Source organism: Micromonospora sp. A202, assembly GCF_006715105.1.
GTDB classification, from domain to species: Bacteria; Actinomycetota; Actinomycetes; order Mycobacteriales; family Micromonosporaceae; genus Micromonospora; species Micromonospora zamorensis.
Map to the genome: position 1 here is coordinate 2,438,992 of NZ_VFMP01000001.1, position 55,538 is coordinate 2,494,529.

At 71.1% G+C, this 55,538-nt stretch carries 58 protein-coding genes (2 of these 58 only partly in view); 36 read left to right on the forward strand and 22 right to left on the reverse strand.

The genetic code is table 11. The annotated features are described in order from the left end of the window. Nucleotides 1-3,398 carry the 5' portion of a tetratricopeptide repeat protein gene (locus tag FBZ33_RS11255; protein WP_141908978.1) on the reverse strand. Its footprint begins 691 nt before the window's first position, so only the first 3,398 of its 4,089 coding nucleotides appear in the window; its start codon is at nt 3,396-3,398; its stop codon lies off the left edge, out of view. A 72-nt stretch (nt 3,399-3,470) separates the two neighbouring features. On the opposite strand from FBZ33_RS11255, the gene FBZ33_RS32725 reads away from it, so the two are divergent. From FBZ33_RS32725 to FBZ33_RS11280, 6 genes are all read left to right on the forward strand, one after another. Beyond that, nucleotides 3,471-3,635, forward strand: a complete 165-nt coding sequence (locus tag FBZ33_RS32725) for a hypothetical protein (protein ID WP_185755271.1) — start codon at nt 3,471-3,473, stop codon at nt 3,633-3,635. Beyond that, nucleotides 3,632-4,270 carry a hypothetical protein gene (locus FBZ33_RS11260; protein WP_141908979.1) on the forward strand — a complete coding sequence of 213 codons (639 nt, stop codon included), beginning with the start codon at nt 3,632-3,634 and terminating at the stop codon, nt 4,268-4,270. The genes FBZ33_RS32725 and FBZ33_RS11260 overlap by 4 nt, the downstream gene beginning before the upstream one ends. Nucleotides 4,271-5,442: 1,172 nt before the next feature. Continuing rightward, nucleotides 5,443-5,772 (forward strand): TraR/DksA C4-type zinc finger protein, encoded by a 330-nt coding sequence (locus FBZ33_RS11265; RefSeq protein ID WP_099852429.1) that lies wholly within the window; start codon nt 5,443-5,445, stop codon nt 5,770-5,772. 263 nt (nt 5,773-6,035) lie between these two features. Further along, the gene (locus FBZ33_RS11270) at nt 6,036-7,241 is read left to right on the forward strand and encodes an NAD(P)/FAD-dependent oxidoreductase (protein WP_141908980.1); all 1,206 of its coding nucleotides are present in this window, start codon (nt 6,036-6,038) and stop codon (nt 7,239-7,241) included. Further along, a complete protein-coding gene (locus tag FBZ33_RS11275) occupies nt 7,238-8,158 on the forward strand; it encodes an RNA polymerase sigma-70 factor (RefSeq protein WP_185755272.1) in 921 nt (306 codons plus the stop codon). Before FBZ33_RS11270 ends, FBZ33_RS11275 begins: the two co-directional genes overlap by 4 nt. A 113-nt stretch (nt 8,159-8,271) precedes the next feature. Further along, a complete protein-coding gene (locus tag FBZ33_RS11280) occupies nt 8,272-9,135 on the forward strand; it encodes an alpha/beta fold hydrolase (RefSeq protein WP_141908982.1) in 864 nt (287 codons plus the stop codon). Between the two features lie 101 nt (nt 9,136-9,236). Here the strand turns inward: FBZ33_RS11280 and FBZ33_RS11285 are convergent, their stop codons facing one another. Then, a complete protein-coding gene (locus FBZ33_RS11285; protein WP_088947677.1) occupies nt 9,237-10,040 on the reverse strand; it encodes an SGNH/GDSL hydrolase family protein in 804 nt (267 codons plus the stop codon). Between the two features lie 141 nt (nt 10,041-10,181). Between FBZ33_RS11285 and FBZ33_RS11290 the strand changes: the two genes are divergently transcribed. Next, complete coding sequence (locus tag FBZ33_RS11290) at nt 10,182-10,934, forward strand: MBL fold metallo-hydrolase (protein WP_141908983.1); 753 nt, start codon at nt 10,182-10,184, stop codon at nt 10,932-10,934. Nucleotides 10,935-11,004: 70 nt separating this feature from the next. Here FBZ33_RS11290 and FBZ33_RS11295 read toward each other — a convergent pair whose 3' ends face one another. From FBZ33_RS11295 to FBZ33_RS11305, 3 genes are all read right to left on the reverse strand, one after another. Then, complete coding sequence (locus tag FBZ33_RS11295; protein WP_141908984.1) at nt 11,005-11,220, reverse strand: hypothetical protein; 216 nt, start codon at nt 11,218-11,220, stop codon at nt 11,005-11,007. Nucleotides 11,221-11,240: 20 nt separating this feature from the next. Next, nucleotides 11,241-11,777, reverse strand: a complete 537-nt coding sequence (locus tag FBZ33_RS11300; protein WP_141908985.1) for an alpha/beta hydrolase — start codon at nt 11,775-11,777, stop codon at nt 11,241-11,243. Nucleotides 11,778-11,913: 136 nt separating this feature from the next. Continuing rightward, a complete protein-coding gene (locus FBZ33_RS11305; protein ID WP_141908986.1) occupies nt 11,914-12,933 on the reverse strand; it encodes an NADPH:quinone reductase in 1,020 nt (339 codons plus the stop codon). A gap of 98 nt (nt 12,934-13,031) precedes the next feature. On the opposite strand from FBZ33_RS11305, the gene FBZ33_RS11310 reads away from it, so the two are divergent. Together FBZ33_RS11310 and FBZ33_RS11315 are read left to right on the forward strand one after the other, a co-directional pair. Beyond that, entirely contained in the window at nt 13,032-13,373 is a 342-nt protein-coding gene (locus tag FBZ33_RS11310) for a helix-turn-helix transcriptional regulator (RefSeq protein WP_231927348.1), read from the forward strand. 148 nt (nt 13,374-13,521) lie between these two features. Next, nucleotides 13,522-14,022 carry a hypothetical protein gene (locus tag FBZ33_RS11315; RefSeq protein WP_141908987.1) on the forward strand — a complete coding sequence of 167 codons (501 nt, stop codon included), beginning with the start codon at nt 13,522-13,524 and terminating at the stop codon, nt 14,020-14,022. Nucleotides 14,023-14,040: 18 nt separating this feature from the next. Here the strand turns inward: FBZ33_RS11315 and FBZ33_RS11320 are convergent, their stop codons facing one another. The 4 genes from FBZ33_RS11320 to FBZ33_RS11335 all read right to left on the reverse strand — a co-directional run bounded on the left by FBZ33_RS11320 (nt 14,041) and on the right by FBZ33_RS11335 (nt 18,022). Further along, nucleotides 14,041-15,540: an FAD-dependent monooxygenase gene (locus FBZ33_RS11320; RefSeq protein WP_141908988.1), complete on the reverse strand. Its 1,500-nt coding sequence runs from the start codon at nt 15,538-15,540 to the stop codon at nt 14,041-14,043. Nucleotides 15,541-15,665: 125 nt separating this feature from the next. Next, nucleotides 15,666-16,283: a TetR family transcriptional regulator gene (locus FBZ33_RS11325; RefSeq protein ID WP_141908989.1), complete on the reverse strand. Its 618-nt coding sequence runs from the start codon at nt 16,281-16,283 to the stop codon at nt 15,666-15,668. A 195-nt stretch (nt 16,284-16,478) separates the two neighbouring features. Beyond that, on the reverse strand, nt 16,479-17,189 hold the full coding sequence (locus FBZ33_RS11330; RefSeq protein WP_088947684.1) for a class I SAM-dependent methyltransferase: 711 nt from the start codon (nt 17,187-17,189) through the stop codon (nt 16,479-16,481). A 332-nt stretch (nt 17,190-17,521) separates the two neighbouring features. Next, a complete protein-coding gene (locus tag FBZ33_RS11335) occupies nt 17,522-18,022 on the reverse strand; it encodes a GNAT family N-acetyltransferase (RefSeq protein WP_141908990.1) in 501 nt (166 codons plus the stop codon). A 104-nt stretch (nt 18,023-18,126) separates the two neighbouring features. Here FBZ33_RS11335 and FBZ33_RS32730 point away from each other — a divergent pair, with 104 nt between their 5' ends. Further along, nucleotides 18,127-18,612: an N-acetyltransferase gene (locus tag FBZ33_RS32730; RefSeq protein ID WP_185755273.1), complete on the forward strand. Its 486-nt coding sequence runs from the start codon at nt 18,127-18,129 to the stop codon at nt 18,610-18,612. An 86-nt stretch (nt 18,613-18,698) separates the two neighbouring features. After that, nucleotides 18,699-19,010 carry an NIPSNAP family protein gene (locus tag FBZ33_RS11345; protein WP_141908992.1) on the forward strand — a complete coding sequence of 104 codons (312 nt, stop codon included), beginning with the start codon at nt 18,699-18,701 and terminating at the stop codon, nt 19,008-19,010. A gap of 12 nt (nt 19,011-19,022) precedes the next feature. Here FBZ33_RS11345 and FBZ33_RS11350 read toward each other — a convergent pair whose 3' ends face one another. The 3 genes from FBZ33_RS11350 to FBZ33_RS11360 all read right to left on the reverse strand — a co-directional run bounded on the left by FBZ33_RS11350 (nt 19,023) and on the right by FBZ33_RS11360 (nt 20,964). Beyond that, nucleotides 19,023-19,658, reverse strand: a complete 636-nt coding sequence (locus tag FBZ33_RS11350; protein WP_221629455.1) for a DinB family protein — start codon at nt 19,656-19,658, stop codon at nt 19,023-19,025. Nucleotides 19,659-19,951: 293 nt separating this feature from the next. Continuing rightward, nucleotides 19,952-20,266, reverse strand: coding sequence for a hypothetical protein (locus FBZ33_RS11355; protein WP_141908994.1), 315 nt, complete (start codon nt 20,264-20,266; stop codon nt 19,952-19,954). 38 nt (nt 20,267-20,304) lie between these two features. Further along, nucleotides 20,305-20,964, reverse strand: coding sequence for a DJ-1/PfpI family protein (locus FBZ33_RS11360; RefSeq protein ID WP_141908995.1), 660 nt, complete (start codon nt 20,962-20,964; stop codon nt 20,305-20,307). Nucleotides 20,965-21,068: 104 nt separating this feature from the next. Between FBZ33_RS11360 and FBZ33_RS11365 the strand changes: the two genes are divergently transcribed. Next, nucleotides 21,069-22,076 carry a GlxA family transcriptional regulator gene (locus FBZ33_RS11365; protein ID WP_185755274.1) on the forward strand — a complete coding sequence of 336 codons (1,008 nt, stop codon included), beginning with the start codon at nt 21,069-21,071 and terminating at the stop codon, nt 22,074-22,076. Here the strand turns inward: FBZ33_RS11365 and FBZ33_RS11370 are convergent. Further along, nucleotides 21,988-22,440: a MerR family transcriptional regulator gene (locus FBZ33_RS11370; RefSeq protein WP_088951664.1), complete on the reverse strand. Its 453-nt coding sequence runs from the start codon at nt 22,438-22,440 to the stop codon at nt 21,988-21,990. The two genes, FBZ33_RS11365 and FBZ33_RS11370, sit on opposite strands and share 89 nt — an antisense overlap. Before the next feature lie 55 nt (nt 22,441-22,495). Here FBZ33_RS11370 and FBZ33_RS11375 point away from each other — a divergent pair, with 55 nt between their 5' ends. Continuing rightward, complete coding sequence (locus FBZ33_RS11375; protein WP_141908997.1) at nt 22,496-23,413, forward strand: oxidoreductase; 918 nt, start codon at nt 22,496-22,498, stop codon at nt 23,411-23,413. 3 nt (nt 23,414-23,416) lie between these two features. Here FBZ33_RS11375 and FBZ33_RS11380 read toward each other — a convergent pair whose 3' ends face one another. Further along, nucleotides 23,417-23,986 (reverse strand): hypothetical protein, encoded by a 570-nt coding sequence (locus tag FBZ33_RS11380; protein ID WP_141908998.1) that lies wholly within the window; start codon nt 23,984-23,986, stop codon nt 23,417-23,419. A 103-nt stretch (nt 23,987-24,089) separates the two neighbouring features. Continuing rightward, nucleotides 24,090-25,277: an amidohydrolase family protein gene (locus FBZ33_RS11385; RefSeq protein WP_141908999.1), complete on the reverse strand. Its 1,188-nt coding sequence runs from the start codon at nt 25,275-25,277 to the stop codon at nt 24,090-24,092. 178 nt (nt 25,278-25,455) lie between these two features. On the opposite strand from FBZ33_RS11385, the gene FBZ33_RS11390 reads away from it, so the two are divergent. Next, a complete protein-coding gene (locus FBZ33_RS11390) occupies nt 25,456-26,640 on the forward strand; it encodes a MalY/PatB family protein (protein WP_141909000.1) in 1,185 nt (394 codons plus the stop codon). A 31-nt stretch (nt 26,641-26,671) separates the two neighbouring features. On the opposite strand, the gene FBZ33_RS11395 is transcribed toward FBZ33_RS11390, so the two are convergent. Next, nucleotides 26,672-27,043, reverse strand: a complete 372-nt coding sequence (locus FBZ33_RS11395; RefSeq protein ID WP_141909001.1) for a DUF302 domain-containing protein — start codon at nt 27,041-27,043, stop codon at nt 26,672-26,674. A 186-nt stretch (nt 27,044-27,229) separates the two neighbouring features. Here FBZ33_RS11395 and FBZ33_RS11400 point away from each other — a divergent pair, with 186 nt between their 5' ends. Together FBZ33_RS11400 and FBZ33_RS11405 are read left to right on the forward strand one after the other, a co-directional pair. Then, on the forward strand, nt 27,230-27,799 hold the full coding sequence (locus FBZ33_RS11400; RefSeq protein ID WP_141909002.1) for an RNA polymerase sigma factor: 570 nt from the start codon (nt 27,230-27,232) through the stop codon (nt 27,797-27,799). A gap of 17 nt (nt 27,800-27,816) precedes the next feature. Continuing rightward, a complete protein-coding gene (locus FBZ33_RS11405; RefSeq protein WP_141909003.1) occupies nt 27,817-28,782 on the forward strand; it encodes a CU044_5270 family protein in 966 nt (321 codons plus the stop codon). A gap of 43 nt (nt 28,783-28,825) precedes the next feature. Here the strand turns inward: FBZ33_RS11405 and FBZ33_RS11410 are convergent, their stop codons facing one another. The 3 genes from FBZ33_RS11410 to FBZ33_RS11420 form a co-directional block, all read right to left on the reverse strand. After that, nucleotides 28,826-29,962 (reverse strand): toprim domain-containing protein, encoded by a 1,137-nt coding sequence (locus FBZ33_RS11410; RefSeq protein ID WP_141909004.1) that lies wholly within the window; start codon nt 29,960-29,962, stop codon nt 28,826-28,828. Between the two features lie 69 nt (nt 29,963-30,031). Then, a complete protein-coding gene (locus FBZ33_RS11415) occupies nt 30,032-31,108 on the reverse strand; it encodes an SMP-30/gluconolactonase/LRE family protein (protein WP_141909005.1) in 1,077 nt (358 codons plus the stop codon). Nucleotides 31,109-31,292: 184 nt separating this feature from the next. After that, nucleotides 31,293-31,691: a hypothetical protein gene (locus FBZ33_RS11420; protein ID WP_141909006.1), complete on the reverse strand. Its 399-nt coding sequence runs from the start codon at nt 31,689-31,691 to the stop codon at nt 31,293-31,295. A gap of 32 nt (nt 31,692-31,723) precedes the next feature. Here FBZ33_RS11420 and FBZ33_RS11425 point away from each other — a divergent pair, with 32 nt between their 5' ends. Then, nucleotides 31,724-32,536 (forward strand): class I SAM-dependent methyltransferase, encoded by an 813-nt coding sequence (locus FBZ33_RS11425; RefSeq protein WP_141909007.1) that lies wholly within the window; start codon nt 31,724-31,726, stop codon nt 32,534-32,536. A 40-nt stretch (nt 32,537-32,576) separates the two neighbouring features. On the opposite strand, the gene FBZ33_RS11430 is transcribed toward FBZ33_RS11425, so the two are convergent. Beyond that, entirely contained in the window at nt 32,577-33,218 is a 642-nt protein-coding gene (locus FBZ33_RS11430) for an alpha/beta fold hydrolase (RefSeq protein WP_141909008.1), read from the reverse strand. Nucleotides 33,219-33,285: 67 nt separating this feature from the next. Here FBZ33_RS11430 and FBZ33_RS11435 point away from each other — a divergent pair, with 67 nt between their 5' ends. After that, nucleotides 33,286-33,651, forward strand: coding sequence for a DNA polymerase ligase N-terminal domain-containing protein (locus FBZ33_RS11435; protein WP_088947701.1), 366 nt, complete (start codon nt 33,286-33,288; stop codon nt 33,649-33,651). Between the two features lie 57 nt (nt 33,652-33,708). Here FBZ33_RS11435 and FBZ33_RS11440 read toward each other — a convergent pair whose 3' ends face one another. Then, nucleotides 33,709-34,428 (reverse strand): VOC family protein, encoded by a 720-nt coding sequence (locus FBZ33_RS11440; protein ID WP_141909009.1) that lies wholly within the window; start codon nt 34,426-34,428, stop codon nt 33,709-33,711. Nucleotides 34,429-34,586: 158 nt separating this feature from the next. Between FBZ33_RS11440 and FBZ33_RS11445 the strand changes: the two genes are divergently transcribed. The 6 genes from FBZ33_RS11445 to FBZ33_RS11470 all read left to right on the forward strand — a co-directional run bounded on the left by FBZ33_RS11445 (nt 34,587) and on the right by FBZ33_RS11470 (nt 40,890). Continuing rightward, nucleotides 34,587-35,234, forward strand: a complete 648-nt coding sequence (locus FBZ33_RS11445) for a TMEM175 family protein (protein WP_199177082.1) — start codon at nt 34,587-34,589, stop codon at nt 35,232-35,234. An 85-nt stretch (nt 35,235-35,319) separates the two neighbouring features. Continuing rightward, nucleotides 35,320-35,934 (forward strand): YdeI family protein, encoded by a 615-nt coding sequence (locus FBZ33_RS11450; RefSeq protein ID WP_141909010.1) that lies wholly within the window; start codon nt 35,320-35,322, stop codon nt 35,932-35,934. Nucleotides 35,935-36,096: 162 nt separating this feature from the next. Further along, nucleotides 36,097-37,536 carry an AMP-binding protein gene (locus FBZ33_RS11455; RefSeq protein ID WP_141909011.1) on the forward strand — a complete coding sequence of 480 codons (1,440 nt, stop codon included), beginning with the start codon at nt 36,097-36,099 and terminating at the stop codon, nt 37,534-37,536. Between the two features lie 213 nt (nt 37,537-37,749). Then, nucleotides 37,750-38,079 (forward strand): hypothetical protein, encoded by a 330-nt coding sequence (locus tag FBZ33_RS33065; RefSeq protein ID WP_221629456.1) that lies wholly within the window; start codon nt 37,750-37,752, stop codon nt 38,077-38,079. Nucleotides 38,080-38,185: 106 nt separating this feature from the next. Further along, nucleotides 38,186-38,956, forward strand: coding sequence for an ABC transporter ATP-binding protein (locus FBZ33_RS11465; RefSeq protein ID WP_141909012.1), 771 nt, complete (start codon nt 38,186-38,188; stop codon nt 38,954-38,956). Continuing rightward, on the forward strand, nt 38,941-40,890 hold the full coding sequence (locus FBZ33_RS11470; RefSeq protein ID WP_141909013.1) for a hypothetical protein: 1,950 nt from the start codon (nt 38,941-38,943) through the stop codon (nt 40,888-40,890). Before FBZ33_RS11465 ends, FBZ33_RS11470 begins: the two co-directional genes overlap by 16 nt. Nucleotides 40,891-41,103: 213 nt before the next feature. Here the strand turns inward: FBZ33_RS11470 and FBZ33_RS11475 are convergent, their stop codons facing one another. After that, complete coding sequence (locus FBZ33_RS11475; protein WP_255508812.1) at nt 41,104-42,516, reverse strand: PLP-dependent aminotransferase family protein; 1,413 nt, start codon at nt 42,514-42,516, stop codon at nt 41,104-41,106. Between the two features lie 576 nt (nt 42,517-43,092). Here FBZ33_RS11475 and FBZ33_RS11480 point away from each other — a divergent pair. The 12 genes from FBZ33_RS11480 to FBZ33_RS11535 form a co-directional block, all read left to right on the forward strand. Continuing rightward, complete coding sequence (locus tag FBZ33_RS11480) at nt 43,093-44,403, forward strand: anthranilate synthase component I family protein (protein ID WP_255508813.1); 1,311 nt, start codon at nt 43,093-43,095, stop codon at nt 44,401-44,403. Continuing rightward, entirely contained in the window at nt 44,400-45,011 is a 612-nt protein-coding gene (locus FBZ33_RS11485; RefSeq protein ID WP_141909016.1) for an aminodeoxychorismate/anthranilate synthase component II, read from the forward strand. Before FBZ33_RS11480 ends, FBZ33_RS11485 begins: the two co-directional genes overlap by 4 nt. After that, nucleotides 45,008-45,718 carry an SDR family NAD(P)-dependent oxidoreductase gene (locus tag FBZ33_RS11490; protein WP_141909017.1) on the forward strand — a complete coding sequence of 237 codons (711 nt, stop codon included), beginning with the start codon at nt 45,008-45,010 and terminating at the stop codon, nt 45,716-45,718. Before FBZ33_RS11485 ends, FBZ33_RS11490 begins: the two co-directional genes overlap by 4 nt. A gap of 61 nt (nt 45,719-45,779) precedes the next feature. Beyond that, complete coding sequence (locus tag FBZ33_RS11495) at nt 45,780-47,204, forward strand: phenylacetate--CoA ligase family protein (protein WP_141909018.1); 1,425 nt, start codon at nt 45,780-45,782, stop codon at nt 47,202-47,204. After that, nucleotides 47,188-47,832, forward strand: a complete 645-nt coding sequence (locus tag FBZ33_RS11500; RefSeq protein WP_255508814.1) for a prephenate dehydratase — start codon at nt 47,188-47,190, stop codon at nt 47,830-47,832. The genes FBZ33_RS11495 and FBZ33_RS11500 overlap by 17 nt, the downstream gene beginning before the upstream one ends. Before the next feature lie 51 nt (nt 47,833-47,883). After that, on the forward strand, nt 47,884-49,173 hold the full coding sequence (locus FBZ33_RS11505; RefSeq protein WP_255508815.1) for an amidohydrolase family protein: 1,290 nt from the start codon (nt 47,884-47,886) through the stop codon (nt 49,171-49,173). Next, a complete protein-coding gene (locus FBZ33_RS11510) occupies nt 49,173-50,462 on the forward strand; it encodes an MFS transporter (protein ID WP_141909020.1) in 1,290 nt (429 codons plus the stop codon). Before FBZ33_RS11505 ends, FBZ33_RS11510 begins: the two co-directional genes overlap by 1 nt. Next, nucleotides 50,459-51,238 (forward strand): B3/4 domain-containing protein, encoded by a 780-nt coding sequence (locus FBZ33_RS11515; RefSeq protein ID WP_141909021.1) that lies wholly within the window; start codon nt 50,459-50,461, stop codon nt 51,236-51,238. Before FBZ33_RS11510 ends, FBZ33_RS11515 begins: the two co-directional genes overlap by 4 nt. Then, nucleotides 51,235-52,470, forward strand: a complete 1,236-nt coding sequence (locus tag FBZ33_RS11520; protein WP_141909022.1) for an ATP-grasp domain-containing protein — start codon at nt 51,235-51,237, stop codon at nt 52,468-52,470. The genes FBZ33_RS11515 and FBZ33_RS11520 overlap by 4 nt, the downstream gene beginning before the upstream one ends. Further along, nucleotides 52,461-53,681, forward strand: a complete 1,221-nt coding sequence (locus FBZ33_RS11525) for an MFS transporter (RefSeq protein WP_141909023.1) — start codon at nt 52,461-52,463, stop codon at nt 53,679-53,681. Before FBZ33_RS11520 ends, FBZ33_RS11525 begins: the two co-directional genes overlap by 10 nt. Nucleotides 53,682-53,702: 21 nt before the next feature. Further along, complete coding sequence (locus FBZ33_RS11530; RefSeq protein WP_088947740.1) at nt 53,703-55,007, forward strand: TrpB-like pyridoxal phosphate-dependent enzyme; 1,305 nt, start codon at nt 53,703-53,705, stop codon at nt 55,005-55,007. 58 nt (nt 55,008-55,065) lie between these two features. Further along, nucleotides 55,066-55,538, forward strand: partial view of a flavodoxin family protein gene (locus tag FBZ33_RS11535; RefSeq protein ID WP_099852523.1) — the 5' portion only. It continues 226 nt past the right edge of the window; 473 of the gene's 699 nt are visible here — the first part of the coding sequence; the start codon lies at nt 55,066-55,068; the stop codon falls past the right edge of the window.

The window sequence follows — 55,538 nt, forward strand, 5'->3', positions numbered from 1 at the left end:
GTGCCGAACTCGCCTGCCTGGGCGGCGGCGATGGCGAGCAGGACGTACCCGCTGCCGAGCGGGGTCGGGTGCTCATCGGGAAACCGGAAGCGAAGGTACGCCTCGACCCGCTCGGCCCGGTGGGCCGCCTGCGCCGGGTCGAGGTGTCGGGCCAGCAGGTCGGCGAAGGCCGGCGCACCCAGTTCCAGGCGTTGCACGGCCAGCCACTCCAGGGCCGACGGGTGCGGCGGCCCGTCGTTCCCGCCCATCACGCTCAGGGTGTGCGGCACCGCCTCGACGACCCGCCCGAGGACGGTCCGGACCTGGCCGAGCAGCTCGTCGCAGCGGCGCAGCAGCGGGTCCTCGCCGAGCGCCGCGACGATCGTCCGGGCGCGGGCGAAGCAGCTCTCGGCGAATTCGAGGTCGCCGAGGTCCCGGGAGAGGTGACCGAGCAGCAAGGTGCACTCCGCGATGCGGCCGTTGCTGCCGACCTCTTCGAAGATCTCCAGGGCGGCCCGGACCCGGGACTCGGCGCTGTCGTACGCGAAGCGGGCGAGGGCGATCCGCCCGAGCATCACCAGCCCGCTGCCCTGCTCGACCCGGACGCCCATCCGCGCGTAGGTGGCGATCGACACCTGGATGCACTGCTCCGCCTTCACGAGGTCCCTGGCTTCGAAGGCGAGCATGCCGATCTGGTGATGGCTCGCGGCGATCCCGTCCAGGTCGTCGAGTTCCCGGGCGATCGCCAGCTCTTCCAGGTAACGCGCCATGGCCAACTCGACGTCGCCGTTGCCCCGGGCGATGCCGGCGAGCTGGTGCAGGGTTCTGGAGACAGCCCCGCGGTCGCCGAGCCGACTCAGGATCGTCAACGCCTCCTGGTACAGCCGGTCCGCTGTCGCCCGGTCGCCCCGGTTGTCGGCGACCAGGCCCAACTGGTGCAGGAGCTTGCCGACCCCGCTGTCGTCGCCGAGGTCCCGATAGACGGCCAGCGCCGCCTGGTAGCGCTCCGTCGCCGGCGGGTACTCGCCCCGGTTGAGGTGCACGTCGCCCAGTCCCTTGAGGAAGCTCGCCGCGAGCGCCGAGCCGGGCGGCGCCATCGGCAGGAGCTCCCGCCAGATCTTCTCCTCCCAGGCCCAGTGCCCGGCCGCGTGCAGCACCTGGCAGGCCAGCTCGGAGTAGGTGATGGCCTGCTCGGTGTCACCCGCCGCCAGGTGGTGGTACCGCGCCTCGACGATCTGCCGGATGAAGGTGTGCTGGTCTGCGGCGTTTCGGGCCCGCCAGCCCCAGTAGCGGCCCGCCCGGCGGTGTGACTCGGTGACCGCATCGCGGCCGGCGATGCGCAGCAGGCTCGTCGCCGTCCACCGGTGCACCAGGTGGCCATCGGTCACGGGAGCCAGCAGCCCCAGGTGCGACAGGGGCGTGATCGCTTCGTCCAGCCCCGCCGACTCCGGCGGCGGGTCGTCGCCGTTCGCCGGGTCGGCGAGTTGCCAGGAGAGCCCGGCCCGGTCCACCGGGGTGCGGTAAACCGCCGCGCCGAGCAGCAACCGGCGGGCCGCCGGGACGGCCTCCAGGTGAGCGAGCAGCCGGGGCAACAGCACGTCCTCGGCGGCCAGTGCGCCGGCCTCGGCCAGCGGCGTGCCGACGCCGGTCGCCCTGGCGTCGTCGCTGCCGGCGACTGCCGCCAGTCGACTGGCCACCTCGCCGGCTCGGGCGGTGCCGTCGCGCAGCAGACCGTCGAGGTATTCCAGCGCACGCGGGTGGCCGCCCAGCCGGTGCCACATTCTCTGCTGTTCCGCCGGAGCCAGCCGGCCGACGCCCGGTAGCCGCCAGAGCAGCTTGCGGGTCTCCTGCCAGGAGAGCGGGCCAAGGTGGTAGGGCTCGATGCCGGCGACCGGGAACGGGTGCCGGCTGGTCACGACCAGCTCGTGCCGGGTCGCCCAGTCGGCGAGGAACGCGGCCAGGTCCCCGTCGGCCAACTGGTGCTCGGCGTCCAGGGCGTCCTCGGCGTTGTCGAGGACGAGCAGCAGCGGCGTGCCGCCGGTGCCACTCGCCGCGAGCCGTCGACGCCAGTCCTGGCCGGGCTCGGCGAGGGCGACGAGGAGTTGTCGCAGCGGGTCGTCCGGTGCGGTCGCCGGCCGGGCGCATCGGATCTCCACCTGGCGGCGGAGCTCGTCGAGGATCCCGTCGACAGTGGCGTCGCCGCTGGTCGCCACGACGATGCCGCCCGCGTCGGCAAACCGCTGCGCGAGTTCGGCGGCGAGGCTCGTCTTGCCGATTCCGCCGATGCCGTGCACGAGGACCCGCAGCTTGCCCCGGGACAGCCGGCGCAGGATCTCCCGCCGGCCCACGAAGTCCGTCGGCGCGCGTACCACGCCCTCCCCGACGACCGACTGGCCCGGCGGCCCGGCGACGGCCCCGCCGTCCCGCCCGCCGGCCAACCGCAGCGCGGGGTCGGCCAGGAACAGCGTCGGCATCCACCACTCGGCGGAGGTCGGCGCCAGCTCTCGGCGGACGGCGGAGACCTCCGCCAGGAGTTCCGGCTCGCCCCGGGCCGCCAACCGCTCGTAGAGCCGGGCGCAGAACTCGATGGTGTACGCGTCGCTGACCGTTCCGTTCATCGCCAGGACCGCCGACGCGCCCTGGGCCAGCAATGCGCCGGCCAGCCCGGGCAGCTCCCGCTGACCCTGGCGGGCGGTCGAGCAGCCGGCGAGCACGATCAACGGTACGGTCCTGCCCGGCGGCAGCACCTCGGTCAGGAACCGCGCGGCGTCCACCCGGTCCTCCGCGCCGGTGGGGGTTTCCAGCAGCAGTGCGCCGGGACGCGCGTGGCAGGAGACGTGCAGGACGTGGAACGGCTCCTCGGCGAGAGCGGCGCGGATCGCGGCCGCGCTGCCCCACTCCAGGACTCGCACCCGCACTCCGTGGCGGTGCCCGGGTTCCACCGCGCCAAGGATCCGCCCGAGTTCTCGCTCGTGGTCCAGCAGCGGCTGGGTGGAGTCGTCCGGGCTTGCGATCGCCGCCAGCATCCGCAGCGGGCCGTCCACCCGGGCGGCGGGCACCGCGGCCCGGGGGCCGGTCCGGCACACGTCGACGTCGGGGCGCAGCGCCAGCGGCAGGTCCTCGCCGGGCGGCACCAGGGTTTCCCACGGCAGGTCGGCCAGCGCCGGATCGGTGACCTCGATGCCAAGGCGGTGTCGGCCGGGCCGGGCCAGCTCCGCGCGTAGGGCCGCGCCGGGAGCGCCGAGGAAGCGGTGGCCGAGCGCGGCGCCGACCTCGTACGACAGCTCCACCGAGGGGTCGCCGCGTAGCCGCCAGAGCAGGTCGGCGGTGCGTTGGTCGGCCCGGCCCACCGGGTGCCGCCACCGTTCACCCCGGGCAGCCATGACCACGTCGGTCGCGCTGACGGTCAACCGGATCACAGACGCTCCCCGCGGTCGCCGGCAGACGACCCGATGCCAGGGCGCATTGCCGGACTGACCGATACTGTATCCATGGCTGACGATTCTGAGGAGCTCGCGCAGGTCAACGCCGTGCGGATCAACGATGTCGGCGAGATGGAGTTCTTCGACGGCCAGCGCTGGGTGCCGTACAACGATCTGCCCGACGACGAGACCGGCCCGCTGGGTGTCGTCTTGCGCCGCGACAACAACCAATGATCGGGGAGCCGCCGACGGGCGGTGGAGGGCTGGACGCGCTGCCGTCTCCGTTGGACTCGGTCGCGGACAGCCGGGCGGCGGCGCGCTGGATCATCTCCTCGGCCGGCGCGGTGGGCGCGCTGCTGCTCGGCGCTGGCCCGCTCATCGCCGCTGGCAAGGTCACCGACTGGGTCCACGCGACGTGGGCGGGCGGCGGGCTGCTGGTGGCGCTGCTCGGTGTGGCCTGGGCGATCTGGCGAACCAGCGAGGTGCTCGTCCCGCCGATGACCACGCCGGCCTCACTCACCGGGCCTGAGCTGCGCGGGCTGCGCGAGCGGCTGCAGGCCGAGCCCTGGTACCACTTCGGGGGGTACGCCGACGACATCGACGGCCTGCTGCGACACCGCCGGATCGCCGCCGCGATCACCGGCCGCCTACCGATGGCCCCGCCGGAGGAGCGGGCGGCACTGCGAGAAGGCCTCGCCGTAGCGCGTCGCAACATCGTTCGGACCGACCCGTACCTGCGGTGGCTGCTGACCACCGCGCACGCCTGGCAGGTCCGGGAGACGTTGCGCCAGGCCCGCCGACAGACCTTCCTGGCCTCCGCGCTGGTGGTGGTCGGTGCGGTGGTGTTCATCGCCGCGACCGCCGGATAGCGCGCGATCCCCGTGATGTCCGAATGCATGCACTTGGTGTAGCCGTGAGACAGTGCTGGCGACGAGGCGGTCAGCCGCCAGGTTGGCGGGAGTGGTGAAGCGGGAGACCGTCGATCGGAGGGTCCCGGCGTTGCGCTACCGTCAGGGTGCCCACACCGGCGTCGAGTAGCCCGCGTCCGTCGGCTGTCGATGGTCCGCACTGCCCAAGAACCCAGGGAGATACCGATGCCGGAGCCTGAGCCCGTCGAAGACGCCCACGCGGCGGACGCCGACACCTCAACCACGGACGAGACCGACCAGCCTGCCGTTCCCTCGAATCGGGCTGCCCGTCGCGCGAAGGGCAAGGCCGTCTCGCCTCAACCGCACGGAAAGGGCCAGCACCTCGGCGGCCGGGGCTCGGTCCAGAGCCCGCGCCAGTACGGTAATCGCCGAAGCGGCTGATCGCCCGTCCCAGGTTCCGCGCGTATCAGTCGGCGGGCTGTTTGAGGGCAACCTCGCGCGGCGGTGGTGGGCGCCTGCGATGGTAGCCGCCGCGCCGACGTACTGGTCCAGGTCTGACGCCGCTGTGGCATGAGCAGGCCGTCGAGGACTTCACCGACGCCCTGACCGGCTACGCCATCGTGGAAGCGGACTCGCACGACGAGGCAGTTCAGATCTTCTCCGCGCATCCGCACCTGCGGCTGTTCGCCGGAAACTCGATCGCCGTCCTGGAGTGCCCCTCTCCGCCCGGCTGATACCCCAGCTGACGGTTGTCTTTGAGCGGACTGGCGCTGTTTTCCAGGCCGGTGGCTCGGTGCCGTCATCGTCCGGTCTGAGCTGTGAAGAGACGTTTCGGGTCGCAGGCCGCGGCCAACGCGGGGTCCCTCCGAAGGCGTTGGCTTTAGTGCAGTAGTCCCCCTATGGTGGAGGCATGCCGTCGGTGACTTTCTGCTCGTCTGTCGTCACTGCGCTGGCAGCGCTTTGCGCTGCTCGCGTAGCGACGCAGCGACGCCTGACGGTTGGGATGCGCGTGCCGGTTGTCCGCGCGCTGCACATCGCGCCCTCGCACAAGCTGTCGAGCCCGCCGCCAATCGGCCGAGACCCTCCCGCGGAATCGTTGCATCCCAAAACGACCGCAAGGGCGAAGCCATTCGAGCTTCGGCCCTTTTTCTTTTTCCCCGGAGAGGTAGACCATGAGCGTCGATCATCGTGCTGTTGATCAGAGCTGGCTGGCTGATCTGCGAGCGTCCCTGGCGGACGACTTCGCCGCACAAACGGCTCGGCTGCGGGAACTGACCGAGCTCAACGCGGACACCGGCGACCCCAGCGAGGCGCACAACCAGGCTGCGCTGCTGCTGGCCACCCGCCGCAACATCGAGCAGATCACCGGTGCGCTGAGCCGGATCAGCGAAGGCACCTACGGTGCCTGCCAGAAGTGCAGCCAGAACATCCCGGCCGAGCGGCTCGAGGTTCTCCCGCACGCGCGCTTCTGCGTGCCGTGCCAGGAGAAGCACAACAAGTGACGCCTCGTGTGGCTGCCGCGCCGCCGCACGGCAGCCACACACCGGCGATCGGAGCCTGACCTTCGCAGGGTACGGGCGGAGCCAGCGGGTCGGCCGCGAGCCCTGCGCTGACCCGGGCCCAGTGGCCCCGCAGCCGCGGCGGCAGGGTGTGGATCAACGCGGGCGCGAACGTCGACCATGTCGTGCGTCACGTCGATCTCATGTCACGGATACGTCGGCAGCTTGCGTCTGGTGGTCGTCAGCGCGAGGGAAGAGGCGGAACGATGAGCACAGAGCACGAGGTCGGGACGGCGGCTGCGCACCGGGTGGTGATTCTGGGGGCGGGGTACGCGGGGATGGCCGCGGCGATCCAGCTCGCGGCTCGGGTCGGGCGCCGCGAGGGTGTGCGGGTGACCCTGGTGAACGCGCAGGAGCGGTTCACCGAGCGCCTGCGGCTGCACATGACGGCGACCGGGCAGCGGCTCGCCGAGATGAGCATCCCGGAGCTGCTGGAGGGTACGGGCGCGCAGTTCGTGCGCGGCTGGGTGACGGCGCTGGACGCGGATGCGAAGACCGTGCGGCTCGACGACGACCGGGTGCTGCACTACGACACGCTGGTGTACGGGTTGGGCAGTGTGGCCGACACGGCGGCGGTGCCGGGTGTCGAGGACTACGCGTACACGCTGAACAGCGTCCAGGACGCCGAGTTGCTGGCGGACCGGCTGGCGCGGCTCGGCAGCGGCACGGTGGTGGTCGGTGGTAGTGGGTTGACCGGCGTCGAGTCGGCTGCGGAGATCGCCGAGCGGCACCCGGAGCTGAACGTCGTGCTGCTGGGTCGGCAGGAACCCGGCGCGACCATGATCGGAAAGGTCAGGGCGCATCTGCGGTCCGCGCTTGGGCGTCTGGGCGTCCGGGTGCGCAGCGGGGTCGAGGTGGTGAAGGTGCTGCCCGGTTCGGTCGAGTTGGCCGGCGGGGAGACCATGGCCGCCGACGTCGTGGTCTGGACGAGTGGCACGCGCGTGTCGCCGCTGGCTGCGGCAGCCGGTCTGGCCGTCGAGGAACGCGGCCGCATCGTCACCGACCCCGCGCTGCGGTCGGTGTCGCACCCTGACGTGTACGCGGTGGGCGACGCCGCCGCGATCCGTCAGAGTTACGGCGTCATGCACGGCACCTGCCAGGGTGGCATGCCGACCGGGGTGCACGCGGCGGTGGCGATCGTCCGCGCGCTCAAGGGTAAGAAGGCGAAGCCTTTCCGCTTCGGCTACTACCACACGCCGGTGAGTCTGGGACGGCATGATGCGGTCGTCCAGTTCACCCACCCCGACGACAGTCCTCGACGGATGTATCTGACCGGCCGCAGAGCGGCCTGGTACAAGGAGACGGTGAGTGCTTCGCCCTGGCCGACGTACGGCCGCATGAAGAGGATGCCCGGCGCGGGCGCGTTCTGGCCCCGCGGTGGCCGCTTCACCCGGGTCCGGGACGCGCGGTGACCCATCCGTTCCGGGAGCTCGACCAGCGGGTCTACAACGAGCATCGCAACCTGCTGTTCTCGGTGGCCTACCGCATTCTCGGCACGGCGGCCGACGCCGAGGACGCGGTCCAGGACGCCTGGATCAAGTGGTCGGCCGCCGACCGCGCGCAGGTGGCCGACCCCAGGGCCTATCTGACGCGGATCGTGTCGAACCTGGCGATGGACCGGCTGCGCTCCACCCGGCACAAGCGCGAGACGTACGTCGGGCCGTGGCTCCCGGAGCCGATTCTCACCGCCGGGGACACCGCCGACGCCGTCACGACCGCCGAGTCCGTCTCGATGGCCATGCTGGTGGTGCTGGAAACACTGAGTCCGTTGGAGCGGGCGGTGTTCGTACTGAAGGAGGTCTTCGACCTCAGCCACGCCGAGATCGCGGAGGCGGTGGACCGTTCCGAGGCCGCGGTGCGCCAGGCCGCGCACCGCGCTCGCGAGCACGTTCGGGCCCGGCGGCCACGCTTCGTCGCGGACCGCTCGCGGCAGCACGAGGTCACCCGACGGTTCTTCGCCGCCGCGACCGGTGGCGACATCAACGCCCTCATGGAGCTGCTGTCGCCGGACGTCACACTGTGGACCGACGGTGGCGGCAAGGTCCGCCAGGCCATGCGTCCGGTGGTGGGGGCACAGACGGTGGCCGCCTGGTTCGCGGCCATCGGCACCGTCACCTACCAGGGCGTCGAGCCCGCCGACATGAGCGCCGAGCTGGTCGAGATCAATGGCGGGCTGGGCATGGTGTTCCGCGGTCCGGGTCGTGTGGTCGCCACCGTCACCGTCGAGGTCGACGCCGGCGGCCGCATCATCGCCATCCACAACGTCGCCAACCCCGACAAACTCCGGGCCATCGCCGAAGGCGCCACACGCGACGTCCGTACACGCTGAGCTTTTCCCAAGGTGACGCCGGTGACGGCCCTCGCGGCCGGGACCGGGTCGATGCGACCAGACGGTACGTGGCCGCAGGTTTGCGGGACGGGCGGCTCGGATACTCGTCGCCCATGTTTGATGGTTTCACCGACGAGAGGGTCGACGTCGGGGAGGTGGAACTCCGTGTCCGGCATGCCGGGCAGGGGCCCCCGGTGCTCCTCATCCACGGGCATCCGCGCACCGGGTCGACGTGGCACCGGGTGGCACCGCGGTTGGTGGACCGGGGCTTCACCGTCGTCTGCCCTGACATGCGCGGCTACGGGAGATCCGGCAAGGCGAAGATCCTGCCGGACCACTCGCAGCAGTCCAAACGGGCGGTCGCGGGGGACATGGTCCGTCTGATGGACGTCCTGGGTCATCCGACGTTCGCCGCGGTCGGCCATGACCGTGGTTGCTACGTGGCGTTGCGCCTGGCACTGGACCACCCGGACGTGGTCAGCCGGCTCGTGGTTCTCGATGGTGTGCCCATCAGTGAGGCCCTCGCCAGGTGCGACGCGCGATTCGCCCACGACTGGTACCACTGGTTCTTCTTCGCGCAGCCCGACAAGCCGGAGCGGGCCATCGCCGTCGACCCCGATGCCTGGTACGGCAGCAAGGCCCAGCCGCAGAGCATGGGGGCCGAGAATTACGAGGAGTTCCGGGAGGCCATCCACGACCCGGCCACGGTCCGGGCGATGCTGGAGGACTACCGCGCCGGCCTGGGTGTCGACCGGGAGCACGAGGAAGCCGACCGGCGTGCCGGTCGCACAGTCCGCTGTCCGACGCTGTTTCTCTGGTCGACCCTTGACGACATGGAGGACCTGTACGGTGATCCGCTCGCTGTCTGGCGGCCCTGGGCCGATGATCTGCGCGGCCACCCGATCGAGTCCGGGCATCACGTCGCCGAGGAGAACCCCGACGACCTCACGGCGGCGCTGCACGGCTTCCTCGCGTGACCACCTCCTCGGCCCGCAGGCCGGAGTGCTGATCCTGTACGGGCCGACCCAGTTCGACGGGGCACGCGGGGCGATGGGTCTCGCCCCGCGTGCCCTCGACGTCAGCCGGCGACGGAGCGGAAGACCGGGTAGTAACCGCTGGACTGGCCGGCCGCGGTCGGGTGGTAGGAGATGCCGAGGTTGACGAAGTTCAGGGCGTGCAACCACTTGTCGCCGTAGCTGCACAGTTGGTGCCCGACGAACTGCGACCGGACGTCGGCGAAGGTGAAGCCGGCGGCCTGGGCGGCGCTTCGGGTGAGGTCGTTCACCAGGTTGATGCCTTCGTTGATCTTCGCTCGCGAGGTGGCGCTGAGCCCGACACACGTCGTGCCCAGTTGGTAGAAGACCGGGTAGCCGACGACCACCACCCGGGCCGACGGCGCACGGGTGCGGATTCCGTTGTAGACGGTGCGCAGCAGGTTGGTGAGGTCGGCCCGCGCCTTGTCCTCGGCGGTCTGCACGGCGGCCACGCAGTCGTTGGTCCCGTAGAGCACGCAGGTGGTCATGATGTTGGCGAACCCGACATCGTTGCCGCCGACCGTGACGCTGACCAGGGTCGTGGTGGTGCTGAGCGCGCTGAGCTGCGTGTTGTTCACGCTGGCGGTGGTGGCACCGGAGCAGGCAACCGAACGGTAGGACGCGGGTCGCACGTTGGTGGCGTACAACGCCGGGTAGGCGTTGGTGCTGCGCTGGCAGGAGCCACTCTCGGCGGTGTAGCTGCCGGCACCCACCCCCGAAGAGTAGGAGTCGCCGAGGGCGACGTAGTGGTCGCTGGGAGCGGCCTCAGCGGGCGCTGCCAGGGTGAGGGTGGCGGCCAGGGCCGTCGCCAGGCTCAGGGTGAGGGTTGCCAGACGGGATTTCCGCACGTCGCGCTCCGGTGGGGGTAGGAGATTCGGTGTGACATAGATATCACTGGATATCGACGTTGGGAAGATCCCTAAAGAGGGTCCTGGGGGTGTTACGCGGCCGGCAGGGGTTCGGGGGGCCGCGCTGGCAAACTGGCGGACATGGTGGACTGGCATACGCAGGCCGAGGTGGGTGACGACGTCATCCGGATCTCGGAGCCGCACGTCAACGAGCTGCTGTCCGCGAACTTCTGGTGGCTGCACGGCACTGATCGAGACCTGGTGATCGACGCCGGGCTCGGTGTCGTCCCCCTGCGGGAGGCGATCCCGCGCCTGTTCCACCGCGATCCGATGGTCCTGCTCACCCACGCGCACCTGGATCATGTCGGCGGAGCAGCCGAGTTCGCTGACCGGGCCGCCCACCCCGCCGAGGCCGAGGTCCTCGCGGTGGGCGTACCGGCGAGCCTGTACGGCGCGGAGCTCTACGACAAACTCGGGATCGACCCAGCGGGAGAACCCGTCCCGGAGCTCATGCTCGACGCCCTGCCCAGTCCCGGCTACGACCCGGCCAGCTACCGCATCGCACCCATGACCCTGAACCGGATGGTCGACGACGGCGACCGGATCGACCTGGGCGGGCGGGTGCTGACCGTGCTGCACCTTCCCGGCCACACACCGGGCAGCATCGCCCTGCTGGAGGAGCGCACCGGGACCCTGTATTCCGGCGACATCATCTACGACGGTGCCTTGATCGACGATCTGCCGAACTCGGACGTGGCTGCCTACCGGCGAAGCATGCAGATGCTCGCCGACCTCGACGTGTCCGTCGTCCATCCCGGCCACGGGCACAGCTTCGACAGGGCACGGCTTCGCGAGTTGGCCGACGCGTACCTGCGCAGGAGGGCCTCAGGTTGAGTCGTACCCGGTGCCCAGCAGGCGGCGCGGTCTCTTCAGGCGTCACGCTGCGACCGCTACCGCCTCTGGTTCATCCGGAGGTGGAGAAGGTGAGAAAGGTGTCGGGAGGCCGGCTTTCGGGAGTGGGACCGTCGTGGGTCTTCCACGTGTCCCCGACGACCTGGGCCGCTACCTGCGACCAGAACGCTTCGACGCCGGGGTTGTAGCGCTGGAAGCCGATGCTCCACCGCCCCGGGAACAGGGCGATGATTCGAACGGCAGCGGCGCGACCGACGCCTGTGCGCACCCCGAGCTGCGCCGGCGGCGTCAGGGGATGAGTCGGTCGACAAGTTCGAACCGGTCGTACGGCTGGTTGTAGTCGCCGAAGTGCCCATCGTCGCGCACGATCTGGGTGCCGCCGAGCCGCTCGAACATGGCGCGCCCCTGTCGGTCGTCGCAGCCGTACGGATCCACGCGTGAGTTGATGAAGTAGATGTCCCGCACGTGCAACCGGATCGCGGCCCAGTCGTAGCTCTGCTGGAGGACCGGCTCTTCCTCGGTGTTGGGCCGGGTGCAGTAACCCGCGACCAGGATCGCCTGGGCGACTGTCACATCGACATGCTCCAGGAGCGCCAGCAACAGGGCCGCGCCCCCCGAGTGGCCCACCAGGATCGTGTCCTCGTCGAAGCTGTGCCCGTCGAGCACCTTCGGCAGGAACGTCGCGATCGGCTCGACGTTGATGCCCGGGTGGTGCGGCACCTCGACGGTGTAGCCCCGGGCCCGGAGTCGCTCCGCCAGCCAGGGATACCAGCACACGTCCGGGTTGCCGCCGGTCCCGTGAAAGATGATCGCTCTGCGCCCCACCAGGCCCCCTCGTATCGACGTCTTGATCAAAGCACGTGATCCGAGAAGTGGGCACGACGAGTGGCCGGTACGCGGATCTGCCGATGAGCCGATCCGCGTACCGATGCGAGGCGGAGATGCGGTAGCTGGTCGAACGTCAGGGCGTGACGTCCACCAGTACCTTGCCAACCACGCCGGCCTCCACGGCTCGGTGAGCGTCGGCGGTGCGGTGCAGTGGGAAGCGGAGCAGTGGCAGGCCGTGCTCCTCGCCAACCGGCAGGGCGCCGTCACGGATCGCGGCGGCGACGTCCTCGACGGCTGCGGCGCGCGCCTGCGGGCCAGCCGTGTAGAGCACCAGGAACTGCAGGCGGGTGTTCAACACCATGTTCTGGCCCACGTTCAGCTCGACCGCCCGTCCGCCCTCGTTGGCGTACGTCGCGATCGTGCCGCGGGCACGCAGCACGGCCAGGTCCAGGGTGAGGTTAGCGCCGAGCGCCACCTCGGCGACGATGTCGACGCCGTCGGGGGCGATCGCGCGGATGGCGGCGGCCGGGTCACCCTCGCGATAGTTGATCGTGTGGTGGGCGCCGGCCGAAGCGGCCAGCTTCGCCTTCTCCGGGCCGCTGACCGTGCCGATCACGGTGGCGCCTGCCCATCGGGCGAGTTGGATCACCGCGTGCCCGACCGCGCCGGCTCCGCCGGCGGCGAGCACCACCTTGCCATCGAGTGCACCGGGGTGCAGGCGGCGTGGTCCGTCCTCGGCGACGGTGAGGGCACGGTGTGCGGTCAGCGCGGGGACGCCGAGTGAGGCGCCGACGTCGAAACTGGCCTCGTCGGGCAGTGGCACAGCCTGATCGGCGGGTACGACGGTGAACTCGGCGGCGGTGCCGGTGGGCCGACCGGCGGCGGCCATGAACAGCCACACCCGCTGACCGACCCGACCCGGATCAACCCCGTCACCGACGGCGTCGATCACGCCGGCGCCGTCGAGGTGTGGGGTGATCTCGGAGAACAGCTTGCGGTGGGCGACGCCGGAGCGGGCCTGCCAGTCGGTCGGGTTGACCCCGGACACGGCGACCCGGACTCGGACTTCGCCGGCGTCGGGTGCGGTCAGGTCACGCTCGACGAGCTGGAGCACGTCGGGGCCGCCGTTGTCGCGGTAGACGATCGCTTTCATGACACATCCTATGTTCGATCTGCATCGTACTGTTCGAGCCGCGTCGAACAGTACGACGAGGGTCGTACTTTCCGCAACATCTGGCTAGGCTTCGTCTCGTGACCGAGGTGATCGAACCTTCCATCGAGACCGTGACGATCGACGTCGTGCTCAGCGCGCTCGCCGACCCGGTGCGGCTCACGCTGGTGCGTGCCCTCGACGCCGCTGGGGACTGGACGTGCGGCAGCGACGTCCTCAAGGGCAGCCGCTTCACCATCGGCAAGTCGACGCTGTCGCACCACATCAAGGTTCTGCGCGATGCCGGACTGATCCGCACTCGCGTCGACGGCATTCGCCGGCTGGTCACGCTGCGCTACGACGACGTGGAACAACGCTTTCCCGGGCTGCTGAGCATGCTCCGCGAACATGACGCCGAAGAGGCGCCCGCCTCAACCGCATGACGCAGACGAGCGAAAACAGAATCTCCGGCAGGAGTGATCCCGTTCGTCGCGATGCGTGCGTTGACGCCCCCGCGCCTCGCTCCTCTGCGGGAGTGAGACCCACCCAGGGAGGGAGGCGTCAGGGTGCTGCCGAGGCGATGGTGCTGGTATGCCCGCTCTCACCGATCGTCGCTGGGCGTACGGCGCCTTCGCATGGTTGATCTTCTTTGTGGTGTCGCACGTGATCCTGGTGTTCTTTCCCGGCGACGATCCGACCGGTGACGGCCCCTGGGACATGAGGGCCTACGTGATCTTCAACGTTGTGCTCATCTCGATGTCGGCCATCGGGGCAGCCGTCGTCCTGGCCACCGTCCGCCCGCCGGCTCGACATCTCCCTCGGTGGTTACTGCTGGCGCCGCTGTTGGGCGGCAGCGTGCTGCTCGTCATCCGGGGTGTTCCGGGGATGGCCGAGAATCTGCTGATGGTCACGGGCGTCCGTCGCGGTGGCTTCATGGGGGCCGCAGACATCTCCACGGGCGAGTTCTGGACCGGCATCGGAGTCAACACCTACTTCTTCACCGGCGCGGTGTTGCTGGTGGGGACAACTGTTTCCTACACCCGCCGATCAGCGGGAAGCGGTCCGAGGAGATCAGCCGACCAGGTTCGGTGAGGCGGACGGCTCTGTCGCTCACAGTGGAAGGCCGAAGTGGTGGGTGAGCGAGGCGCGCAGGGTGTCGGAGTTTCCGGCGGACCAGGCGACGAAGCAGTCGGGGCGTACCAGCAACGCGGTCGCGGTCGTGCCCTCCAGCGCGCCGGTGACCACGTCGACCCGGTCTCGCCACGGCGCGGCGACTCCGGCGTAGGCACCCGTGGAGTCCAACAGCAGCGGCCGGGCGACGCGGGTCAGCTCGGCGAGGCGTAGCGCGCCGTGCTCGCTGTGCACGACCACGTCGGGGGCGAAGCGGCCGGCCAACGGGTCGGCCGGATCGGCGGGATAGTGGATGTCCGCGCCGGACATCAGCGCCGCGATGTGCCCTGTCACCTCCGGCTTGCGCAGCAGCTCGGCGAAGAGTTGCCGAAGGCCGGTGATCTCGTCGCCGGGGCCGATGAGCGCCGATTGTGCCTGGGTGGACATGACGACCCGTTCGGCGACGGGGCGGCGCTCGGTCTCGTACGTGTCGAGCAGACCCTGCGGTGCCCAGCCGTGCACCGTGGCGGCAAGCTTCCAGCCCAGGTTGACGGCGTCCTGGAGGCCCAGGTTGAGGCCGGGGCCGCCGATCGCGGGGTGCACGTGCGCGGCGTCGCCGACCAGCAGCACTCGGTCGGCGCGGTAGCGGTCGGCGATGCGGGTGTTGCCGCCGGTCAGCCGCCGCAACAGTCCGGGGCCCTCTGGCGCGCCGAAGGGGATGTCCACGCCGAGCACCCGGGCGACGCTGGCGCGTAGCTCTGCCAGGTCCATCGGGGTCTCGTCGCTGGTCGGAGCGTCGGGCCACTCCGTCGTGCTCAGGATCGCCGGACGGCCGGGGAACGGGGCCCAGGCGATCAGTCCGCGCGCGGTGCGGGTGTGTTGGAACGGTGGGACGACGCCGTAACCGGGCGCACGAAGGCCGCCGGTGTCGGGGTCTAGGGACGACGCGGGGACGCTCACGGTGGCGGTACGGGAGATGGACCGGTCGAAGGTGGCGCCGGGGAAGCCGATGCCGGCGAGGCGGCGCACCGCGCTGCGGCCCCCGTCGGCACCGACGAGGAAGCGGGAGGTGAGCTGCGTACCGTCGGCAAGGCAGGCCTCGACCGCGTCGGGCCGTTGGCGGAGGTCGACGACCTCGTGGCCGCGGCGCAGGTCGACTCCGAGCTCGACGGCCCGATCGGCGAGGGCGGCCTCGAGCTGGGCTTGCGGCACGCCGAGCACGTAGTGCGGGTTCTCCGCGACCATCGTGAGATCCAGCGGGAACGCGCCGAAGACGAAGGCCGGCTGGGGCGACGGCGGGGTGCTCTCGCCGCTGAGCCGCCCGTAGAGCCCGCGCCGGTCGAGCAGGCGGACGACCTGGCCGACGAGGCCGTTGGCGCGGGGCTCGCCGGTGGGCGCGGCGTGGCGTTCGAGGACGACGGGGTGTACGCCGGCGAGGGCCAGCTCGCAGGCGAGCATGAGGCCGTTGGGGCCGGCTCCGACGATGAGGACATCGATCATGATCGTGATCCCTTCTGGGTGTGCGTCATCGCCACGGCAGGCGCGGCACGCGGCCGGCCCGCCGCGGAGGTACGACGCGGCTGAAAGGCGTGGATGAGGTCGTGCGGTGAGTGCGGGCCGGGGCTTCAGCGGGGCGGCGGGAGCCCGGCGGCGACCTGGGCGAAGGCGTCGGTGATCAGGCGCTCGATCGGGGTGGGCGGGTCGGTGCTGTCGAGATAGTGCTGCATGGCGACGGTGACGGCGGCACTGGCGGCGGCCGCGACGAGCCTCGGATACATGTCGGTGGCGAGGTCGGTGCCGGTGCGCTCGGCGACCGCGGCGGCAAGCTCGGCCTCGGCGACCGCGACGGCGCGCAGCCGCTCGCCCTGCAGCGCGGGCTCGGCGAGCATGGTGCGCACGCCGGCCACCCACTGGGTGTGTGCGGGGGAGGGCATCGCCTCGACCTCGGGGCCGGGCGTGAACTGCTCCAGCGCTGCCTGGGTGAGCGCCGCCCAGAGCGGCTCGTCGGCGGGGCGTTCGCGCAGCGCGGCGGCGGTGCGCAGGCTGCGGTCGAGGTGGCGGGAGGCGATCGCCTCGGCCTTGCTGGAGAAGTAGTTGTTGAAGGTGCGCGGGGAGACACCGGCCGCCTCGGCGATGTCCTCGACGCGGACGTTGTCGTAGCCGCGCTCGACGGTGAGGTGGATGGCGGCCCAGCCGAGCGCCGCCCGCGTCTCGGCCTTCTTGCGCTCCCGAAGCCCCGTCATGCCACCACGCTAGCACTTCTTGCGTGACACGCAAACATGCGGGCCACGCAGAAATGCCGATAGGAACTGCCGTTCATGCTGCGGGAACGCCCGTGGTCCCGGGTGTCCGGTCCACGTGAAGGTGGCACTAATCGTCGCGCGTGAGCAGTTGCGGTGCCAACTAGGTGCGGACGGCGGAAGCGTTTCCGTCCAGGTTTAGTTGGCACCTTCTTGCCGGCGGTGTGCAAAGAGGACCGCTCCTGGAAGGCTCTCGTCGAGGCCGAGCAGCATCTGGGCCTTGACCGTGAATCCGGCATCGCGCAGCCAGGTCGCCATCCGGTCCGGCTGACGGCGGTGCACGTAGACCTTCATCGGATGACCGCCGTAGCCTTCCGTCTTCAGCCGTGACTCATCTCCGACGTGAAAGCCGAGCAACAGAGGTCCATCGGGACGCAGCACCCGCCGAAAGTGGCTAAGAACCGCCGGGATCTCGTCGTCGGGGATGTGGATCAACGACCAGAAGGCGAGCAGGGCAGTGATCGAGGCGTCAGCGAGTTGTAGGTCCGTCATCGAACCCACCTCGAACCGCAGGTCGGGGTGCTCCCGCCGAGCGATGTCGATCATCGCGGGTGACAAATCGACGCCGAAGGCATCGACGCCCAGCTTATGCAGGTGGGCAGTGACATGGCCTGGTCCGCAGCCCACGTCCGCCACCGGGCCACCGCCGGCGGCGTGGACCAGATCGGCGAACAACGCCAACGCCGCGAGCAGATAGGGCTCCCCAGCCAAAGCCACCCGTGTGTAGTCGGAGTAACTGTCGGCGACCGTGTCGTAGGAGATCCGGATGTCTGCCAACCAGTCGTCCGCTCGCCTGCTCCGTGACCCAGAAGTGCCGCCGCCTTCCAACCGCGTTCCGGTATCCGTCATCGTTCGGCTCCTCCTCGTGAACTGGTGCGGACGCGTAGGTCTCGGAAGCCGCGCACGCTACCAGTTTCCAAGCCAACTTCGGTGAACCGAGCACCCACCTTCGAGGTTTGACACCGCCCTGGCCGTCACCAGCTACAGCGAGACAGACGCCAGATGTCGGAGACCGGAGACCAGTGCCAACACAATCCGGACGGCGCCACCACTGGTGCCAACAACCGTGGACGGTGCCAGCTTCAAGTGGACCGGACACCGGGCACCCTGATCGTGGCCGGCCCTTCGCGGACTGACCACGACCCGGATACCGAGCTGGTCGTGGCCCCGCCAACCAGCCCTTAGTGCTCCAACGTCACTTGGTTCGTGGGCAGTCGAAGCCGCATAGCTGGATAGGTGGTGCGGCCGAAGCCAAGCGAGCGATAGAGCGGTTCGCCACTCGGGGACGCGCGCAGGTCCACAGTCCGGATTCCGCGGTCGCGGTACCAGTCGAGCAATGCCGTCACACACAGTCGGGAGTAGCCGCGTCGCCGCTGGTCCGGATCAGTCACCACGTTGAAGATGTATCCGCTCTCGCTCGTTGGATCGTCTGGCCCGCCGAGCCGGCAGTCGACAGCACCAACCGCGCACGCAGCCAATGCGCCGGACCGGTCAGCACGGTCGACAACGAAGGCAACCATTGTCGGGTCCGGAGCGGCGAGCCGGATCTGAAGAACCTCGAACGCCACTCGCCGCCATTCGTCAGTGGCCGGCTCGGGAGAGGCGCCATCCTCGAGGAACACCCCACGTAGGCGAACCAGCTCCGCTGCATCTGCCACCGTCGCCCTGCGTACCTCACCCATGGCCTGGGAGGTTAGTCACGACTCGTCCCAGCGATGTGCTGCACCTGCTGTCGAGACGGGGGACAGTAACCAACCTCGGCTTGACCGTCGGCCACACTTACGGCGTGACGACGACGATCGTGCCCATCGGCTGCGCCCATCCGGCTTTCGATCAGGTAGCTGCTCTGTTTGACGACTATCGCGTGCACTACGGCCAACCGTCATCCCCTGAGATCACACGCACCTGGCTGCACGACCAGCTCGCGCAACACCGGCTCTCCGCCGCTGCCGCCATCCGAGCCGATGACGTCTGTGGCTTCATCACGGCCATGATCATGCCGGCGTCGCTCACGCTGGGCACCGCATGGTCGATCCGCGACCTCTACGTGGCCCCGCGCCATCGCCGTAGCGGCATCGCGAACGCCCTCCTGGAGCACACCATCCACAACGCGCGTTCCGCTGGCGCGCGTCGTGTGTCACTCCAGACCGAGACCGACAACGCTCCGGCTCTGAGGCTCTATACCGAGGTCGGCTTCCAGCCCGTTACCGGCCTGGAACTGCTCAACCGCAGCTTCGATCTCACCGACCAGGATCCAGGAGACACGGCCTAGCGGGCATTCTCGAACCTTCCAGCACGCTCCTGCCGCTGACCGCGGTCGTGCTGCGATGCGCGAGCACCGGCCCGTATGGTGGCGCGATGATCACTTGCGTCGTGCACTACACCATCGACCCCGCGCAGATCGAGGCCTTCGAACGCTTCGCTCGTGAGTGGATGCGGCTGGTTACCGCGCACGGTGGCGTGCACCACGGCTATTTCCTGCCCGCCGAGGGAGCCAGCGACAAGGCGGAGGCGCTGTTCAGTTTCGAGAGCCTGGCAGCCTACGAGAGATACCGTGCGCGGTTCGGTAATGACCCGGAGTTCGTCGCGGCGGACAGCATCCGCAACGACTCGGGTTGTGTCGTGCGGTACGAGCGGACCTTCATGCGACCGCTCCTGCCGACCGACTGAGCCCGGCCGGTCCTACTGCTGCGCGTCGAGGTCGCGTGTCGCGTAGCGAAGGTGCTCCCACTCCTCGTCGAAGATCACGTGGAGGCAGTGCAGGACCGGCCGCTCGTGCGCGGGTGACCACGGGGTCGGCCGAGGCTCGGCGAGCAGCCCCGGTGTGACGGTCGCGAGGAAGCCGCGCACCATCGCCTGCCGCTCGGCACGCAGGTCGAGCACCTCGGCGAAGCTCGGATGCCGCGTGGCAAAGACCGACATGTCGAATCCATCCGTCTCGTACTCGGTGTATGGCTGCCCGAGCGGATGGAAGGGTTGCGGCAGGCGCAGGATCGCCTTGCCGAGCCATGCGTCCGTGGCGAACGCGAGGTGGCGCAGGGTCTGCGCGAACGACCACTCGCCACCGATCGAGGCCTCGGCGGTGCTCTGCGGCATGGACTCCACCCGGTCGACGGCCGCCGACCAGGCCCGTTCGAGTGCCGCCCACGCCACGCGCAGACCCCCGGGATCGCCGGCATTCTTCAGCTCGCGGCCGGGAAACCGTCGGTTGAGCTCGGCCTCGACGAGCGGCACCACGTCGACACCGTTGATCAGCAGCGTGCCGTCCGCCAGCCACGGCGCATCGATGTCGAGCCCGCTGACATCGACGCCGCGCATGACCGCGCCGGCCAACGTCGACCTGTTGAACCGCGCGCCTCGTAGGTCCCTGTCGACGAACATGGTGGTGTCGCTCTGGGTCATGACAGCCTCCGTCTCGATGGCGTTCGCGGCGATGCTAGCGGGCCGGTCCGACAGAGCCCGCCGCCCGATGTCCGGCGACGCCGGCGCACGTGCGGCGCCGGCGGGCGCCGACCCAGGGGGCGCGGAGCGCGGGAACATGCTCGCGGCGATGGCGACCGGTGCCGCTGGCGAGGATTGCCGTGACCACGTGGACCGCCATGGGAACCCCCTCACGCGCTCCGCTCACCGGTCACGCGCGTCCGCGGCAGCCGCCCGGCGCGGGACTCGCCGGAGAGGGCGTCGCCGTGAACGATGACGTCGTACGCCAGGTTGAGGCGCAGTGGTCTGGTGATGCTCTGCCGCCAGGTGACGCGCTGCCCGGTCGGGTCCTCGTGGACCACGATGTCGGTGAGGGTTGTGGTCTCACCAGCGCCGGTCGCGCTGCCGTGGATCACGCCATCCTCTTCCTCGAAGTGGTAGGCGGCCTCGATGGTGCCGACGGGTGTCTTCATGCGGAGCAGCCAGGTGCCGACAATGGTGTTCATCTGGTTGGTGACTTTCCTTCTTCGAGGGGCGGGGCAGGTCAGGCCGCGTGCTGACCTGTGGTCTTCCAGGTCGTGCCGCGACGCTCGTACTCGAACAGCTCCTCGACCGCGTGCGCGGCCTGCGAACCGAAGTCCCGTTCGAGCAGGTAGAGGGCTACGTCGAGACCCGACGTCACGCCGCCGCCGCTGACCAGGCCGCCGTCGTCGACCACGCGCGCGCGGACGGCGTTCACGCCGGTGGCGTCGAGCATGTCGATGCCGAGCACATGCGTGGTCGCGGTGCGACCTTCGAGGAGACCGGCCATCGCGAGGGCGAGTGATCCCCCGCAGAAGGCCGCGACGGTGATCTTCGGGTTGTCGAGCGCGCGGCGGATGAGGGGCATCGCGTCGCTCTGCGCGAACCGACCCAGGAGTACGGGGATCGTCTCGTCTCCGGCGTCCGGGTCCCCGTCGACGGGGCCGACCGCACCCGGGACGACCACGTAGCCGGGTACGTCCGGATCGAGCCTGGCGGTGGCCGTCAGGGTGATCTGGGAGTTGCCGGCTCGTACGACGCCGGGACCGCTCGCGCTGACGAACTCCACGGCGAGCGCGCCACCGAGGAACTGACTGCCGGCGGTGAGCACCTCGAACGGGGCGATGACATCAAGGGGATCGAAGCCGTCGAAGAGCACGATCTGGACGTGGACCTGTGTCATGGAGGATCTCTTCCGGTGGGCGTTTCCTCCTATGTTTGCGCCGCGCCAGACCGCGTTGCCATGGCTATCAAGACAGATAGCTCCTGGATCTGGCCAATCGCGAAGTGCCCTATCCTGCGGGGGTGTACACCGTCGTCGTGCTTGCGCTCCCCGATGTGATTGCCTTCGATCTGGCCACCCCGATCGAAACCTTCGGACGCGTGCGCCTACCGGACGGCCGCCCGGGATACCGGGTCGTCGTCGCCGGTCACGAGCCGTCCGTCCAGGCCGGTCCGGTGCGCCTGGCCGTCGATGAGGGGCTGGAGGCGATCGAGCGGGCCGACCTCGTCGTGGTGCCAGGGAGGAACGACCCGTTGCAACCGTCGCCGCCCCCTGTTCTCGCGGCACTGCGGGCCGGAGCCCACCGTGGGACGCGAATCGCGTCGATCTGTGTCGGCGCGTTCACGCTGGCCGAAGCGGGCCTGCTCGACGGCCGAGACGCGACGACCCACTGGCTCGCCGCTGACGAGCTCGCACGAAGGCATCCCGCTGTCCGGCTGAACCCGGATGTGCTCTACACGGACAACGGAAGCATCCTGACGTCCGCTGGTGCCTCGTCCGGTCTCGACCTGTGCCTGCACATCGTCCAACGCGACTACGGGGTGGCCGTCGCGGCGGACGCCGCCCGCCTCGCCGTCGCGCCGCTGCACCGCCCCGGAGGGCAGGCGCAGTACATCGTTCGGAACCGGGCAACGCACCGGACGTCGACGCTGCAACGAGCGCTCTCGTGGATCGAGGCGAACGCGTACCGTGACCTGACCCTCGCGGACATCGCCGCCGCTGCCGGCATGAGCGTGCGCACGCTGACCCGCCGATTCAAGGACGAGACCGGGCAGAGCCCCATGCAGTGGGTGTCGGGGGTGCGCATCCGCCACGCGCAGGACCTGCTGGAGACCACCGACCACACCGTCGACCGGATCGCTGCCCAGACTGGCTTTCCGACGACCAGCAACTTCCGGTTCCAGTTCGGACAACTCCTCGGCGTCACGCCCGGGGCGTACCGGAGGGTCTTCCGTCCGCAACCGTCACCGGGTGCTGCTGTTGCCAGGGATCTCCCGAGCCGCCGGCGGTGAGGTGCTGCTCGTAGCTGGCCACCTTGACGTCGACGAGCTCGAGGCAGTCGCTCAGCCGCGCCAACTGCTCGGTGATGTGGCGCCGGTGTTCGCGGAGCAGATCGAGCCGCTCGGCCTCGTTGCCGCTGCCCTCGCGGACGAGCTGGGCCAGGCGGCTGATCGTCGTGAGCGGCATGCCGGAAGCGCGGAACTTCACACAGTTCGCCAGCCACTCGACATCCCAGGCGCTGTAGACACGCCTGCCGGACCCGTCCCGCCGCACGTCACCGGCCAACAGACCCGCACGCTCGTAGAGCCGCAGAGTGTGCACGCTCAAGCCGGTGCGCTGCGCCACCTGCCCGATACTCAGGTCCCCGTCCGCCATGGCGTCGACCGTAGCCATTGACCTAGACCTCGGTCTAGCACCTAGCGTCCCCGACATGACAAGCGACACGACCCACACCATGTTCGGCGCCCACAGCACCACCGCGGATGTCCTCGCCGGCATCGACCTGACCGGCAGGACCGCCGTCGTCACGGGTGGCTACTCCGGCCTCGGACTCGCCACGGCCCGGGCGTTCGCCCAAGCCGGGGCTCGGGTCGTCGTCCCCGCCCTCCGGCCGGACGCGGCGCAACGGGCGCTCGCCGGCGTACCCGGGGTCGAGGTCGATCAACTCGACCTCGCCGACCTCGGCTCCGTCCGCGCGTTCGCCGAACGGTTCCTTCGCAGCCATTCCGCCCTCGACATCCTGATCGCGAACGCCGGGATCATGGCCTGCCCGGAGACACGGACAGGACACGGCTGGGAAGCGCACCTCGCGATCAACCACCTCGGCCACTACGCGTTGGTGAACCTCCTGTGGCCCGCGCTCACCGCCGCCGGCACGGCTCGTGTCGTCTCGGTCGCCTCCGGGCGCAACCCGACGTGGCGTATCCGGTGGGACGACGTGCAGTTCGAGCGCGGCTACGACAAGTGGGAGGCGTACACCCAGTCCAAACTCGCGAATGTGCTGTTCGCCCGCCACCTCGACCTGCTCGGCAGAGCGCAGCGCGTCCGCGCCTTCTCGGTCAACCCCGGCTGGGTCCGCACGCCCCTGCAACGACACCTCGCGGTCGAGGAGATGGTCGCCGCCGGCTGGATCGACGCGGACGGAACTCCGGCGCCTGGGCTGTTCAAGACCGTCGAGCAAGGCGCGGCGACCCAGGTCTGGGCCGCCACGTCACCTCAACTCGACGCGAACGGCGGCGACTACTGCGTGGACTGCCAGCGCACCGACGGCAGCCCCACAGACGACAGTGAGGCAGCCCGCCTCTGGGCGCTGTCGGCCGACCTGACCGGCCTCGACGTCATCGGATAACCCTCACGCTCGCGCTCGTCCGCCGTCCTCGGCAATGTCAGGCCTGGGCAGCGGCCGGCGGCGTAGCTCGCGCAACACGCCGTGCCGGTGCGCGGCCCACGCGAGGCGTCGGACGCTCGGGTGTCTGACGAACAGCACCGCCGCCCGGCGGATCAAACCGAACCGGTTGTCGCTGACCTGGTTGTCGATCGCCTGCCAGATCAGCTCGCGCGCCTTGGCGCTGTCGAGGACCGCCCGCACCTCACGTCGCACCGCGGGATCCTCGGCCGCCGAGGCGATGGCAGCGGCCTGACCCGGCCGGTCCGCGAGCGGCTCCACCACCGCCGCGACGAGCGGCCTGCGCACCTCGTCCCGCTCCAGCAGCAGCAACACCGCTTCCCGGATCTCGACAGTGTCCAAGCTGGACCGCAGCAGGCTCAACAGGCTGCTCTCCACCTCGCGATCCTGATCCGCGACGGACAGCGTGGCCAGCAGCACCGACACCTCGTCGAGATCGATGAGGTGTCGCAGCCCGCTGCGGAACTCCGGCAGCCCCCACGCGACCTGCAGAGCCTTCACGAGATTGCGGTTCATGAGCCACCCGCTACCCGGAAGCGACAGTCGGCGAAACCCCGAGGCCGGCCGGGATTGATCAGCTGAGGCTTCTACAGCCTGGATGACTGCTGCTCGGACATCGTCACCTCACCGGGTTGCCGGCGCGGTAGACGGCGAGCGGGCGGCGCAGTGCGCTGATGTCGCTCGCCGGGTCGCCGTCCACGACCAGCAGGTCAGCCTCGTACCCGGGGCGGACGCGGCCCTTGCGCCGCCCCAGGCCACACACCTCGGCACCCACCGAGGTGGCCGCGGCGAGGGCGGCGGCGGCGGGAATGCCGCAGGCGACGTACTCGACCAGCGTCTCTGGCAGGATCCCGTGCGGCTTCGCGGGGCCGAGGCCGGCGTCCGAACCGGCCACCAGGCGGACCCCGGCCCGGTGCAGGGTGGCGGCGCCGTCGCGCAGCGCCGCCGCACTGAGCCCGGCCCGCGCCGCCATCGCCACCACCTCCGGCGGCGTGACTACGGCCGGGTCGGTGCCGAGCGTGGCGCAGACCGCCACCCCGGACGCGGCCAGGCGGTCCGCCACCTCGTCGGGGACGTGGGCGCCGGCCGCGGTCACGCACGTGCAGTGCTCGATGCCGTCGACACCGACGCGCAGCGCCTGCTCGACAGCGTTGAGCGCGTGCGCGTGCACTGTCACCGGCAGGCCCAGATCGTGCGCCCGGGTCAGCGCGGCAGTCAGCTCCTGGTCGGTGAACTGCGGCCGGGTGGTGTCCGTGCCGGGGGTGAACACGCCGCCGCTGGCCATGACCTTCACCAGGTCGGCCCCGGCTGCCGCCTTCAGGCGTACGGCCTCGCGGATCCCGTCGACGCCGCTCACCTCACCCCCCATCGACCAGCAGTGCCCGCCGACGGTGGTGACGGGGGCACCCGAGGCCACCACCGTGGGCAGGTCGTCGCGCGCCTCCCGGGCCCGCCACCGGAGCACGGCACCGCGCCGGTCGCCCAGGTCCCGGACGGTCGTGACGCCAGCCGCCAGATGCGCGCGCAGTGACGCCTCGACAACCGCGTCGAGGTCCGTCTCGGGACGCTCGGCGAGCCGGCCGAGCGCGTCGGGACCGGCGTCGGCGCACAGGTGTACGTGAGCGTCCACCAGCCCGGGCAGCACGGTGCCGTTCGGCTCCTCGCGCACCGGCCAGCCCTCCGGCGCCTCGGCCCGGCCCCGCTGCACGTCGACGATGCGCCCACCGTCCAGCAGGACCAGCACCCCGCCGTCCATGAGTCGCTCGCCGTCGAACATCCGCGCCACCCGGATCGCACGCTTCGTCATCGACCCTCCCCGTTGATGTGAACCGCTCCGGTCAGGCTCTCATTCGGCGGCGACGGAATCCTGCTCGAACTCTGGCCCCTGCGACGGCGGCGGCAACCAGGGACGGTCACGGTCCTGACATCGCCGGCCCATCCAACGACGTCGGCGGGGCCCGGACGAAGCGGAATAGGCTTCAGCGATGACTGGTGTGCTCAGTGGTGCCCGAAGCCCGGTGAACCCCCTTCGCCAGCTCACGCTCGACCAGCTCCGGCAACGGACGAGCCTCAAGTGGCGGGAGTACCCCGACGACGTGCTGCCGCTCTGGGTGGCGGAGATGGACGTGCCGCTGGCCGAGCCGGTCGCGCGGGCGATCACCGACGCCGTCGCGCGCGGCGACACCGGCTACACCTCCGGTACGGCGTACCCGCAGGCGCTGGCGGAGTTCGCCCGGCGTCGGTGGGGTTGGGACGGGCTGGCAGTGGAGCGCACCGCGCTGGTGCCCGACGTCATGCACGGCATCGTCGAAGTGCTGCGGCTGGTCACCGAGCCGGGGGACGCGGTGGTGGTCAACTGCCCGGTCTACCCACCGTTCTACGAGTTCGTGGCGCACGCCGACCGCCGGATCGTGGAGGCGCCGCTCGGCCAGGACCTGCGGATCGACCTCGACACGCTGGAGGAGGCGTTCCGGCAGGCTCGGGCCGGTGGGCGGCCGGCCGCGTACCTGCTGTGCAGCCCGCACAATCCGACCGGCGTCCTGCACACCGTGGACGAGTTGACCGCCGTGGCCCGTCTGGCCGAGCGGCACGGGGTGCGGGTGGTCGCCGACGAGATCCACGCGCCGGTGGTGGGTGGGGGAGCGCGCTTCGTGCCGTACCTCTCGGTGCCCGGCGCGGAGAACGGCTTGTCACTGATGTCCGCCTCCAAGGGGTGGAACCTGGCCGGTCTGCGCGGTGGTCTCCTGGTCGCCGGCCCGGCGGCGGCCGGTGACCTCGCCCGCGTTCCGTTCGAGGCCAGCGTCAGCACGAGCCACCTCGGCGTGATCGCCCACACCGCCGCCTTCACCGACGGCGGCGAGTGGCTCGACGCTCTGCTGGCCGGCCTGGACGACAACCGTCGGCTGCTCTCGGCGCTACTCGCCGAGCACCTGCCGGCCATCCGTTACCAGCCCGGTCAGGCCACCTATCTCGCCTGGCTCGACTGTCGTGCCCTGGGTCTCGGCGACGACCCCGCCGCGGTGTTCCTCGACCGGGGCCGGGTGGCGCTCAACTCCGGCCTGGCCTTCGGCACCGGCGGCAGCGGGCACGTCCGGTTGAATCTGGCCACTGCGCCGGAGTTGATCACCGAGGCGGTACGCCGGATGGCCGCCGCCGTCGCTCGCCCCTAGGGGGACTCCGCGTGGTGCGGCCTGGCCGTGCTCAGCGACCCTCGACCGCGGAAGCGACAGTGGCCGGGGCGTTCAGGGGCGCGAGCTGGTCCGCACCGAGCCCGTAGCGCTGGGCGAGGTACGCGGGGTCCTGCCAGGTGATCAGCGAGCCGGGTTGCCCGTCGTCGCGCACCATGAGCCGCATCGGCAGGTCGATGGCGATCTCCGGACGGGCCAGCATGAGCGGCGTGCCCGCCTGCGGGTTCCCAAAGATGATCACCTGCGTGTCGGGCATGCTCAACCCGACCTTTCGGGCGGCCGCCGCATGGTCGACCACCGCCACCACCGCAGCACCGACCCGTTGCGCCTCAGCCCGCAGCGCGGAGATCGTCTCTCCGACACCGTGAGCGCTCCGCCTGGTCATCAGTCCGTCGTTCACGGTCGAACCCCCGCTCACCGTGTCGCTGGGCGAATCCCTCTCATCCTGCTCGCAACCGGGCCGGTTCGCGGGGGTTTGCCGCCAACCCGCCGTCGGCACCGCGTCAGGCTCCGGTAACACCCGCGCTCCGCCGTACGAATAAGGGGTGTAACGGCTACGAGAGGACGGCCTGTGAATGACCCCAGCCCAGCGGAGGATGACATCTCCGGCATCGGAGTCGACCCGGTGGCCTTCGCGGTCTTCTACCGGCGGCACGTGGAGGCGGTGGGCCGGTTCGTGGCACGGCGGGTCGACGACCCGCACCTCGCCGCCGACCTGACCGCCGACGTGTTCCTCGCGGTGATCGAGTCGGCAGCAGGTTACCGGCCGGACCGGGGCAGCCAGATCGGCTGGCTGTACGGGGTGGCCCGCAACGTCATCGGCGACGAGCGACGGCGGGCGGCCCAACGGCTGCGGGTGACCGGCCGGCTGGCCGGACGACGGGATCTGGGCCCCGACGACATTGCCCGCATCGAGGAGCGCATCGATGCCGAGTCGGCGGCCCGCCGTACCCATCGCGCGCTGAGCGAGCTGCCCGAGGACACGCGGACGCTTGTCGAACTGATCGCCGTGGACGGCCTCACCGTCGCGGACGCGGCGACCGCCCTCGGGATCTCGCCGGTCGCCGCCCGGGTCCGTCTGCATCGTGCCCGTCGCGTCGTCCGCGCCGTGCTCGCCCGCCCAGTCACCACCCTCGCCTGATGGAAGGAGATGGCGTCATGAACAAGACCGATCAGTCGTCGCACGGTTTCGAGGAGCAGCTCCTCACGGACCTGACCGCACACGTCGCCCGGCGGGCCGACCTGATCTCGGCGGCCCGTCCCGCCGGACGTCGTGCCTGGTTCCTGCGCGGTTGGCGCCTCGCCGGGGCGTTCGGGCTGGCAGTCGCACTGACCGCCGGTGCGCTGGCGGTCCAGACGATGAGAGTGGGCGACAAGCCGCCGCCCACTGCCAGCGCCGCGGAGATCTTCCGAATGGCGGCCGACGCCGCCCGGCAGCAGCCCGAGCTCACCGCTCGACCCGATCAGTACGTCTTCACGGAGCGCCTGGCGACGACGCGGGAGATGCCGGACAGCGGCCCGTACATCACCATTCGCGTGCAGAGGTGGGAGTCGGCTGGGGGAGTCGCCCACGCGCAGACACGTTACCGACCGGAGGCCGACCCGAACGGGTGGAGCGAGCTGAGGGTGCACCGCATGGACGATCCCGGCGATCCCGACAAGGAGCTCGACGCGTTCCCGCCGCCCGCGTACCACGACGATCTGCCCACCGACCCGGACGAGCTGCTTCGACACCTTCGGGAACACCCGGTCGACCTGCATCTTCCCGAGGCTGCCGACGAAGAGGCCGTCTACGGGGACGTGAGCATGGCGTACACCACCGCGCGGTCGATGCTTGACGGTTACGTGCCGCCCCGAGCGCTGGCGGCGCTGTACGAGCTGCTGGCCCGGGAGCCCGGAGCGGTCGTCATCTCGGGCGACGTGGTGGACGCCGCCGGTCGACACGGGGTGGCGATTCGGATGCCCGGCGTGATCGGTGGCCACGAGGACTTCATCTTCGACCGGGACAGCCACGTCTTCCTCGGCAGGCGTGGGTCGGTGGTGCGCAACGGCAAGGAGTCGCTGTACTCGACTGCCGCGTTCATCCGGCTCGCCATAGTGGACCGACCGGGGCAACTGCCCTGACCGGTGCTGGGATCGCCTGTGCACGGCTCACCGCGCCGATCTCCTACCCGGTTGGTCCGCCCTCACCCAGCCAGGAGAGGTCGCGTAGTGAGCCTTCCAGGTGCGCGATCGCGATGGCCGCGACGGTGTCCACGCCGACCCCGGTGTGGGCGACGATGCGACGAGCCACAGTGATCGCCTCCTGCGGGCTGGTCGCCTCGAACAGCAGTGGCACCAGCGCGCGTACCGCGGCGCACCTGCCGTCGATGTCCTCCAGCAACCGGGGGTGTCGCTCGACGAGCCGGGTGAGGCGGTGGTCGACCACCGTGTCGAGCATGGGCTGCGCCCGTCGCCGCAGGGTCGCCCGCAGCGCGGCCCTGCCGTGCGGGGCGCGCAGCAGGTCCGCCGGGTCGGCGCCGGCGCGGAACTCGGCCGCCAGCAGCGGGCCGGGACAGCGCGCCTGTCGGAGCAGGTGCCACGCGCGGTCCACCGCCGCGCGGCCCGCCGGGTCCGCGTCGAAGGCAGTGACCAGGCCCCGCGCGGCACCGGGCAACTCCCGCAGAATGGTGGCCTGGGTGTCACTGAGGGTGGTGCCGCACGGTGCGAGGGCCACCGCTCCGGTCCGGCCGGACCGGGAGTAGGACAGCCACACCGCGAGGACGTCGGCGGGCCCTTCGACGAGGACCGGGGTCCATCGGGCGGCGATGCGGTCCTGCTGCTCGGCGAGACCAAACAGCAGGTGGCTCTTGTTGTAGATCGCTGTCCGCGGGTTGTTGAGGTACTTCGGTACGTCTCCGGCATATGGGCCGGCGCGGCCGAGGAATGCCACTGTGTGCCCGGCCGGGTCGCGTACCGGGAACATGACCCGGTCGCGGAACACGTCGATGAGGCGGTCCGGGCCGGTCCGGGTGCGGGCCGACAGGCCGGCGCCGATCAACTCCTCCGGTGTGAAGCCGACGGCGCGCAGGTGGGTGGTCAGCCCACTCCAGCCCGGTGGGGCGTACCCGACCCGCCACGGCCACTCCCGCTGCACGAGGACACCGAGGCCGCGTTCGGCGAGGTAGGCGCGCGGCGCGTCGGCGTGCGCGAGCTGGGCGCGGTAGTACGACACCGCGGCGTCGACGGCCGCCAGCAGACGCCCGGGCTCAAGCCCGGCGCCGCGTACCGCTGGCGTCGGCTGACGGAGTCGGGGTGCGCCCATCGGCTACCTCCGGGATCCACGCTAGCGGCCGCCGGCCCGTCACCGCCAGGATCGGGGTACGCCCTGCGTTCAGTACGGGTAGCCGGGAATGTTGAGTCGCACGCTGTAGAGGCCGGAGTCGTTCCGCGGGCCCGAGGTGACGTAGAGGGTCTGCCGGTCGGGGCCGCCGAACGCCACGTTGGTCGTACCGGAGGTGCCGGCCCGGATCGTGCCGAGCTGGGTGCCGGCGGGGGAGTAGACGTGCACCAGGGAGTCCGAGCCCGACGCCCAGTACACGTTGCCCGCGCAGTCGATCGTCGCGCCGTCCGGGCCACCGATGTAGTTCACGAAGACGCTGCGAGCGCCGGTGCTGCCGTCGGGCTGGACGGCGTACTTGTAGATCTTGTTCTCGGAGTAGGCACCCACGTACAGCGCGGTCCCGTCCGGCGAGAGCGCGATGCCGTTGGGTTGGCGCAGCCGGTCGTCCACCAGTGACACCTGACCGCCGGAGACGCGGAAGACGCTGGTACGCCCGCTCATCTGGTCGGCGCGGTTGCCGCGCTGGAAGTTCGGGTCGGTGAAGTAGACGACGCCATCCGAACGGACCGCGACGTCGTTGGGCGAGTTGAACGCCCGGCCCTGGTAGTTCGCCGCGACGGTGCTGCGGGTCCGGTCCCTCAGCCGGTACGCGGACACGCTCCGCTGGTCGTGGGTCGCCGCGACGACCTGCTGGGCGTCGGCGCTGAGCGCCAAGCCGTTGCTGCCCGCGTTGGCGATGAACGTGTCGAAGGTCGCCGGCGGGGTGAACCGACGGATCGTGGACGGCTGGACGTTGTACGGCCCGGTGCCCGCGGCCATGTCGGACATCAGGAGGTAGCCACCGTCGGCGACCCAGACCGGCCCTTCGAGGAACGAGAATCCACCCTGGATCCTGGGCGCCGTCACGGAACTGGCCGGTAGCGGCGGGCCGTATCCGGCCCCCGTCGGGCATGCGCCTGCTGGCGTGCCGGGCGGATTGGCGAGCGCGCCACCGGCTGCGGAGTGAGCGCTAACATGAGCGGCACGCAGAGTGTCCGGGGGAGCGGCGGCGGCCCCGCTGGTGAGGGGTGCGGTGCTGAGCGCGAGGCACAGACCGCCCAGCGCGGCGATGGTGGGACGCCAGTTCATCGAAGACTCCTGTCGACGTCGGCGGGCGCGAAGCCCGGCGATCGACGGCGGGCGTGGTCGCGAGGGCGGCACGGCGCGCGCGGGCCGTCAACGTGGGTACGACGCAGCATATGCGACAAGCCAGTGACTAACGTCAATGCGCGGTCTGTTGTTTTGCCAGATTTCCGGCGCAGTGGCCGCTGCCTCAGACGGTCGTGGACGGTCGCTGTGCCCTGATCCCCACGATGCCGGCGACCAGGAGCACCGCCACCGGCAGGAACGCGCCACCGATGCCCAGCCCGAGCAGCAGCCCCCACGCGGTGATGATCAGCGCGGCCACCACGTCGGCGACCACTGTCAGCCGGCCGATCCGCTGCGCGAGCACCGGCAGCGTCGCGGCCACCACTGGCACGCCGAGCAGATAGCTGGCCGCAGCCCCGGAATCGTCCACGGTGTAGGGAGTCAGCGCGGCGGCCACCAGCACCGTGATCACCAGAGCCGACCACCGGACCACCCGTCGAGCGTCGACCGGCTTGCGGACCAGCACCACGACACCGACGAGCAGGACGCCGACGATCGCCCCGACGGTCACCAGATCAATCATCGTGCCCTCCCGACCGCAGGTATGGTGCCGCCATGGCATCCCCAGTCTGGGCCGACGGTACGGCCTACGAGGCCTACGTGGGTCGGTGGAGCCGGCTCGTCGCTGTGGAGTTCCTGCGCTGGCTCGACCTGCCGCGCGGGTTGCGCTGGCTCGACGTGGGTAGCGGCACCGGCGTGCTGACCTCGACCGTGCTGACGACCGCGCAACCGCGCCAGATCACCGGCGTGGACCCCTCCGAGGGGTTCGTGACGCAGGCCCGCGCCCAGGTCACCGACCCGAGGGCCGACTTCGCGGTCGGCGATGCCCGGGTGCTGCCCCTGCCGGACGACGCCGTCGACGTGGTGGTGAGTGGTCTGGTGCTGAACTTCGTACCCGAGCCGGCGCGGGCGGTGGCGGACTTCGCCCGCGTGGTCAACCCCGGTGGGGCGGTGGCCGCGTACGTCTGGGACTACGCCGAGGGAATGGAAATGATGCGGCACTTCTGGGACGCGGCCAGCGCGCTCGACCCCGCCGCTGCTGCCCGGGACGACGGCCGCGGCTTCTCGCTGTGCCGGCCGGATGTGCTCCAGGCGCTGTGGCGCGACGCTGGGCTCACGGACATCTCGGTACGGGCGATCGAGGTGCCGACCGTCTTCGCCAGCTTCGCCGACTACTGGACACCGTTCCTCGGCGGGCAGGGCTCCGCCCCGGCGTACCTGGCCTCGTTGGCGGAGCCCGAGCAGGCCGCCCTGCGGGATCTGCTCGCCGCCCGGCTGCCGCCCGGACCCGACGGGTCGATCCGCCTCACGGCCCGCGCCTGGGCGGTCCGTGGCACCCGGCCGACGACTGGCGCGTCGCCGATGTAGCAGCCCCGCCGGTGACTGTGAGACAAGGCTGCCAGCACCGTCAGCGCAGGTACGCGGACAACCGGTCGGCGAGCTGCTGCGGATGGCTGAACGACACCGCGTGGCAGCCGTCGATCTCATCCGGGGTGACGCCGAGCCGGTCGGCGGCCACCCGGCGCTGGAAGTCCGCCGGAAAGAACTGGTCCTCGCGGGCGATGAGCACCTTCGTCGGCACGCCCGGCCAGGCGTTCAGAGGCCACGGCTCGTTGCCCTCCGCGCTGACCTGGTCCCGGTTGTGCGCCGCAGCCTGCGCGATCAGCTCGGCCGGCACCCCGTTGTAGAACTGCTCCTCCTCGGTCAGCCCTTCCGCGCCGCGATAACCGGTGTTGCCCCACCAGTCCCCGGGCTTTTCACCGGGCTGGGGGATCATCGGTGTGAGCAGGACGATCAGCCGCACCGGCAGACGGTCGGCGATCAGCGGCGCGGTGAACGCGCCATACGAGTGGCCGACGACCACAAGATCGCTCCGGTCGCCGATCGCGCTGACGACCGTGTCGCAGAACTCGGCGAACCCCGCCGACCTGTCCTCGATCGGCAGCTCCGGCACCACCACGTCGTGGCCGCGGCTGGTCAGCTCGGGAACCACGAGATGCCAGTCCCAGGCGCTGCCCCCGCCGCCGTGGATCAGAACGAAAGTCGCCATGACCCGAAGCCTCGCACCCGGGTACGACATGCGCGTTGGCAAGCGATGGAGCCGCCCAGCGGCGACAATGGCAAGAGTGGCGCCCGCCTTCGTCCTGCACGATCACCGCAAACCACGGCCGCACTTCGACCTGCGGCTCGAGGAGGGCGGTGTGCTGCGCTCCTGGGCAGTGCCGCGGGGCCTGCCGGACAGCCCTCGCGACAACCGGCTCGCCATCGCCGTGCCCGACCACCACCTCGATCACCTCACCTACGAGGACGCCGACAAGTCGATCGCCGACATCGGCACCTGGGAGGAGCACGACCGCACCGACCGTCGGATGCTGTTCACGTTGCACGGCCGCACCGGGAGTCGGCGGTACGCGCTGATCCGCACCGGTGAGGGGTGGCTGCTCCACCTGACGAAGGAACAGCCCTCCGACGATCTCGGATAGTTGCTGTCGTCGACCCTCTGGACTTCACGTCTGCGCGGGCCGGGTGGTGCCGTCGGATCACCGCATCGCCTCTGCGAGGTCGGCGGCGGCGTCGAACGCGGACGCTGCCCGTGCGGTCTCGTCCGCGGTGAGCACGACACGATCGACCCGGCTCAGCATCTCCGTCGCGGTCTCCTGGTCGTGCAGCACCATCGCCAGTTCGGCGCGGTAGACGAGAACCTCCACCTGTGCGACCGGGTCGTCGTCGGCCTGCGGCCGGGCCAGCGCGCTGTCGAGGATCCGGACGGCCTGGTGGACGTCGCCCCTGGAGTCGGCCTGCACGACGGCGTTCGCCAGGGCTTTGGCGAGCCGTCCGTCGGGCGTCGTGGCTGGCGCGGGCGTCGTGGTGGCGTTCTGTACGACGCGGATCCAGTTGCCACCCGGGTCGATGACGCTGAACCCGCCCAGACCGTCGTAGTTCTTCCGCGCCCGGGGCCGGGTCATCCGTGGCATGCCGGACACCAGCACCTTGCCGTACGCGGCCCGCATGCCCGCCGCGAACGCCCGGTGCAGTTCCCCGATATCCGAGGTGAGGACGAGGCAGGAGCCGTAGGACTGTTCCGGGTCGAAGCCGGTCATCTCGAAGAAGTGCAGATGCAGATCCTCGCGGCGCAACGCCACGTACGGGTTGGGCTTGCGTTGTTGGTGCGTGGCGTGGAATCCGAGAGCCGCGTAGAAGGTGGCGATGTCGTCGATGGACGCGCAGGGCAGCAGGGGAACGGTCACCTCGTTGGTCATGGCCTATTCCTAGGCGTCGCGGAGGGCCTGTCGCACATGGAAATAGCCGTCCGTCGCCTTCAGCGGTCCGATCGGGTGATGCGGCCGATGCGTCGCTGCGGCAGCGCCCTCCGGCGATCAGCACTCCGGCAGAAGCCTCGTCACCGCATAATCAGGGCGTGCGGTCCAAGAGCGACAATCCTCGTCTGGTGCGTCAACCCGGTCGGTTGATCTCCTTCAGCGACGCTGTGTTCGCCATCGCCGTGACGCTGCTCGTGCTGGAGATCCAACCCCCGCAGGACTTCGGGCATCTCCTGCGGGGCCTCGGCGCGCTGTGGCCGTCGTACCTGGCATACGCGCTGAGCTTCCTGCTCATCGGGCAGGTGTGGGTCAACCACCACGTCATGTTCGACCGGGTCCGGCACGTCGACCGGGAGGTCCTGTTCCTCAACACCCTGCTGTTGATGGTCATCGCCTTCCTGCCGTTCTCCACGTCGTTGCTCGCCGACGCGTTGCGCGCGGAACAGGGTCTGCGCGTCGCGGTCGTCGTCTACGGCGCCACACTGTGGACGGCGGCGGCCCTGTTCAACGTCATTTGGGCCCATCTCCGCCGCGCCAAACTGCTGGACCCCGACCTCGGCCCCTTCGGCATCCGGGCCATCGGCCGCAGGTTCGCGCTCGCGTTGGTCTGGATCGGCTCCGGCATCCTCGTCGGCGCGTTCGTGCCGATCGCGGGCGTCGTCATCATCGCCGGCTTCCTGCCCGCCTACTACCTCCCCATCCGCGGCGAGTACGGCGAGGACACGGCCACCGACCGGCCCGGCTAGCCCCCCACGACCCCGACGTTCGCGGATCGCCGGACCGCTGGGTGTCCCGGTGTGGACGCGGTCGGCGGCGGGTTAGCCTGCTGTCGTGGCGGGAGCTGATTTGGATGAGTTGATCGTCGCGGACGGCGACGGGCTTCGTGCGTGGTTGTTGGCCAACCACGCCACGTCACCGGGCATCTGGCTCGCACTGGCCAGGAAGGGCGGCACCGTCACCACGCTGACCTGGCAACAGGCGGTTGACGAGGGGCTGTGCTTCGGCTGGATCGACGGGCAGGCCCGTAAGCGGGATCAGGAGAGCTCCTGGATCCGGTTCACCCCACGCAGGCCCCGCAGCTCGTGGTCGCAGCGCAACGTCGCCAACGTGGCTCGGCTGGAGGAGCAGGGTCGGATGCTGCCTCCGGGCCGCGCAGCGGTGGACGCCGCGAAGGCGGACGGGAGGTGGGCGGCCGCCTACGCTCCTCCCTCGGAGGCCGAGGTGCCGGCCGACCTTCTCGCCGCGATCGCCGCCGACCCCGCTGCCCAGGCCATGCTCGACGTCCTCACCAAGGCCAATCGATTCGCTCTCATCCACCGCGTCAACGGCGTCAAGCGGGCTGAGACGCGGGAGCGGAAGATCCGCGAATTCGTCGCGATGCTGGCCCGCCACGAGACGTTCTATCCGCAGAAGGCCAGGCCAGCGGATCCGCCGCCATCGGCATAGCGCATCCGTCCGAGGGCGGCGGCAGAGGCGAAACGGCTGTACCGGATGACTGGTGGGCCGACGACGGGGATCCGCCGTGTCAGGAGTTAGGGGTGGGCCGACGCCGGCCGGGTCCGTAGATTCAGCTTCGGTTGCGTTTGTGCGGCCGCGAGGGGGCTGGCCATGCTGTTGCCGTCGTTGTCCGGAGATGTGCCCGATCGTGCGGACGCCGTACGCGTCGACGGCGACGCCATCTCTCGGGAGGCGTTGCGGGCCGCTGCGGGCGCGGTGGCCGCCGACATCGCCGGAGCCGGCACGGTGGCGGTGCTCGCCACCCCGAGTGTGGCAACGGTCGCCGCCATCGTCGGTGGCCTGTTGTCCGGGGTGGCGGTGGTTCCGGTGCCGCCGGACACCGGCGCGGCCGAACTCGCCCACGTGCTCACCGACTCGGGGGCCCAGCTGCTGCTGGCCGGTGAACCGGACGCGCCGGTGCTGGCGGACTGTCCGATACCCGTGGTGCCGGTCGACCCGGGCCGGCGTGGTGAGGTGCCGACGAGCGGCCCCGCCCCGTCCACGACCGGGTTGATCCTCTACACCAGTGGCACCACCGGCCCGCCGAAGGGCGTGCTGTTGAGTCACGCGGCGATCCGGGCCGGTATCGACGCGGTCGCGCACGCCTGGGACTGGACCGACGAGGACGTTCTCGTGCAGGGTCTGCCGCTCTATCACGTACACGGTCTCATCCTGGGTCTGCTGGGGCCGCTGCGCGTCGGCTCGCCGCTGGTGCACACGCGGCGGCCGACCCCGGGCCGGTACGCGGCCGCCGGCGGTTCGCTGTACTTCGGGGTGCCCACGGTGTGGAGCCGGATCTGTGCCGAGCCGACGGCCGCCCGTGCGCTGTCCGCGGCCCGACTGCTGGTCTCCGGCAGCGCGCCACTACCCGCGCCGGTCTTCGCCGAGCTGGAGAGGCTGACCGGGCACCGGCCCGTCGAGCGGTACGGCATGACCGAAACCCTGATAACGCTCAGTACGCGCGCCGACGGCCCTCGTCGAGTCGGGTCGGTCGGCCGTCCGGTGCGCGGGGTGCAGGCCCGGCTCGTGGACGACGCGGGTGTGCCGGTGCCGGCCGACGGGCAGACCTTCGGGGCGTTGCAGATCCGCGGCGAGACGCTTTTCGACGGCTACCTGTACCTGCCCGACAAGACCGCCGAGACGTTCACCGCCGACGGCTGGTTCCGCACGGGCGACGTGGCGACGGTCAGCGAGGCGGGGGAATACCGCATCGTCGGGCGGGCCAGCGCCGACATCATCAAGAGCGGCGGATATCGGATCGGTGCCGGTGAGATCGAGGACTGCCTGCTCACCCATCCGCAGGTGCGCGAGGTGGCGGTGGTCGGCGCCCCGCACGACGACCTGGGCCAGGAGGTGGTGGCGTTCATCGTCGGCGAGCAGTCACTGGCAGCTCGTACGCTGGTGACCTATGTGGAAAAGCGGCTGGCCCGGCACAAAAGGCCGCGCCGTGTCCACCTGGTGGAATCGTTACCGCGTAACGCCCTCGGCAAGGTGCAAAAGACAACTTTACTGTCGCTGATGGAATCGGGGACGTTGCCGGGCGGTAACTGACAGGTGGCATTTCGATGACCTGCCTGGCCGAAAGGTCGATTTTGGCTTAGACCTTCGGTCAGCTAACCGGCTCTTACATTTTCGACTCGTGGGCCCGACCAGCTCTGGACCTGGTGACCGACCGCCGGGACGCGATCGGCGAGTTCCCGCCCGACCGGGGCTGGGACCGGGCTGCCCTGTCCGAGCTCAGCACCGCCGACGCTGGCGATCGCCATGGACCCGCAGCAGCAGCGGCTGCTGCTGGAGACCGGGTGGGAGACCTTCGAGCGGGCCGGGATCGACCGGCCACCGCCCGGGGCATCGCACCGGCGTCGGCCGGCACCAACAACCAGGACTACACCGGCGTGCTGGTCGCCGTCCTGGCGCAGGGCTTCGACGGGCATCTCGGCCAGTTACTATCACCTGGTCTCGCGTGCCCTGACCGGCGTCGAGGTGTTCGCGGTGCAGTACCCCGGCCGGCAGGACCGCGATCCGCAACGCTATAAGGCCGCGGAAACCTATGTGTACGACCTGGCCCGCCGCTGTCCTGCCCGATCACGGTGATGACCGGCGTTTCGGACCCGAAGGTCACCGTGGATCCCATCGTTGATCGCCTGACGGCAGGCTGACGGCAAGCGGCCCGACCAGTCCGAGGCTTCCGGAGGTACCAGTGACAACCCCGACACCCACGCCGGCTCTGCGGCTCATCGGGCTGTCCAAGGCATTCGGTGACAAGCGTGCCGTCGATCACGTCGATCTGGAGGTTCCGGGCGGCTCGTTCTTCGGGCTGGTCGGTCCCAACGGGGCCGGTAAGACCACATCGCTGTCCATGGCCGTCGGGCTGCTGCGCCCCGACAGCGGTCGCGCCGAGATCTTCGGCGTGGACGTCTGGGCCGACCCGGTCCGAGCCAAGGAACTGATCGGCGTCCTGCCCGACGGCCTCGGCATGCCCGAGCGGCTCACTGGCCGGGAGGTGCTCAGCTACCTGGGTCTGCTGCGGGGCATGGAGCCCGAGGCGGTCGCCAAGCGCAGCCAGGAGCTGCTGGAGGTCCTCGAACTCGACCGGGCCGACAGCACCCTGGTCCTCGAATACTCGACCGGCATGCGCAAGAAGATCGGCCTGGCCACGGCCCTGCTGCACGCACCGAAGCTGTTGGTGCTCGACGAGCCTCTGGAGGCCGTCGACCCCGTCTCGGCGGCGACGATCAAGGTGATCCTCCAGCGCTTCGTCGCCGCCGGCGGCTCGGTGGTCTTCTCCAGTCACGTCATGCCGGTCGTCGAGCAGCTCTGCGACCACGTCGCGGTCGTCACCGGCGGCCGGGTGGTCGCCTCCGGCCCGCTCGACGAGGTCCGCGGCGGCAGCTCCCTGGAGAACCGGTTCGTCGACCTGGTCGGCGGCCAGCCGGAGAGCGCGGGGGAGCTGTCATGGTTGGCATCCTGATCCGGATGAAGCTGGCCGTTCTGCGGCACTCGATGACCGGGCAGCGTGCCGCCGACATGATCGGTGGCGGCGTGCTGGGCCTGGTCCTCGCCGGCGGCACGATCTGGCTGGCCCTGCACGACTGGCCGGTCGACGGCCTGCCGCTGGACCTGGTCGGCGCGGCGTTCGCCATCTGGATGATCGGCTGGCTGTTCGGCCCGGTGCTGTTCGGTGGGGGCGACGAGACGCTGCGCCCGGAGCACCTGGCCCTGCTGCCCATCCCGCCGCGCCGACTCGCCACCGGTCTGCTCGCCGTCGCGTTCGTCGGCGTCGCCCCGGTGGTCAGCCTGGTGGCCTTCACCGCGCTGATCGTCGTCGCTCTCCCGGTCGGCGGTGCCGCCGCCCTGATCGCGGTGCCGGTGGTCTTCCTCCAACTGCTCTTCGTGGTGCTCGCCTCCCGGTTCGTCACCGCCGCGCTCAGCACGCTGATGCGCGCCAAGATCGGTGCGGTCCTGGCCGCCGTAATCAGCGGCGGCATCCTGGCGCTCACGCACACCGGGTGGGTGCTCAAACCCACCATCCAGTACGCCCTCACCGCCGGTTTCCCGGAGAACCTGGCGGACTGGGTGCGCCGCCTGCCGTCCGGCTGGGGCATCGTCGCGGTGGAGGCCGCCGGCCGGGGTGACTGGCTGCTCGCTCTCGCCGCGCCGGCCGGTCTCGCCGTCCTCAGCGTGCTGGCCATGCTCGGTTGGTCCGCGCTGCTGGTCCGCCGGCTCAGCCACCGGGGCGCAAGCGGCCGCCCGGCCCGTGGCCGCACCGCCGCGCAGCAGATCCGCGGTGGCGGGGTGCGAGCCGTCGTCGGTCGTGAGCTGCGCACCGCGTCCCGGGACCTGATGCGCTTCCACTACCTGGTCTTCTCCCTGGTCTACGCGCTGGCGTTCTGCCTGCTGCCGCTCCTGGTCGACCTGCCGATCTTCGTGCCGTTCATCGGGGTCGCGTTCGGCATCTGGGCCGCCGCCATCTCCGCCAACCTGTACGGCGAGGACGGCACGGTGATCTGGCAGACCGTGCTCACCCCCGGGGCCGCCCGCAAGGACGTCCGCGGTCGCCAGCTCGCCTGGTTGCTGCTGACCGCCCCGGCGGTCGTGGTCCTCAGCGTCGTGCCGACAGTGCTCAGTGGCCAGACGTGGGCCTGGCCGTGGCTGGCCGCCCTGGTGCCGGCCCTGATCGGCGGCGGCGCCGGCGTCATCGTGCTGATCTCGGTGCTGCGCCCGGTGCCGATGACCGACCCGCACAAGCGCAGCGGCAACCTCCTGGAGAACGGCACGGACTTCACCCAGGTGCTGCTCATGCTGGTGCTGGTCGCCGCGACCGCGGCCCCCGCCTATATCACCGTCCGCTACGGACCCGATTGGGCGGGCGCCGGGGTCGGCCTGGTCACCGGCATCCTGCTGGCCTGGCTGCTCGGCGATCTGGCCGCCAAGCACCTGGAAGCGACCGGCCCCGACCTGCTCGCCACCATGCGGGCCTCCACCTCCCGCAGGAGCAACCTCAGCGGCGACGTCGACTGGGACCAGATCACCGCCTCCCTCGGCGGGGTGGATCTCGGCGAGAGCCGCCTCGGCATCGACAGGGCGTCGCCGGCCCGCCGCGCCGTCATCTACGTGTGCTTCACCGTCTGCTGGGTCCCGCTGGTCGCCCAGGGCGTCGTTCCGGCCTTCCTGAAATACGGCGACCCCGACCGCGACTCCTGGTTCCTGGCCCGCCTCGTCCCCGAGGCGCTGCACTGGCCGGTCGTCGGCGTCATGGTCGTGCTCGGCCTGGGTCTCATCGCCGTCGGCTTCCACCAGCTGCGGGTGGCCCGTGCGGAGAGCCGACAGGCCACGGTGGACCGGGGCGGCCACGCTCCGGTGGTGACCCGCCAACCCGAGAAGGTGGCCGAGCTGAACCACTGACCGGACGGAAAAGGGCTCGGCCACCGCGGTGGCCGAGCCCTTTCGTATTCCTGGAGCGTCACCAGGTGACGGGCAGCTCGCGTACCGCATCGCGGCTTCTCCCCGATTGATCATCGCAATACGCCTGAACACCGGTCGACACCCCTAGCTTGGCCTGGGACGCGAGCCCGCCCAGGGTGGCGGCGCCGGGACGACAGGGGTCACCGGTCGCGCTCACCGTCCACCGCGGACCCCGGTGCCACTCGGTTCGGCCGTCGGAGTCACCCGGGGGGCTCTGGACCCGGTGCGGCCCATCGTCTCCCGGTACGCCCCGGCGATCCCGGCCAGGCCGCGGCCCAACTCGGTGCCGCGCAACCCGGCATAGCCGACGACCAGTGCCGGCGGTCGGTCGTCGGCGCGCAGGGCGTAGAAGCGGCCGCCACGGACCAGGACCGAGCGGCGTCGGGCGGCCTGCACCAGCGCCTCCTCGGCGCACCAGGTGGGCAGTTCCAGGTACGCCTGCAACCCGCCGTGCCCGTTGCGCAGGGTGGTGCCGGGCAGCTCGCGGGCGACGAACTGGTGGACCACCTGACGGCGTTTCTGGATGTCGGCGGTGAGTCGGCGCAGGTGCCGGTCGAACGCCCCGGTGTCGATGAGCCGGGCGAAGGCGAGCTGCTCCAGGCTGGAGCAGCCGAGGTCCCAGCCGGCGCGCAGGCGCTCGATCGGCGCGGTCAGCGTGGGCGGGGTGGCCAGCCAACCGAGGCGGAGCGCCGGGGCGAGCACCTTGCTGGCGCTGCCGGCGTAGATCACCCGGTCCGGGGCGAGGCTCTGCAACGCCGGCATCCGCTGCGCCGGGGCGACGAGGGCGGCGTCGAAGTCGTCCTCGACGATGTAGCCGTCGACCGCCTCGGCCCAGGCGACGAGCTGCTCCCGGCGTTGCGCGCTGAGCGTGGCCCCGGTCGGGAACTGGCTGGCCGGGGTGACGAGCACGGCGCGGACCCCGCTCGCGGCCAGGGCGTCGACCCGGATGCCGTCGGCGTCCACCGGGAGGCCCACCGGACGCAGGCCGGCGTCGGCGATGAACTCCCACTCGCCCGGGTGGCCCGGATCCTCCACGCCGACCGTGTCGTGGCCCCGGTCGCGCAGCTCCCGGCACAGCAGCGCGAGCCCCTGGGCGAAGCCGGACGTGATCATGAGGTGGTCGGGTCTGGTACGCACGCCGCGCACCCGGCCGAGGTAGCCGGCGAGGGTGTGCCGGACGACCGGCAGGCCGGACGGCGGGGCGTATCCCAGCTCGCGGAGGCCGGCCGAGGTGACCACCGCGCTGACCGCCCGGATCCAGTCCTGCCCGGGGAAGGTGGAGGCGTGCAGACCGCCGGTGCGCAGGTCCCGGAGTGCCACCGTCGGTGCGCGATCGCCCGGAGTGAGCGCCGAGCCGATCTCGTCGCGTGCCGCCGCCGCCACCGAGGTGCCCGAGCCGTGTTGGGAGACGAAGTAGCCCTCGGCGCAGAGCTGCTCGTACGCCTCGACGACCACACTGCGGGACACCCCGAGGTCGGCGGCGAGGTGCCGGCTCGACGGCAGGCGGGTGCCGGGACGCAGCACGCCCTCCTCGATCTGCGTACGAAATGCGTTACGGAGCTGCACTGCCAGCGTTTCGCGCGACTGACCATCTATTGACAGGTTTAGATTCAACAACAAGTGGTCCGCTCCGGCGTAGTCGAAGTGGTATGGACAGCGCGATCTGTACTTGAGGAAAGTGTTGGCCGGACGCGCAACCGTCCAGCGACCGGCGAATCAGGGCGTACGTTCCGAGTTGTCCAATATGGACCTCGCTAACGTCCCTGGTGCCGGCGTGGGCCGGTCGTGCGAGTCCTTTTGTGCGGGGGGAAAGTCCGATCTGCCGTGTCACGCGGCGGGGTCAGCGCCAACGGCGGCGCCAAAATCGGGCTGCTCAGAGGGGGTTTCGCAGTGTCCTCATTGTCAACCAAGACCGCCACGTGGACCAATCGGTCCCATTCTGTGGCGATGCGGCCTACGCCACTGGCCGACTCAATTCCAATAGAGGTGACATCCGTCACACTGTCGGCAATCAATCCATTGTCGCTCTACACGGCACTCTCCGAATGTCGTCCGCACGACGATCTGTATCTCTTCGAAAGCCTAGACGGCCCGCCTCAGGATCGCTATGCGGCGGCAGTCGGCTGGGACACTCTCGCCGAGTTGCGGTTCATCGCCGACCGGCTTGAGGTGATCTGCGACGGTCCGCTCGGTGACGCCCTGTCCGCCGTGCTCACGGCGGTCCTGGGCGAGCCGGCCCGGCACCGCGCGCCGGAGCGGGTCTGGTCGGTTTCCGGGCCACCCGAGGTCTGGGCGGCGGTCCGGGCCGTGCAGCGGGCCTTCGCGGTGCGGACCACCGCCCCCGCCGACAGCTTCGCCTTCGGCTTCCTCACCACCCTGGCGTACGAGGCCGCGCGGGACATGGACGAGCTCTCCGTCGACCGGGTGGTCGACGACATCCCACGCTGCACCCTCGTGCTGTTCCGGCACACCGTCTGGTGGGACCTGCGCGCCGGCACCGTGCGGCAGCTCACCGCCAGCGGCCCGCACCTGCCACCCGACAGCGCCGCTCCCCGGCTGTCGGAGCTGGTCGCCGGGCTTCCCGACGATCACGCGGCGGTGCCGGTCGCCCCACCGCCCACCCTGGTGCGGGACACCGTCGACGAGGAGACGTTCGCCGCCCGGGTCAAGCAGTGCCTGCGGCACATCGAGGTGGGGGACAGCTACCAGATCCAGATCGGCCACCGGATCGACGTGGAGACGGCTCTCACCCCGCTGGAGGTCTACCGGCGGCTGCGGCACCGCAACCCGTCGCCGTACATGTACCTGACGCCCTGGGCCGGCGGGACCGTCATCGGGGCGAGCCCCGAGCTGTTCCTCCGCGTCGATGAGGGCCGGCTGTCCATGCGCCCGATCGCGGGCACCGCCGCCCGCAGCGCCGACCCGGAGACCGACCGCCGGCTGGTGGCCGAGCTGACGGCCAGCGAGAAGGAGCGGGCCGAGCACGTCATGCTGGTCGACCTCTGCCGCAACGACATCGGTCGGGTCTGCGTACCGGGCACGCTCAGCGTGGACGCGATGTTCGACGTCGAGCCGTTCGCGTACGTGCACCACCTGGTGTCCACCGTCTCCGGGCAGCTCGCCGACGACGCCGACGTCTGGGCGGCGATCTGCGCCGCCTTCCCGGCCGGCACCATGACCGGCGCGCCGAAGCTGCGCTCCATGGAGATCATCGACGGGTTGGAGGACGAGCCTCGGGGCGTCTACGCCGGCTCGATCGGTCTCGTCGACGTACGCGGGTACGCGGTGCTGGCGCTCTGCATCCGCACCGCCGTGCACGACGGTCGCCGCTACCGCACCCAGGCCTCCGCCGGGGTCGTGGCCGACTCCACACCCGGGGCCGAGTGGCGGGAGACGCTGGCCAAGATGAGCGCCACGTTCTGGGCCCTGACCGGTACGGAGCTGCTGCCGTGAAGGTCCTGCTCGTCGACGCGTACGACAGTTTCACCCACATCATCGACCAGTACCTGCGGACCCTCGGCGCGCGGACCGTGGTGGTCCGTTCCCGGTCGCGGTCCGCCGAGCAGCTCGCCGCCCTGCGGCCGGACGCGGTGGTGCTCGGCCCCGGGCCGGGGCACCCCGCCGAGTCCGGGCACGTGGAGCTGGTGCACGCCTTCGCCGGCCAGGTGCCGCTGCTCGGCGTCTGCCTCGGGCATCAGGCGATCGGCCTCGCGTACGGGGGAACGGTCACCGTCGCCCGGCACCTGATGCACGGCAAGACGAGCGTGGTCGCCCACGACGGCCGAGGTGTCTTCGCCGGCGCGCCCTCCCCGCTCACCGTCACCCGCTACCACTCGCTGATCGTCGCGGACCCGGCCCCGCCGGCCCTGGAGATCACCGCGCGCTCGTCCGACGACGGCTACGTGATGGGGGTACGACACCTGACCCTGCCGGTGGAGGGGGTGCAGTTCCACCCGGAGAGCGTGCTCACCGAGGACGGGCTGCGCCTGTTCGACAACTTCCTGGGCCGCGCATCGGTGGCACTGCCGGCAGCCGGCGCCGGGGCGGTGGGGTCGCCATGACCGACCAGTCAGCCCCGCTCGCCGTGGTCACCGGCGCGGCGGGTGGCATCGGCCGGGCCGTGACCGTCGCGCTGGCCGGGTCCGGACACCGGGTGCTCGGCGTCGACGTCGACCCGGCCGGTGACCCGGCGGCGTATGCCTCGCTGGTCGCCGACGTGGCAGTGCCGGAGCAGGTGGAGCAGCTCTTCGCGCAAATCCACGAGCGGTACGGCCAGCCCACGGTGCTGGTGAACAACGCCGGCGTCTACCACGCCCGGGACTTCCTCGACTACGACCCGAAGACGTACGCGCAGGTGCTCGACGTCAACCTGGGCGCCGCGTTCTTCTGCACACAGGCGTTCGCCCGTGGCCTGGTCGACGCCGGCCGGCCCGGCACTGTGGTCAACGTGGCCTCGATCAGCGGGCAGTCCGGCAGCCCGGATGCGGCGTACGGGGCGTCGAAGGGTGCGTGCATCGCGTTGACCCGCAGCCTCGGCCGGGCGCTCGCCGAGCACCGCATCCGGGTCAACGCGGTCGCTCCCGGCCTGGTCGACACCCCGATGGCCGCCCGGATCCCCGTCGAGCGCCGGGACGACTACCGGGCCAGGATCCCGGTCGGCCGGTTCGGCTCGCCGGCCGAGATCGCCGCGGCCGTCGCCTGGCTGGCCGGCCCGGAGAGCAGCTACGTCACCGCCTCGGTTCTGGACGTCAACGGTGGCCTGCACTGACCTGCGCCACGGCCGGCGGCGACAGCACCGCAGCCGGCTCACCCCTGGAGAGGATCCGACCATGTGGCTTCCGACCACCGGCCCGGCGGCGGACTTCGCCGCCGACTACCTGGCCCTGCACCAGGCCTTCTACGACCGCACCCTCGACACCGCCGACCTGGAGGCCTGGCGGGCACGACAGCTGCGCACGGTGCTCGACCAGGTGTCCACCGGCTCGCCGTTCTACGCCCGTCACCTGGCCGACGTCGACCTCGCCACGATCACGCCGGCGACCCTCGACCGGCTGCCCTTCACCACGAAGACGCACCTGCGCCAGGAGATGCTCGACGTGCTCAGCCGGCCGCTGTCCGAGGGCGTCTTCTTCTACGAGACGACCGGCACGACCGGCCGGGCGACCCCGTGTCCCCGCGACGGCCGGGAGGTGGTGGCCAGCAACGCCCACGTCACCGAGTCCTGGGCGTCGATCTTCCGGCACCACTTCGGCGACCGCGCGCCCCGGATCGGGTTGATGGGGCCGACCGAGGTGCACTCCTTCGGCGACACCCTCGGTGACGTCGCGCGCAACGTCGGCTCGCTGAACGCGAAGATCTGGCCGTACTCGCCGGTGATCGGGTTCGCCAAGGCGTTGCAGCTCATGAAGGACCTTGAGCTGGAGGTCATCTGCTGCACGCCGGGCGTGGCCATGATGCTCGCCAAGGCGGCCGAACACTACGGCTACCGGCTGCGCGAGGACTTCGCCGTCAAGCTGCTCTTCGTCACCGGCGAGATGTGCACCCCGGCGCTGGCCCGCAACCTGGAGTCCGTCTGGGGCGCGGACGTCTACAACATCCTGTACGGCTCGCAGGAGGCGTTCGTCATCGCCACCGCCTGCCGCAACAAGCGGATGCACCTCTCCCAGACCAACTACCTCGTCGAGGTGGTGGACCCGGAGACCGGCGTGTCGCACGGTTCGCGTGGCAGCGGGGAACTCACCGTCACCATGCTGATCGACGGGGTGAAGCCGCTGGTCCGTTACCGCACGGGCGACGCGGTGATCACCGAGTCGTCGGACTGCGACTGCGAGATGGCCGGCGACCTGGTGCAGATCGTGGGCCGCACCCTGGACCGGATCGAGCTGGGCGGTCGACGTTTCACCGCCGGGCAGATCGAGATGGCCGTCCTGACCGGGGTCGTCGGCTCGGGCGGATACCAGGTGGTGATCGACCACGACCCGAGCGGTGGCGGAGACCGGCTGACGGTCCGCCTGGAACTGCTCAAGGACCTCGTCGACGACCCCGGCGGGATCGCCGACGGCGTCCGGCAGCGGGCCGCCGCCGCGCTCGGCGTACCGGTCGAGGTGGAGCTGACCGACGGGCTCGACCCGATCACGAGCACCGGCGCCTTCGTGAGTTGGAAGGCCGCCCGGATCGTCGACCGGCGCGTCGAGGTCGACCACGAGACCCGGGTGGCGCAGCGGATGGCGGGCAACCGTGGCTACACCACCTGAGACGGCCGCGGACGAGTGGGTGCCGGCGCTGCCCGGCCCGCTCGCCGAGGCGTACGGGCGGCGCTGGCGCGCCGTGGTGGACCGGTGGGCGAGCCGGCCCGGCACGACGTTGGCCACCCTGGGCCCGCCCGGGACGTCCAGCCACCTGACGGCGGCCTTCCTCGCCGAGCGGCACGGGCTGCGCCTCGAGCTGTCCGACACCTTCGACGCGGTGCTCGCGGCGCTTGTGGACCGCCGGGTCGACCAGGCCCTCGTGCCGAGCGCGTACCAGGGGCTCACCCGCTTCCACTGGCACCGCGACCTGCGGCTGGACGCGTACTTCGCGCAGGCCACCCCGGAGTACGGCATCGCGGCCGACCCGGACCGCGAGCCGCCCGCCGGTCAGCTCGCGGTGGCCGCCCTCTGGGAGGTCCGGCGGCTCTTCACCGACCTCGCGCCACCCGCCCTGCGGGACCGCCCGATGCGGTGGGTCGACGCCGACTCCACCCAGCACGCCGCGGAGATCCTCGCCGCCGGCGGCGCCGACCTGGCGGTGACCAACGCGCCCGGAGTCCACCGCCACGCGTTGCGGTGGGTGGCCCGCCGCCCGGGCGCCGAGATCGTGTGGACCCTGTTCGGCCACCGCTAGAGCCACCGTCGGCTCTCCTGCCCCGACACCGAGAGAACCGGAGTGATCGTCGTGTCCCGACGTACGTTGCTGCACCGCGCCACGGTCCAGGAAGGACTGGGGGTGGCGTCCCGCCCGCACCACAGCGTGCTGCTCGACGGCGAGCGGATCGTCGCGGTGCTGCCCGAGGCGCAGGCCCCGCTGCATGACCCGGACGTGGACGTCCTCGACCTCGACGGCCGGACGGTCATGCCGGGCATGACGCTGGGCCACACCCACATCGCGTACCTGAACGTGCTCGACGGTCGGGAGATGCTCTTCAAGTACACGATCCCGGAGGTCACCCTCGGCGCCGCCGCCAACGCCGCCGACATGCTCCGGCTGGGCTACACCGCCTTCGTCGGTGCCGGCTCGGTGGCCGGCATCGACATGGCCCTGCGCCGGGCGATCGACGCCGGCCGGCTGCCCGGCCCACGGATCACCCCGTGCAGCCGGGACCTGATGGTGTCCGGCCCGCCGGAGCGCCGCAACCCGGGGGTCAAGCAACGCATCCCGAGCGACCTGATGCGGCTGGCCGACACCCCGGAAGAGCTGATCGAGTACGTCGACACCGAGGTCGCCCAGGGCGCGGAGATCATCAAGGTCTTCTCCACCGGCGACGACACCTTCCCCAACGGTCGATCGCACGAGCTGCTCTTCACCGCCGAGGAGCTGGTGATCGCGGCCCGGGCGGCGCACCGGCGGGGAGTCCGGATCCGGGCGCACTCGCGGGGGCTGGCCGGCATCCGCAACGCCATCGCCGCCGGGGTCGACGTGATCGACCATGCCACGTACGCCGACGACGCGGCCCTGGAGGCGATCGCCGAGCGGGGCATCTTCGTGGTGCCGAGCCTGCATCAGCCGTACCGGCTGCTCACCACCGGCACCCGGTACGGCAAGACCCCGGAATACCTGGAGACCCTCGAATTCCAGGCCGAGGTGGAGAACACCCTGCGCATCCTGCCGCTGATGGTGCAGATGGGCATCCCGATCGTGGCCGGCGACGACTTCGGCTTCGCGTGGACCCCGCACGGCCGCTACGCCGAGGAGCTGGAGACGTACGTGACCATGGCCGGCATTCCCGCCCCGGTGGTGCTGACCTGGGCCACCGCCAACGGCGCACGGCTCGCGGGTCGCGGCGACGACGCGGGCACTGTGCAGCCGGGGCGGCTGGCCGACCTGGTGGTCACCGACGGGGACCCGGCCGAGGACATCACGGTGCTGGGCCGGCCGGAGGCGATCGAACTGGTGCTGCTGGGCGGCCGGGTGGTCGCCGGCTACGCCACCCGTTACCGCGCCGGGCAGCCGGCGGGAGTGGCGTGATGCGCCGGAGCGTGCCGGTCGTGCCGCTGCTCGCCGTGGGCGCCTTCGCCATCGGCACCGACACCTTCGTCGTCGCCGGTGTGCTCCCCGAGGTGGCCCGTACGCTGCGGGTCAGCGTCGCCTCCGCCGGCTGGGTGAGCACCGTCTTCGCCCTGGCGTACGCGGTCGCCGCTCCGGTGCTCGGCGCCCTGACCGGCCGGTTGGAGCGGCGTACCGTGCTGGTGGTCTCGCTGGTCGGGTTCACAGTGGGCAACGTCGCCTCCGCGCTGGCGCCCGACCTGCCGCTGCTGCTGCTGGCCCGGGTCCTCACGGCGGTCAGCGCCGCGCTCTACATCCCCGCCGCCACCGCGTCGGCGGCCGCGCTGGCCCCGCCCGAGCGGCGCGGCCGGGCCATGGCCGTCGTGCTCGGCGGCCTCTCCGCGGCCACCGTGGCCGGGGTGCCGTTCGGCACCTGGCTCGCCGCCGACCTTCAGTGGCGCGCCACCTTCTGGCTGCTCGCCGCCATCGGTGCCGCCTGCGCGGTCGCGGTGACCGTCGGCCTGCCGGCGCTGACCCTGCCGCCCGGCCCGTCGCTGGCCGCCCGGCTCGCCCCGGCACGCGACCGTGGGGTCGGGTTGGCGGTGCTCACCACCGCGCTCTTCATGACCGGCGGCTACCTCGCGCTGACGTACGTCGGGGCGCTGCTCGCGCCGGCCACCGACGGCGACGGAACCCTGCTCGCGGTGCTGCTGCTGGTCTTCGGTGTGCCGGCGGTCGCCGGCACCGTGCTCGGCGGACGGGCCACCGACCGGTGGGGTGGCGTGCCGGTGCTGCTCGTCTCGGTCACCGGGCTCGCCCTGGTCCTGGCCACGCTGCCACTGACCCGGCAGGCGCTGCTGCCGGCCGCGCTGGCCATGGCGGCGTGGGGCATCACGGCGATGGCCACCCAGCCGGCCCAGCAACACCGGCTCTTCACTGTCGCGCCCAGCTCCGGGCCGCTGCTGCTCTCCCTCAACTCGTCGGCCACGTTCGTGGGCATCGCCCTCGGCGGCTTCCTCGGCAACCGGCTGCTGCGACACGGCGGCACGGACGCCCTCGACCTGCTCGGGCCGGTCGGCGCGGCACTCTGCGTGCTGGCGCTGGGCACCACGCTGCTCGGTGCCCGGGCCCGTGCCGGCCGTCGCGACGAGCAGCCTCCGACCGCCGGATTGGCCTCACCGGATCACCCCGGATTGGCCACACCCGGTGGTCGTCGCGCTGCGTACGGTCGGACCGACAATCGGACCCGAACCACGCGAGGATCACGATGACCCAGCTCAGCGACGGTGCGGACACCCTCACCGTGCGCATCGACGACCGGGTGTTGACCGCAGTGCCGGACTACGTGCTCGGCGTGATCGCCATACCGGCGATCGAGGTCGCCCCGGCGCCTCCCGCCGTGTCGGCACTGCTGACCGCCGCCGAGGACGCGCTGCACGCGGCAGGCCTGGACAAGGCGGGGGTGGCGGAGCTGCCGGGCATCGCCGCGTGGCGGGAGGCGTACCGGGCGGTGGGGGTGAACCCCAACCGGTTCCCGTGCGCCGCCGAGTCGATCGCCCGGCGGGTCGCCAAGGGTGACCGGCTGCCCCGGATCAACGCCCTGGTCGACCTCTGCAACGCGGTGTCGCTCGGTGCGGCGCTGCCGGTGGCCTCGTGCGCTGTCGACGGCCTCGCCGACCTCGTCGTCCGGCCGGCCGACGGCACCGAGACCTACCTCCCGCTCGGCACGCCCGAGGCGCCGGAGCAGCCCGAGCCGGGCGAGGTCGTCTACGCCGACGCCGACGGGCGGGCCCACTCGCGCCGCTGGAACTGGCGGCAGGGCCACCTGGTCCGCACCGATCTGGGCCGACACCGGCTGCTGCTCACCGTCGAGTCGGCCCACCCCGGAGGCCGGGCCGAGGTGACGGACGCGCTGGCCCGGCTCGCCGCCGCCCTCGACGAGCTGTCCGACGACACGCGGCAGGAGGCGGTGCTCGACGGCGCGACGACCAGCGCCGTCCTTCGCACCGCGGGCCCGGTCGCCAGCGACAGTGGGAGCCGATCGTGAACCGCGCGATCCTGGTGATCTACCGACCGGCGGCAGGCCGGTACGCGGCCCAGTTCCGCAGCGTGGTCGCCGCCGCCACCGAGCTGGGCGTGGCGACCGTCGCGCTGCTGCCGACCGGGCAGCCGGCCGCCGACGCCGCTGGTCTGCCCTGCTATCACGCCGACCTCGACGACTCCGAGGCTGTCCGCTCGGCGGTCACGACGATCCTCGCCGCGCACGCGGTGGAGCGCATCTTCCCGCTCTTCGAAGGCGACGTGCTCACCGCCGCGCGCTGCCGCCGAGACCACGGCATCGCAGGGCTCGACCCGGAGCAGGCGCTGGCCTTCCGGGACAAGAACGTGATGCACCGCCGGGCCGTCGAGCTGGGCGTGCCGGTGGCCCGCTCGTGCCGCCCCGAGACGGTGGGCGCGGTCGCCGAGTTCGCCGCCGAGGTGGGCTGGCCGGTGGTCATCAAGCCGTACGCGGGCTGGGCCTGCGGGGACACCCACCGGGTGGACTCCACCGAGGACCTGGCCCGGGTCTGGCCGCTGGTCGCCGACGACCGGCACGACTACCGGGTGGAGGAGTACGTCCGGGGCGCCGAATACCACGTCGACTCGCTGCTGCGCGACGGCGAGGTGGTCTTCGAGCAGCTGTCCCGCTACACGTACTCGGTGCTGGAGTTCCGCGACGAGCCCGGCGGCACTGTCTCCCGCAAGCACGACCTGACCCCGGCGGAGCGGCGCATCCTGACCGCCAGCGCCACGGTGCTGAGCGGCTTCGGGATGCGTACCGGGGTGGCGCACGTGGAGTTCTTCCTGCGCGACGACGGCGCGCTGGTGTTCGGCGAGGCGGCCGCCCGGGCCGGCGGTGGCTCGATCGTCCCCGCCATCCAGGCCGGGCGGGGCATCAACCTGGCGGGGGAGTGGTGCCGGCTGGAGCTGGACCCGGGGCACGTGCCGGCGACCACCCTCGGCCCGGAGATCGGCACCGAATACCTCTGCTCCGACCGGTACGGCCGGATCACCGCGATCACCACCGCCGAGGAGCTGCGGGCGCTCGACTCGGTGCTCGACGCGGACGTGTGGAAGACCGTCGGGGACGTGCTCGCCGTGCCGACCGCCTCCAACGACGTGCTCGGCTGGTACGTCTGCGAGGGCCGCGACTTCGACGACGTACGCGCCCGGTTCAAGGTCATCCGGGACGCCTTCGAGGTGCTCACCGAGCCGGCCGGTGATCCGTCATGTGGCTGAGCAGGTTCCGGGCCCTGCCGCGCCCCCTGCGGATGCTGGTCTACGCCTCGTTCATCAACCGGGCCGGGATGTTCGTCTTCCCGCTGCTCGCGGTCTACCTGGTGCAGAGCCGACACCTCAGCACCGGCGAGGCGGGTGTGCTGATCTCCGTGGGCAGCACCGGCCTGCTCGCCGGCAGCCTGCTCAGCGGCCCGGTCTGCGCCCGGGCCGGTCGACGTGCCGCGCTGGTGTCGAGCCTGCTGCTCAACGCGGTCGGCTACCTGGGCCTCGCAGTGCTCGACGGTCCGACCTGGACGTACGCGGCACTGCTCTTCGTCGCGCTGGTCGGAATGGGGATGTTCGCCCCGGCGGCGAACACGCTGATCGCCGACCTGACCCAACCCGAACAGCGCCCTTTCGCGTACACGGTCAGCTACCTGGCCAACAATCTCGGCATGGGCGTCGGCCCGCTGCTCGGCGGGTTCGCGGCGGCCTACTCCTACCAGCTGATGTTCGCCGGGAACATCCTGCTCGGCCTGCTCGCGGCGGCCACCATCTGGCTCTTCGTACCGGCGGACACCCGGCGGGTGCCGACGGCCTCGCCGGCCGGCACCACCCGTCGGGCCAGCCTGCTGCGGGACATCGACGTGGCGGTGCTGGTGGTGGTCTCGATCTGTTTCGTCGCGCCGCTGATCGGCCTGGAATACACGCTGCCCCTCGCGGTCACCACAGTGCTGCACTCGTCGGTGGCGGTGGTCGGTGCCGTCTACACCATCAACAGCGTGGTCGTGGTCAGTGCCAGTCTGCTGATCGAGAAGCGGATGAAGGCGTACTCGACCCGGGCCCTGCTGATCACGGCGGGCCTGCTCTGGTCGACCGGGATGGCCATCCTGGTCTTCGCGTTCTCGCTGCCCGCCGTGCTGCTGTCGACAGTGGTCTGGACCCTCGGGGAGATCATCGCCTCGGTGGTGATTCCGACCTACATCGCCGACCACGTCCAGGAGCACCGGGTCGGCAGCTTCATGGCGCTGAACGGTTTCGTGCTCAGCTCCGCCCGGCTGGTCGTGCCGATGGGCCTCGGCTTCGTCTGGCAGGCCGGTGGGCACCGCCCCGTCCTCCTCCTGCTCCTGCTGACCCCGGTGGTCGGCGTGGTCGCGTTCGCAGTGCTGCGGATCCGACCGGCTGCCCGGCCCGTGCCGACGCCCGCCGAGCCGGCCACCGCCAGTTCCTGACACCCACCCCTGGAAGAGGCCATGACCGCGACGAAGTTCGTGCTGCCCGACAGTGACATCCCGACGACCTGGTACAACGTGGTCCCCGATCTGCCCAAGGGTCTGCCCCCGATGCTCCACCCCGGCACCCGGGAGCCGATCACGCCGGCGGACCTCGAACCGCTCTTCGCCAGCGGCATGATCGAGCAGGAGTTCTCCACCGAGCGGGAAGTGGACATCCCCGGGCCGGTGCTCGACATCTACCGGCAGTGGCGGCCCAGCCCGCTCGTGCGGGCCCGTCGCCTGGAGCAGGCCCTCGGCACGCCGGCCCGGATCTACTTCAAGTACGAGGGGGTCAGCCCCGCCGGCAGCCACAAACCGAACACCGCGGTCCCGCAGGCGTACTACAGCAAGCAGGACGGCGTGCAGCGGCTGACCACTGAGACCGGCGCCGGCCAGTGGGGCAGCTCGCTGTCGATGGCCTGCGCATACTTCGGCCTCGACTGCGAGGTCTTCATGGTGCGGGTCAGCTACGACCAGAAGCCGTACCGGCGGGGCCTGATGGAGACGTTCGGCGCGTCGGTCACCGCGAGCCCGAGCGACCGTACCGGGGCGGGCCGGGCGGCCCTCGCCGCCGACCCGGAGTCCAGTGGCAGCCTCGGCCTGGCCATCTCCGAGGCGGTGGAGGCGGCGATGCACAGCGGCGGCGCCGCCAAGTACGCCCTCGGTTCGGTGCTCAACCTGGTGCTGATGCACCAGACGATCATCGGCCAGGAGGCGCTGCTCCAGTTGGCGATGGCCGACGACTACCCGGACATCGTGATCGGCGCGGCCGGCGGTGGCTCCAACTTCGCCGGGTTGGCCCTGCCGATCCTGCGCCGGCAGTGGGGCGGCGGCCCGACGGTGCGGTTCATCGCGGCGGAGCCGGCCTCCTGCCCGTCTTTGACCCAGGGCAGTTACGACTATGACTTCGGCGACACCGCCGGGCTCACCCCGCTGACCAAGATGCACACCCTGGGCCACGACTTCCACCCGCCGGCGATCCACGCCGGCGGGCTGCGCTACCACGGCATGGCGCCGATCGTGAGCGCGTTACGGGAGATCGACCTGATCGAGGCGCGGGCGGTGCCGCAGACCGCGTGCTTCGAGGCGGGCGTGCTGTTCGCCCGCAGCGAGGGGATCGTGCCGGCGCCGGAGTCCACCCACGCGGTCCGGGTCGCGGTGGACGAGGCGATCCACTGCCGGGAGACGGGCGAGTCGAAGGCGATCGTCTTCTCCCTGTCCGGGCACGGCCACTTCGACATGCAGGCCTACATCGACTACTTCGCCGGAAAGCTGACGGACTGACCTCGCAGGGGGTGGGCGCCGTGCGGCGCTCACCCCCTGCCTCGCACCGGGGGTTAATGTGCACAGCGAAGCAGGGACCATCCTCGCCATCAACGGATCGGAACGGGTCGGCGGCAACACCGACCACGCCATCGCGTACGCGGGTCGGCTGATCGCCGAGCGCGGTGCGATCCTGCGCACCATCCAGCTACGTGAGCACCGGATCTCGCCGTGCAGCCCGTGCGGCGACTGCAACAGCCGTACAGTGCCCTGCCAGCTGGACGACGACGTCCCGGCCCTGGTGGAGCAGATGACCAACGCCGACGGGCTGATCTACGCGGCCCCGGTGCACGGCTTCGGCCTGGCCCACCTCATGCAGGTCTTCATCGAGCGTGCGGGCGTCGGCTACCTGCGGTTCACCCGTCCGTTGGCGGACAAGGTGGGCGGCATCATCGTCACCGGACGGCGCTACAGCGATTCCTCCGTACACAACCAGATCGTCAACAACCTGCTGCTCAACCGGATGATCCTGGTGGGCAGCGGGTTCCCCGT

Coding starts and splice junctions, on each gene's coding strand:
- FBZ33_RS32725 (WP_185755271.1), top strand. CDS start 3,471: ATGGCTGACGATTCTGAGGAGCTCGCGCAGGTCAACGCCGTGCGGATC.
- FBZ33_RS11260 (WP_141908979.1), top strand. CDS start 3,632: ATGATCGGGGAGCCGCCGACGGGCGGTGGAGGGCTGGACGCGCTGCCG.
- FBZ33_RS11265 (WP_099852429.1), top strand. CDS start 5,443: ATGAGCGTCGATCATCGTGCTGTTGATCAGAGCTGGCTGGCTGATCTG.
- FBZ33_RS11270 (WP_141908980.1), top strand. CDS start 6,036: ATGAGCACAGAGCACGAGGTCGGGACGGCGGCTGCGCACCGGGTGGTG.
- FBZ33_RS11280 (WP_141908982.1), top strand. CDS start 8,272: ATGTTTGATGGTTTCACCGACGAGAGGGTCGACGTCGGGGAGGTGGAA.
- FBZ33_RS11290 (WP_141908983.1), top strand. CDS start 10,182: ATGGTGGACTGGCATACGCAGGCCGAGGTGGGTGACGACGTCATCCGG.
- FBZ33_RS11305 (WP_141908986.1), bottom strand. CDS start 12,933: ATGAAAGCGATCGTCTACCGCGACAACGGCGGCCCCGACGTGCTCCAG.
- FBZ33_RS11315 (WP_141908987.1), top strand. CDS start 13,522: ATGCCCGCTCTCACCGATCGTCGCTGGGCGTACGGCGCCTTCGCATGG.
- FBZ33_RS11320 (WP_141908988.1), bottom strand. CDS start 15,540: ATGATCGATGTCCTCATCGTCGGAGCCGGCCCCAACGGCCTCATGCTC.
- FBZ33_RS11325 (WP_141908989.1), bottom strand. CDS start 16,283: ATGACGGGGCTTCGGGAGCGCAAGAAGGCCGAGACGCGGGCGGCGCTC.
- FBZ33_RS11330 (WP_088947684.1), bottom strand. CDS start 17,189: ATGACGGATACCGGAACGCGGTTGGAAGGCGGCGGCACTTCTGGGTCA.
- FBZ33_RS11335 (WP_141908990.1), bottom strand. CDS start 18,022: ATGGGTGAGGTACGCAGGGCGACGGTGGCAGATGCAGCGGAGCTGGTT.
- FBZ33_RS11345 (WP_141908992.1), top strand. CDS start 18,699: ATGATCACTTGCGTCGTGCACTACACCATCGACCCCGCGCAGATCGAG.
- FBZ33_RS11350 (WP_221629455.1), bottom strand. CDS start 19,658: ATGCGCGGCGTCGATGTCAGCGGGCTCGACATCGATGCGCCGTGGCTG.
- FBZ33_RS11355 (WP_141908994.1), bottom strand. CDS start 20,266: ATGAACACCATTGTCGGCACCTGGCTGCTCCGCATGAAGACACCCGTC.
- FBZ33_RS11360 (WP_141908995.1), bottom strand. CDS start 20,964: ATGACACAGGTCCACGTCCAGATCGTGCTCTTCGACGGCTTCGATCCC.
- FBZ33_RS11370 (WP_088951664.1), bottom strand. CDS start 22,440: ATGGCGGACGGGGACCTGAGTATCGGGCAGGTGGCGCAGCGCACCGGC.
- FBZ33_RS11375 (WP_141908997.1), top strand. CDS start 22,496: ATGACAAGCGACACGACCCACACCATGTTCGGCGCCCACAGCACCACC.
- FBZ33_RS11380 (WP_141908998.1), bottom strand. CDS start 23,986: ATGAACCGCAATCTCGTGAAGGCTCTGCAGGTCGCGTGGGGGCTGCCG.
- FBZ33_RS11385 (WP_141908999.1), bottom strand. CDS start 25,277: ATGACGAAGCGTGCGATCCGGGTGGCGCGGATGTTCGACGGCGAGCGA.
- FBZ33_RS11390 (WP_141909000.1), top strand. CDS start 25,456: ATGACTGGTGTGCTCAGTGGTGCCCGAAGCCCGGTGAACCCCCTTCGC.
- FBZ33_RS11395 (WP_141909001.1), bottom strand. CDS start 27,043: ATGACCAGGCGGAGCGCTCACGGTGTCGGAGAGACGATCTCCGCGCTG.
- FBZ33_RS11405 (WP_141909003.1), top strand. CDS start 27,817: ATGAACAAGACCGATCAGTCGTCGCACGGTTTCGAGGAGCAGCTCCTC.
- FBZ33_RS11410 (WP_141909004.1), bottom strand. CDS start 29,962: ATGGGCGCACCCCGACTCCGTCAGCCGACGCCAGCGGTACGCGGCGCC.
- FBZ33_RS11415 (WP_141909005.1), bottom strand. CDS start 31,108: ATGAACTGGCGTCCCACCATCGCCGCGCTGGGCGGTCTGTGCCTCGCG.
- FBZ33_RS11420 (WP_141909006.1), bottom strand. CDS start 31,691: ATGATTGATCTGGTGACCGTCGGGGCGATCGTCGGCGTCCTGCTCGTC.
- FBZ33_RS11425 (WP_141909007.1), top strand. CDS start 31,724: ATGGCATCCCCAGTCTGGGCCGACGGTACGGCCTACGAGGCCTACGTG.
- FBZ33_RS11430 (WP_141909008.1), bottom strand. CDS start 33,218: ATGGCGACTTTCGTTCTGATCCACGGCGGCGGGGGCAGCGCCTGGGAC.
- FBZ33_RS11435 (WP_088947701.1), top strand. CDS start 33,286: ATGGCAAGAGTGGCGCCCGCCTTCGTCCTGCACGATCACCGCAAACCA.
- FBZ33_RS11440 (WP_141909009.1), bottom strand. CDS start 34,428: ATGACCAACGAGGTGACCGTTCCCCTGCTGCCCTGCGCGTCCATCGAC.
- FBZ33_RS11455 (WP_141909011.1), top strand. CDS start 36,097: ATGCTGTTGCCGTCGTTGTCCGGAGATGTGCCCGATCGTGCGGACGCC.
- FBZ33_RS33065 (WP_221629456.1), top strand. CDS start 37,750: ATGGACCCGCAGCAGCAGCGGCTGCTGCTGGAGACCGGGTGGGAGACC.
- FBZ33_RS11470 (WP_141909013.1), top strand. CDS start 38,941: ATGGTTGGCATCCTGATCCGGATGAAGCTGGCCGTTCTGCGGCACTCG.
- FBZ33_RS11490 (WP_141909017.1), top strand. CDS start 45,008: ATGACCGACCAGTCAGCCCCGCTCGCCGTGGTCACCGGCGCGGCGGGT.
- FBZ33_RS11495 (WP_141909018.1), top strand. CDS start 45,780: ATGTGGCTTCCGACCACCGGCCCGGCGGCGGACTTCGCCGCCGACTAC.
- FBZ33_RS11510 (WP_141909020.1), top strand. CDS start 49,173: ATGCGCCGGAGCGTGCCGGTCGTGCCGCTGCTCGCCGTGGGCGCCTTC.
- FBZ33_RS11515 (WP_141909021.1), top strand. CDS start 50,459: ATGACCCAGCTCAGCGACGGTGCGGACACCCTCACCGTGCGCATCGAC.
- FBZ33_RS11525 (WP_141909023.1), top strand. CDS start 52,461: ATGTGGCTGAGCAGGTTCCGGGCCCTGCCGCGCCCCCTGCGGATGCTG.
- FBZ33_RS11530 (WP_088947740.1), top strand. CDS start 53,703: ATGACCGCGACGAAGTTCGTGCTGCCCGACAGTGACATCCCGACGACC.